This window comes from Citrobacter sp. CRE-46 (assembly GCF_059615875.1).
The window spans coordinates 402,463-457,115 of record NZ_CM184341.1 but is presented as its reverse complement, the minus strand read 5'-3'; the positions used below and the strand labels follow the sequence as shown (position 1 = coordinate 457,115).

Here is a 54,653-nt window from a genome sequence, read left to right as displayed (position 1 = left end):
CAGACCCAACAGGTTTTCACCGGTGTTGCCTTTCAGACGTGCTGCTTCTTTGTAGTAGTTACGGAACTGACGCTCCAGCACACCATAGATACGGCGAACTTTTTGCTTTTCACGCAACTGCACACCATAGTCAGACAGACGCGGTTTACGCGCACCGTGCTGGCCAGGAGCTTGTTCAATTTTACACTTGGTATCGATCGCGCGAACGCCAGACTTAAGGAATAAGTCAGTGCCCTCACGACGGCTCAGCTTGAGCTTAGGACCCAAATATCTTGCCATTTTCTTTCTCCAACAATCCTAGAAACGACAGCGTTATACGCGACGTTTTTTCGGCGGACGACAACCGTTATGAGGGATCGGAGTCACATCAGTAATATTAGTGATGCGGAAACCAGCGGCGTTCAGAGCACGAACAGTAGATTCGCGACCTGGACCCGGTCCTTTGACCATAACTTCCAGATTCTTGATACCGTATTCTTTTACGGCTTCAGCGCAACGCTCTGCTGCAACCTGAGCTGCAAACGGAGTGGATTTGCGAGAACCACGGAAACCGGAACCACCGGCTGTTGCCCAACCCAGTGCGTTACCCTGACGATCAGTAATGGTAACGATGGTGTTGTTAAAAGAAGCATGGATATGAGCCACGCCGTCAGAGACTTGTTTTCTTACACGTTTACGTGCACGAATTGGTGCCTTTGCCATTATTCAATCACCCCGATTATTTCTTGATCGGTTTGCGCGGACCCTTACGGGTACGTGCGTTGGTCTTGGTACGCTGACCGCGAACCGGGAGACCACGACGATGACGCAAACCGCGATAGCAACCAAGGTCCATAAGGCGCTTGATGCTCATGCTAACTTCACGGCGCAGATCACCTTCAACGACAAATTTGGCAACTTCGTCACGCAGCGTGTCGATTTGTTCTTCAGACAGCTCACTGATCTTAACATCTTCAGCGATACCCGCTGCAGCCAGAATGGCTTTAGAACGGGTCTTGCCGACGCCGTAGATCGAAGTTAATGCGATCACAGCATGTTTCTGATCAGGAATGTTAATGCCTGCTATACGGGCCACTATGCACTCCTACTATTTAATATGTACGCACCATGCTGAAAAGCCCGTTTTCAGGATACTCAAATGGAAACGCACAGACATACAAAAGATTGGCTGGCTAATCTAGCCAGCTCAACCCAACTTTGCAAGAAAAATATGCGAATAAATCAGCCTTGGCGCTGTTTATGCTTCGGCTCGGCACTGCAAATCACACGGATGACACCATCACGCTTAACGATTTTGCAGTTACGGCATAATTTCTTGACGGAAGCACGAACTTTCATTTTTACTCTCCGTAACTTCTCGGGCGACTGTTAACGGCCGTAGCCTTTCAGATTCGCCTTCTTCAATGCAGACTCGTACTGACTTGACATCATCAGAGTTTGCACTTGAGCCATAAAGTCCATAATCACGACAACAACGATAAGCAGTGAGGTCCCACCAAAGTAGAACGGTACTTTCATTGCATCACGCATGAACTCCGGGATCAGGCAGATAAAGGTAATGTAGAGCGCACCAACCAAAGTCAGGCGGGTCATTACTTTATCGATATACTTCGCCGTTTGCTCTCCCGGACGAATTCCTGGTACAAATGCACCGGACTTCTTCAGGTTATCTGCTGTTTCACGCGGGTTGAAAACCAACGCCGTGTAGAAGAAACAGAAGAATATGATTGCAGACGCATAGAGTAACACATAAAGCGGTTGCCCAGGCTGCAAATACAGCGAAATTGTTGTCAGCCAGTTCCAACCAGTCCCGCCCCCGAACCATGACGCGATGGTCGCCGGGAACAGAATAATACTGGAAGCGAAGATTGCCGGGATTACCCCCGCCATATTCACTTTCAGCGGTAAATGTGTGCTCTGTGCAGCATAGACACGACGACCTTGCTGACGTTTCGCGTAGTTTACCACAATACGGCGTTGACCACGCTCAACAAATACAACAAAGAACGTCACTGCAAATACTAATACTGCAACCAACAGCAACACGAGGAAGTGCAGGTCGCCTTGACGCGCTTGCTCGATAGTATGGGCAATGGCTGGCGGGAGTCCCGCAACAATACCGGCGAAGATAATGATTGAGATACCGTTGCCGATACCACGTTCAGTAATCTGTTCGCCCAACCACATCAGGAACATAGTCCCTGTAACCAGACTTACAACAGCGGTGAAATAGAATGCAAAGCCTGGATTCATTACCAGGCCCTGCATACCAGGCATATTCGGCAGACCGGTAGCAATACCGATCGACTGGAATATCGCCAGCACCAGAGTACCGTAGCGGGTGTACTGGCTGATCTTACGACGACCAGACTCCCCTTCTTTCTTAATTTCTGCCAACGTTGGATGAACCACCGTCAGCAGCTGGATAATGATCGACGCCGAAATATACGGCATGATCCCCAGAGCAAAGATAGAAGCACGGCTGAGAGCACCACCAGAGAACATGTTAAACATTTCAATGATGGTGCCTCGCTGTTGCTCAAGCAGTTTGGCAAGTACAGCGGCATCAATACCAGGGATCGGAATGAAAGAGCCAATACGGAACACAATAAGCGCACCGATTACAAACAGCAGTCTGCGTTTCAGCTCGCCTAAGCCACCTTTGGCACTTTGAAAATCTAATCCCGGTTGTTTAGCCATCTGCTACTTATTCCTCGATTTTACCGCCAGCAGCTTCGATAGCAGCACGAGCGCCTTTAGTAACACGCAGGCCACGAACAGTTACCGGAGTAGTGACTTCACCAGCCAGGATCACTTTCGCGAACTCGATCTGGATACCGATAATGTTAGCTGCTTTCAGCGTGTTCAGGTCTACAACACCGCCTTCAACTTTAGCCAGGTCAGACAGACGAACTTCGGCTGTAATCGCTGCTTTACGTGAAGTGAAGCCGAATTTCGGCAGACGACGGTACAGAGGCATCTGACCACCCTCGAAACCGCGACGTACGCCACCGCCAGAACGAGACTTCTGACCTTTGTGACCACGACCACCGGTTTTACCGAGGCCAGAACCGATACCACGACCCAGGCGTTTACCCGCCTTTTTGGAGCCTTCGGCCGGAGACAGAGTATTTAAACGCATCTCTTACTCCTCAACTTTAACCATGAAGGAAACCGCGTTGACCATACCACGAACTGCAGGAGTATCCTCGCGTTCTACGGTGTGACCAATACGACGCAGACCCAGGCCAAGCAGCGTTGCCTTGTGTTTCGGCAGACGACCGATTGCACTGCGGGTTTGAGTAATTTTAATAGTCTTTGCCATGGTTTATTTCCCCAGAATTTCTTCAACGGATTTACCACGCTTGGCAGCGACCATTTCCGGAGATTTCATATTTTCCAGACCGTCGATAGTTGCACGAACCACGTTAATCGGGTTAGTGGAACCATACGCTTTAGCCAGAACGTTACGAACTCCAGCGACTTCCAGAACGGCGCGCATTGCACCACCGGCGATGATACCGGTACCTTCGGAAGCCGGCTGCATGAATACACGAGAACCCGTGTGAGTACCCTTAACCGGGTGCTGCAGGGTGCCGTGGTTCAGCGCGACGTTAATCATATTGCGACGGGCTTTTTCCATCGCTTTCTGGATCGCTGCTGGAACTTCACGCGCTTTACCGTAACCAAAACCAACGCGACCGTTACCATCGCCAACTACAGTCAGAGCTGTGAAGGAGAAAATACGACCACCTTTAACGGTTTTAGATACGCGGTTTACCGCGATCAGCTTTTCCTGCAGTTCGCCAGCTTGTTTTTCGATGTGAGCCATCTTACACCTCTACCTTAGAACTGAAGGCCAGCTTCACGGGCAGCATCTGCCAGTGCCTGGACACGACCATGATATTGGAACCCGGAACGGTCAAAGGACACATCTTTGATGCCTTTTTCCAGAGCGCGTTCGGCGACAGCTTTACCCACAGCTGCTGCAGCGTCTTTGTTACCGGTGTACTTCAGTTGTTCAGCGATAGCTTTTTCTACAGTAGAAGCAGCTACCAGAACTTCAGAACCGTTCGGTGCAATTACCTGTGCGTAAATATGACGCGGGGTACGATGTACCACCAGGCGAGTTGCGCCCAGCTCTTTGAGCTTGCGGCGTGCGCGGGTCGCACGACGGATACGAGCAGATTTCTTATCCATAGTGTTACCTTACTTCTTCTTAGCCTCTTTGGTACGCACGACTTCGTCGGCGTAACGAACACCCTTGCCTTTGTAAGGCTCAGGACGACGGTAGGCGCGCAGATCTGCCGCAACCTGACCGATCAGCTGTTTATCAGCGCCTTTCAGCACGATTTCAGTCTGAGTCGGACATTCTGCAGTGATACCTGCCGGCAGCTGATGATCAACTGGATGAGAGAAACCTAAAGCCAGGTTTACTACATTCCCTTTGACCGCTGCACGATAACCTACACCAACCAGCTGCAGCTTCTTAGTGAAGCCTTCGGTAACACCGACAACCATTGCATTCAGCAGGGCACGCGCGGTACCAGCCTGAGCCCATCCATCTGCGTAACCATCACGCGGACCGAAGGTCAGTGCATTATCTGCATGATTTACTGCAACAGCATCGTTGAGAGTACGAGTCAGCTCGCCGTTTTTACCTTTGATCGTAATAACCTGACCGTTGATTTTTACATCAACGCCGGCAGGAATAACGACCGGTGCTTTAGCAACACGAGACATTTTTTCCTCCGATTAGGCTACGTAGCAGATAATTTCGCCACCAAGACCAGCCTGGCGCGCTGCACGATCAGTCATAACACCTTTAGAGGTAGAAACAACTGCGATACCCATGCCAGCCATAACCTTCGGCAGCTCGTCTTTACGCTTATAAATGCGCAGACCTGGGCGACTGACACGCTGAATGCTTTCTACAACAGCTTTACCCTGGAAATACTTAAGAGTAAGTTCCAGTTCCGGCTTGGTGTCGCCTTCAACTTTAAAATCTTCAATAAAACCTTCTTCCTTCAGCACGTTGGCAATTGCCACTTTCAGCTTGGAGGAAGGCATGGTGACCGCAGCTTTATTCGCGGCCTGACCGTTACGGATACGGGTCAGCATATCCGCGATCGGATCTTGCATGCTCATCTGTCTTTACTCCCGTGATTCAATTGGTAATTACCAGCTAGCCTTTTTCAAGCCTGGTACTTCACCGCGCATAGCGGCTTCACGCAGTTTGATACGGCTCAACCCGAACTTGCCCACATAGCCATGCGGACGACCTGTTTGACGGCAGCGGTTACGCTGACGGGACGGGCTGGAATCACGCGGCAGAGACTGCAGCTTCAGAACTGCGTTCCAACGATCTTCGTCGGTCGCGTTCACATCAGAGATAATAGCTTTCAGTTCAGCGCGTTTTGCGAAGTACTTATCAGCTAAAGCTACGCGCTTTACTTCGCGTGCTTTCATTGATTGCTTAGCCATTCAGTAACCCTACCTTACTTGCGGAACGGGAAGTCAAAGGCAGCCAGCAGAGCACGGCCTTCTTCGTCAGATTTCGCAGTAGTGGTAATGGTAATATCCAAACCACGCACGCGGTCGACTTTATCGTAGTCGATTTCTGGGAAGATGATCTGCTCACGGACACCCATGCTGTAGTTACCACGACCATCGAATGACTTAGCGGACAGGCCACGGAAGTCACGGATACGTGGAACAGCAATAGTGATCAGACGCTCAAAGAACTCCCACATGCGTTCGCCACGCAGAGTTACTTTACAGCCGATCGGATAGCCCTGACGGATTTTGAAGCCTGCAACTGATTTGCGTGCTTTGGTGATCAGCGGTTTTTGACCGGAGATTGCTGTCAGGTCAGCTGCTGCGTTATCCAGCAGTTTCTTGTCAGCGATCGCTTCACCAACACCCATGTTCAGGGTGATCTTCTCGACCCGAGGGACTTGCATGACAGAATTGTAGTTAAACTCAGTCATGAGTTTAGCGACTACTTCGTCTTTGTAGTAATCATGCAGTTTCGCCATCGTACTACTCCAAATTACTTGATAGTTTCGCTGTTAGATTTGAAGAAACGGACTTTTTTGCCGTCTTCGAATCTAAAGCCTACACGGTCAGCCTTACCGGTTGCCGCGTTGAAGATTGCAACGTTAGAAACCTGAATAGCAGCTTCTTTTTCAACGATGCCGCCTGGTTGGTTCAGAGCCGGAACCGGCTTCTGGTGTTTCTTAACCAGGTTGATACCTTCAACAATGAGCTTGCCGGAAGACAAGACATTCTTAACTTTACCGCGTTTACCTTTATCTTTACCGGTTAACACGATAACTTCGTCATCACGACGGATCTTCGCTGCCATGATTCGCTCCTTAGAGTACTTCTGGTGCCAGAGAGATAATTTTCATGAACTTCTCGTTACGAAGTTCACGAGTTACCGGCCCAAAAATACGCGTACCGATAGGTTGCTCGCTGTTATTGTTTAAAATAACGCATGCATTACCATCGAAGCGAATGACAGAACCGTCCGGGCGACGAACACCCTTCTTGGTGCGCACCACTACCGCCTTCAGCACATCACCTTTTTTGACCTTACCACGCGGAATTGCTTCCTTGATGGTGATCTTGATGATATCGCCGACGCCTGCGTAGCGACGGTGCGAGCCACCCAGAACCTTGATACACATTACGCGACGTGCACCGGAGTTGTCGGCGACGTTCAGCATAGTCTGTTCTTGGATCATTTTAGTGCTCCGCTAATGTCAACTACTACTGAGACCCGAAAATCAGGTCGTTAAAAAAGCCCCATATCGGGGGCGCGGCATTATAACACCGCTCAAACGATATGGGTAGAAAAAATAAACGGCTCATCGCTGAGCCGTTTATTCGTTGAGAATGCCTACTGTATTACAGAACAGCTTTCTCTACAACGCGAACCAGCGTCCAGGACTTAGTCTTGGACAGCGGACGGCATTCGCGGATTTCAACCACGTCACCAGTACCGCATTCGTTGTTCTCGTCATGTACGTGCAGTTTGGTCGTACGCTTAATGAATTTACCGTAGATCGGGTGTTTCACAAAACGTTCGATAGCAACAACGATGGATTTCTCCATTTTATCGCTAACAACGCGACCTTGCAGAGTACGGATTTTATCGGTCATTACGCACCCGCCTTCTCAGTCAGTAAAGTCTTAACGCGTGCGACATCACGACGCACTTGCTTCAACAGGTGAGACTGTTGCAGCTGGCCACTTGCAGCCTGCATACGCAGGTTGAACTGCTCACGCAGCAGATTCAGCAGCTCGGTGTTCAGCTCTTCAACACTCTTCTCACGCAGCTCTTTTGCTTTCATTACATCACCGTCTTAGTTACAAAGGTGGTTTTAATCGGCAGTTTCGCTGCTGCCAGCTTGAATGCTTCACGGGCCAGCTCTTCCGGTACGCCGTCCATTTCATACAGGACTTTACCCGGCTGAATCAAGGCAACCCAATACTCCACGTTACCTTTACCTTTACCCATACGCACTGCCAGCGGCTTTTCAGTGATCGGTTTGTCCGGGAATACACGGATCCAGATCTTACCTTGACGCTTAACTGCACGGGTCATAGCACGACGTGCTGCTTCGATCTGACGGGCAGTCAGACGACCACGGCCAACAGCTTTCAGACCGAAGCTGCCGAAGCTAACATCCGCGCCAGCAGCCAGACCGCGGTTACGGCCTTTGTGCATTTTACGGAATTTTGTACGCTTTGGTTGTAACATCAGCGACGCTCCTTATTTACGGCCTTTACGCTGCTGCTTTTTAGGTTGCGCAGCCGGTTTTTCCGGTTGTTCAACAGCAGCCATACCACCCAGGATCTCGCCTTTGAAGATCCACACTTTAACGCCGATTACACCGTAAGTGGTGTGCGCTTCAGAGGTGTTGTAGTCGATGTCAGCACGCAGAGTGTGCAGCGGTACGCGACCTTCGCGGTACCATTCGGTACGTGCGATTTCCGCGCCGCCCAGACGGCCGCTAACTTCAACTTTAATACCTTTAGCGCCCAGACGCATTGCGTTCTGTACAGCACGCTTCATAGCACGACGGAACATAACGCGACGTTCCAGCTGAGAAGTGATGCTGTCAGCAACCAATTTTGCGTCCAGTTCAGGTTTACGCACTTCGGCGATATTGATCTGGGCAGGAACGCCAGCAATATCAGCTACGACTTTGCGCAGTTTTTCTACGTCTTCGCCTTTCTTACCGATAACGATACCCGGGCGAGCGGTGTGAATGGTCACACGGATGCTCTTAGCCGGACGCTCGATAACGATACGAGATACAGACGCTTTAGCCAGTTCCTTAGTCAGGTACTGACGTACTTTAAAATCGCTGTCCAGGTTGTCAGCGAATTCTTTGGTGTTCGCAAACCAGGTTGAGTTCCATGGTTTTACAATACCCAGGCGAATACCATTAGGATGTACTTTCTGACCCATTGCTAGTCTCCAGAGTCTCAGCGATCGGACACAACCACAGTAATGTGGCTGGTGCGCTTCAGGATGCGATCTGCACGACCTTTTGCACGCGGCATAATGCGCTTCATGCTCGGGCCTTCGTCTACGAAAATTTTCGTAACTTTCAGATCGTCAATGTCAGCGCCATCGTTGTGTTCAGCGTTAGCAATGGCAGATTCCAGGACTTTCTTAACCAGTACAGCCGCTTTCTTATTGGTGTAGGTCAGAATATCCAGAGCCTGCGACACTTTCTTACCGCGAATCAGGTCTGCAACAAGGCGAACCTTCTGAGCAGAAGAACGAGCATGGCGATGTTGAGCTAAAGTTTCCATCTCTTCCTCCTACCTTATTTCTTCTTCGCTTTTTTATCAGCAGCGTGGCCGCGATAAGTACGAGTCGGTGCGAATTCACCCAGTTTGTGACCGACCATTTCGTCGGAAACAAATACCGGAACGTGCTGACGACCATTATGGACAGCGATGGTCAAACCGATCATGTTAGGAAAGATCGTTGAACGACGGGACCAAGTGCGCAGGGGCTTCTTGTCTCCGCTTTCCACCGCTTTCTCTACCTTCTTCAGCAAGTGCAGGTCAATAAAAGGACCTTTCTTGAGAGAACGTGGCATGGCTTATCCTCTAAAATTATTTGCTACGGCGACGTACGATGAATTTATCAGTACGCTTGTTGCTGCGGGTCTTCTTACCTTTGGTCTGAACGCCCCACGGAGTTACCGGGTGCTTACCAAAGTTACGACCTTCACCACCACCATGTGGGTGATCGACTGGGTTCATCGCAGTACCGCGAACGGTAGGACGAACACCACGCCAGCGTGCAGCACCTGCTTTACCCAGAACGCGCAGCATATGCTCAGCATTGCCAACTTCGCCCAGAGTTGCACGGCAGTCTGCTTCGACTTTACGCATTTCACCAGAACGCAGACGCAGGGTGACATAAGCACCATCACGCGCAACGATCTGAACGTAAGTACCAGCGGAACGTGCCAGCTGACCGCCTTTACCTGGTTTCATTTCTACGTTATGAACGGTAGAACCAACCGGGATATTGCGCATCGGCAGGGTGTTACCTGCTTTGATTGCAGCATCAACGCCAGATTGAACCTGGTCGCCAGCTTTCAGGCCTTTAGGGGCCAGAATGTAACGGCGTTCACCGTCTTTGTACAGAACCAGCGCGATGTTCGCGGAGCGGTTCGGATCGTACTCAAGACGTTCAACAATTGCTGGGATACCGTCTTTGTTGCGTTTGAAGTCAACAATACGATAAGCCTGCTTGTGACCACCACCGATGTGACGAGTGGTGATACGGCCATTGTTGTTACGACCACCGGATTTGCTGTTTTTTTCAACCAGCGGAGCAAAAGGTTTGCCCTTGTGCAGCTCTGGGTTGACCACTTTAACAACGTGGCGACGACCCGGAGATGTCGGTTTACATTTAACAACTGCCATTGTATTACTCCTCCGACTTACTCAGCGCCGCCGACGAAGTCCAGATTCTGGCCTTCCTTCAGGGTGACGTAAGCTTTTTTCCAGTCGCTACGACGACCGATACGCTGTCCGTGACGTTTAACTTTCCCTTTAACTACCAGGGTGTTAACGACTTCGACTTCGACTTCAAACAGTTTCTGCACAGCAGCTTTGATCTCTGCTTTGGTCGCGTCTTTAGCAACTTTGAGAACGATGGTGTTAGTTTTTTCCATCGCAGTAGACGCTTTTTCAGAAACGTGCGGTGCGCGCAGCACCTTCAGCAGACGTTCTTCACGAATCATGCCAGCATCTCCTCAACTTGCTTAACAGCATCAGCAGTCATTACGACTTTGTCGAAGGCGATCAGGCTAACCGGGTCGATACCAGTTGCATCGCGTACGTCAACCTTGTGCAGGTTGCGCGCAGCCAGGAACAGGTTTTCGTCCAGCTCACCGGTGATGATCAGCACATCTTCCAGAGCCATGTCTTTCAGTTTCTGTGCCAGCAGCTTAGTTTTAGGCGCTTCTACAGAGAACTTCTCGACAACGATCAGACGATCCTGACGTACCAGTTCGGACAGGATGCTTTTCAGCGCGCCGCGGTACATCTTTTTGTTAACTTTTTGACTGTGGTCCTGCGGGCGAGCAGCGAAGGTCACGCCACCTGAACGCCAGATCGGGCTCTTGATAGAACCTGAACGCGCACGGCCGGTACCTTTCTGGCGCCACGGCTTTTTGCCTGAACCAGTTACTTCAGCACGAGTCTTCTGAGCACGAGTACCCTGACGAGCACCAGCTGCATAAGCAACAACAACCTGGTGAACCAGCGCTTCGTTGAAATCACGACCGAAGGTAGTTTCGGAAACAGTCAGCGCGCTCTGCGCGTCTTTCAATACTAATTCCATTGCTATCCCCTTACGCCTTCACAGCTGGTTTAACGATCAGGTCGCAACCGGTCGCACCCGGAACACCACCTTTAACCAGCAGCAGGTTGCGCTCAGCGTCAACACGTACTACGTCCAGGCTCTGAACGGTTACACGTTCGTTGCCCAGCTGACCTGCCATTTTCTTGCCTTTGAACACTTTGCCCGGAGTCTGGTTCTGACCGATAGAACCCGGAACGCGGTGAGACAAGGAGTTACCGTGAGTAGCGTCCTGGGTACGGAAGTTCCAGCGCTTAACGGTACCAGCGAAACCTTTACCTTTAGAGGTACCGGTTACGTCAACTTTTTTAACGTCAGCAAACAGTTCAACGCTAATGTTCTGACCAACGGTGTATTCTTCACCATCTGCCAGACGGAACTCCCACAGGCCGCGGCCAGCTTCTACGCCAGCTTTAGCAAAGTGGCCAGCTTCCGGCTTAGTTACACGGTTAGCTTTTTTAGCACCGGTGGTAACCTGAACAGCGCGGTAGCCGTCGTTAGCCAGATCTTTAACCTGAGTAACGCGGTTTGCTTCAACTTCGATAACGGTTACTGGGATAGAGACGCCATCTTCAGTGAAGATGCGGGTCATACCCACTTTTTTACCGACTAAACCAATCATTGTATCAACCTCTCAATCGCTCGATGACCTGATTAACCCAGGCTGATCTGCACGTCTACACCGGCAGCCAGGTCCAGACGCATCAGAGCATCAACGGTTTTTTCAGTTGGCTCAACGATGTCAACCAGACGCTTGTGAGTACGGATCTCGTACTGATCACGCGCGTCTTTGTTAACGTGCGGAGAGATCAGAACGGTGAAACGCTCTTTGCGGGTCGGCAGCGGGATCGGACCACGAACCTGCGCACCAGTGCGCTTGGCAGTCTCGACGATTTCCGCGGTTGATTGATCGATCAGACGATGATCAAACGCTTTCAAACGGATACGGATTCTTTGGTTCTGCATGAGACCAGAGCTCCAATTATTTTATAGACGAAATAGTTACTCCTCAAACCCATTACGATTGATGGGAGAGTGTAACCGTTCTTACAGAGTTCCCCGATTGGGAACATTGTCAGATAGTCAAATCGACTATCAGTGGCTCATATCGAACCAGCCGTCAATTAAGACAAGCCCGCGCATTATACGTATCTGCGGGCTTAATGCAAGTGAAGTTGTATCGATAATAACCAACCTTTCGCAGAACGACGTTATTGCTGGTCAATTTCCGCTATGGCCTGCTTCACTCGCGCTTTGAGATCCCCGTTTTGAACAGGCTCGTCAGGCGCTGACGGTTCTTCGCTGCGCATATCATCCGCGCCTTCTTCTTCAACGGTCTCTTCCGGTTCCGGCAGCGGCTGCTGCTTATATATATAGTGCGCGTCAGACAGACGAAAGCTCGGCGGCACGGCCGGCGTCGCGGTATGCTGAATAAACGCGCTATGCGTATAGTAGCCTATGATTACCATGCCAATGCTCAACCCCAGCCATGAAAGCGCGATACGCGCGCATCGCCATAACGTAAGCGGCATATCTGGACGGTCAAAACGCAGGTTTTCGCTAAAATAATATTCATGATCCGTTTTCATACTTTCCCTCCGTCATGCATCAGTTTTGGGCTTTCATCCAGCGCCTGCCATAGACGAATAAGAGTAAGCCGCCCTACCATACCGTCAGCCTTAATCTTATTTTGCATTTGAAACTGGCGGACTTTTTCCGATAAAAGAGGGCTCCACTCTCCCGTGCTCTCAGCCTCAACATTCAACACGCGACTCAGCATCATATCCAGCCAGAGAATGTCGTCGACGCTGCTTTTCTTCATGATGCTCACATTACCGTCTGGTGAAGGTTTCCACATTAGCGTGTAATTCCCTTGCCACACTTCACTGAACCAGGCTTTATCCATAATCCATGTACCAGCGCCCGACTGGGCGGTGATGGTCTGGTTGCTTTCTCCAATCACGACAACAGGTATAAGGCTATTATCTACCTTTAGCGTTGCTATCCAGGGGAGTTGCTGGGCCAGAAGCGATTCCAGCGTATCAGTGCCCGACAGGCAAACCAAACCCGCCCGGTACGCCTGATCGCACCATGCTTCCCCTTTATTGACCTCATATCCCCAGACGCTGTAAAGCCGCGCGAGCGACTCATTAGTTGACATAATCGTTGACGTCAGCGTTGTGGAAGAAAGTGATGCAGCCGATGGCTGTCCTGCAGGCCATATGCTGGCTATGGGCGGCAACCATCTGTCAAGCAATGGACTGAAGTGCCAGCCAGCGCTACCACATAGCGCCGCGACGACAACCACTGCCAGATACGTCCCCCCGGTTCGACGAGGCGCAGGCAGACAACGCAGCACTTCACGTTGCTGAAGCGGCGTGATGCTGGTTTGTTGTTCACCCTGTTTCGTTTTATTACGCGTTAGATTCCACCCGACACGCGCCGCCAGATGCAGATTACCGCGGCAACGTTTCATGATATGTCGGATAAATGTCTCAGGAAGAGCATCTTGGCCCTCCTGTTCCGTTTCGATACAGGGTGCGATTACCCTACGGTAATCCTCAATATCCGGGATGGGTACGTCGAACCAGAGCGGATGCATCGTACGTAACTGGCGCTGCTGTCTCAGACTGTATCTACCGGTTACTAGCAGCCGGGCCTTCGGCATTATGGCGATAAACGCCTTAACCGTTGCAGTAATACCGGTGGTGACCTGATGTCCGTCTTCCAAAATAAACAGAGGCTTATCGCATGCCTTAACTGTTATCAGACCAAGTAATTCGCTCCAGATCGTCTCGCCAGAAAATGACTGTCCGGCTAAACATCCCACCTTTTGCGTATCTGCGATAACCTGCCATTCCCACCTATAACCTTTTCTATTTACAGGTGCCAGAGTTAGCACCCGATGTGGCCATAACGCTTCTACACTGCGTGCAAGCGTGCTTTTTCCGGCGCCTTTTGCCCCATGTAATACCAGCCATTGTTCGTTCAAAAACGCGGAAAGGATATTATCCCGCAACAGTTGCTGGCGGGAGGTCAAAACAGAAATGAACTCATCCATGAACATTCATATTTTCCATAAAATTAATTATTTCCTAAAGTAGGAACGTGGGAGCCAAAACGCTTGTCGCCTGGCAGCAGGATAAATATATTATCGTTATCATTAACAAGAAACAGATTAACTTGTTAGTTATTCTTAATCATAATTTTATGAAAACTATCCGCCACGTATTCAAAAGCACGCTATTTTATCATGGCGCCTATCTCATAGTGATATTTGCAAGCGTTATATGTATTTTTGCTTGTATACATAAAGGATATGAACAGTGGTTTGAAAACAAAACATTGCGGACAGCATCAAGTCAAATTCATCAGGAGAATATCTCAAACAGAAAACAAAAATGGCATTTATCATCCGTGCCCTTAGATGCAGATATGAATGTTCCCCCCCATCAACAATCGCATGCGCAAGAGGCATTGCTGTCCGGGGTCGTTGTCAGCGGAATTATTCATAGTTCAAATAAATCCATTTCCCGCGCAATCTTGCAGGAAAATGGTGAGCAAAATGTTTATGCCATTAATGATTATCTGAAGTCCTCCAGCAAACTACGTGTTACGGGTATTACAAAGAATCAGATAATGTTTTCTTCTGGTGAGCAAACACTGCAACTGACATTGCTTGCTGAACTGGCACAACCGTCCAGGCCTCAGGGGGCGGTAGCATCCCAGCAAGAGCAACAAGCGGTAACGCTGGCTGATTTCATTGATGCCAGTCCTGTAGTGGATAAGAACACTTTACGTGGTTTACGCCTTCTGCCACGAAAGCAGGTTCAGTTTTTTAAGCATTCTTTCCTCGAACCTGGGGATATAGCCATTCAGCTAAATAATATCAAGTTGACTCAACAGGCAAATTTAGGCAAAGCACAAAATGCGCTTAAGCACCTTAAAATGGCTCAGTTCACCGTCTTACGTAATGCTTCGCCACGGTTAATTAATGTTTCAGTTCAACAATTCCAGGATGGAAAGGAAGACTAAATGGAGAGAACTGTTTTACATCGGCGACTGAAAAGTTGGTCGTTGATACTTTTACTCGCAGCCTCCTGCCGCACTGCATTCGCAGTCGATTATACCGCTAACTTTGACAATGCGGACATTCAGACATTTGTCAATATTGTCGGCCAAAATATGGGTAAAACCATTCTGATTGATCCCGATGTTAAGGCTTCAATATCCGTCAGAAGCAATGATACCTTCAATGAGGATGAATATTATCAGTTTTTCCTGAGCGTACTGGATCTCTACGGTTTCTCAATTATTACTCTTGATAATGGGTTACTTAAGGTAGTGCGTTCAGAGCAAGTCAAAACAATGCCAGGAAGACTCATTAGCGGGACGAAACCCGGCAAAGGAGATGAACTGGTGACGCGTATTGTGTCACTGGAAAACGTTCCTGCTCGCGTATTGTCCCCCTTGCTTCGACAAATGCTTGATGGCGGTAAGGTCGGTAATGTTGTGCATTACGAACCATCAAATGCATTGATCATCACCGGCAAAGCCTCAACCGTCAATCGTCTGTTGGAGGTGGTTAAACGTGTCGATGTGATGGGTGATGCCAAAGAACAGGTTTTCACACTGAAGTATGCCTCAGCGACCGACCTGGCCGACGTCCTCAATGACCTGGCGCGAGAAAATGGCAAAGAGGCTAAACCGGCCACACTTCAGACGCGCATCGTTGCAGATAAACGTAGTAATGCGTTAATTGTCAGCGGTTCCGACCGTGCCCGGGCGCGTATGGCACAACTTATTTCCCGGCTGGATACGCAAGATCAAGGTGAGGGCAACACCCGTGTCTGGTATTTGAAATATGCCAAAGCAGATAAACTGGTTGAAGTTTTAACCGGCGTCACGCAAAAGATGAAGGATGAAAAAAGCAGTGCTTCAAAATCATCTGCCAGCAGCAATAACGATATATCCATCACGGCAGATGAACAAACCAACTCGCTGGTTATTACCGCAGACCAAAGTATTCTCCAGCAGTTAGAAGATGTCATCGCCAAACTGGACATTCGCCGCGCCCAGGTTCTGGTCGAAGCTATCATCGTGGAAGTTCAGGATGGTAAAGGCATTAATCTTGGGGTCCAGTGGGCCAACAAAAACGTCGGCGTGCAGCAGTTTACCAAGACCAATCTTCCCATTTTCAATGCCGCACAAGGGGTTCAAGAATTCAAGAGACAGGGCGGTACCACCAGCGATAACCCTGCATATGATTTGTTCAGTAACTTCAATGGCCTTGCCGCAGGATTCTTCAACGGCGACTGGGGGGTTCTCCTTACCGCGCTGAGTAGCAATAGCAAGAATGATATTCTTTCTACTCCGAGTATCGTGACACTCGATAACAAAGAGGCATCTTTCAACGCCGGGCAAGACGTTCCGGTGCTTTCCGGGTCGCAAACCACCTCGGGCGATAATATTTACAGCACCGTCGAACGTAAGACAGTCGGCACTAAGCTAAAGGTTACGCCACAAATCAATGAAGGCGATTCCGTATTAATGGAAATTGAGCAAGAGGTGTCCAGTGTCGATTCTACGGCAACCTCATCCACTCTCGGCCCTACATTTAATACCCGTACTATTCAAAACGCCGTCCTGGTAAAAAGCGGTGAAACCGTGGTATTGGGCGGATTGATGGATGACTCAAGTAAACAAGAGGTTTCGAAAGTTCCCTTACTGGGTGATATCCCCCTCATTGGGCAACTTTTTCGCTATACCTTAAATGAAAAAAATAAACGCAACTTGATGGTGTTCATCCGACCAACCATCATCAGAGATGATGAAGTCTACCATTCACTTTCGAGGGATAAATATACTGGCTTCAAGGAGATGCAACAAAACAGGAGTAGCAAGCAAAACGGTAGCCTGATTGATGTCGATGCCATTGAATCATTAGATGACCACGCATTTGACTCCTCTGTGGCCACACCAGCTAAGTCAAACAGCAAAAATCCGTTCCATAACGGCAGTGCAAAATGACAGCCTTTACGTGGAAAAAAGCACAGCGATACGGTATTGCCGTACAGCAGGAAGAGCTGATTTATGCTGAAAATACCTCGCTTGAATCTATGCTGGACGTAGCCGCAACAGCGCCTGAATGTAGCCGGTTTACCCGGCTCTCTGCGCAACAATTTGAGGAAAAACTCGAGCATCTGTATCAACAGAACAGCGGCACTGCCCAGTTGATCGCAGAAGATATGAATAATCTTGATGATCTCAACATTCTTTCTGAGGAGATCCAGTCCAATGAAGATCTGCTTAACGAACAATCCGATGCGCCGGTCATACGACTGATTAATGCCGTACTCAGTGAAGCAATCAAGGAACATGCATCCGATATTCATATCGAAGTATTTGAGAAAACGATGGGGATCCGCTTTCGCGTCGATGGCGTTCTGCGTCCAGTGGTTCAGCCTAATAAAAAGCTGGCGGCCCTGCTGATCTCACGTATCAAAGTGATGGCCAAGCTGGATATTGCCGAAAAGCGCCTCCCACAGGATGGTCGCATAACGTTAAAAATAGGCCAGCGGAATGTGGATGTGCGTGTCTCTACGCTCCCCTCACAGCATGGCGAACGTGTCGTTTTGCGTCTGCTGGATAAAACCAGCCTGCGGTTATCAATCGATAAGCTGGATATGTCAGCAGAAGACACACACAGCCTGAAAGATCTGATTGCCCTCCCCCACGGCATTATTCTGGTCACCGGCCCAACGGGTTCAGGAAAAAGTACCACGCTATACGCCATCCTTTCCGCACTGAATAGCCCGGAGCGTAACGTCCTCACCGTTGAAGATCCGATTGAATATGAACTGGAAGGGATAGGTCAAACGCAGGTCAATAGTCGCGTAGATATGTCTTTTGCCCGTGGGCTACGCGCCATTTTACGTCAGGATCCTGATGTCGTGATGGTAGGTGAAATTCGCGACGCCGAAACAGCGCAGATTGCTGTTCAGGCGTCGTTGACCGGACATCTGGTTCTTTCGACTCTCCATACAAACAGCGCCAGCGGAGCCGTAACACGATTGCGGGATATGGGGGTGGAATCTTTTCTGCTTTCTTCATCACTTGTCGGGGTTATTGCCCAGCGTCTGGTAAGACGGCTGTGTAACCACTGCAAAATACCGCGCCCCGCCACCCACCAGCAACAGCAACTCCTGCTGGCTCAAGGGATCAATACCTCTCAGGTCTGGCATGCCGGGGGCTGCGAGGCATGCAGGCATAGCGGCTATCAGGGGCGACTGGCAATTCACGAGCTGTTACTTGTTACGCCTGAACTGCGCGAAGCCATTCACACAGAGACCAACGAACAGCATCTGGAGCAAATTCAGCGTCGTCACCATCGTAGTTTGCTGGCAAACGGTCTCCGCGTCGCCGCAGAAGGCATTACATCGCTGGAGGAGGTGCTAAGAGTGACATCGGAAGGGCAAACACCGACGGAGCAGCCTGAATGAAATATTGCTGGACCGCAACAGATGTGAAGGGAAATCGTATTACGGGCGTTAGCGAGGCCGCAAGCGAACGGGACATGGTGGCGCAACTGCGTAGCCAGGCCCTATTGCCGCAAACGATAAAACCCCAACGACGCGGGCTCCCCCTGAAGACCCTCCCTGCACGAGTCAGTCACAGTGAATTAACGCTTTTTACGCGTCAGATTGCAACGCTAATCGCCGCAGCATTACCGCTGGATGAAGCCCTCGACGTGGTTCGGCAACAAAAAGAAAATAAGAAACTTGCCGATGTGATTACGACTCTTCGGCAGTCCATTCTTGAAGGACAATCACTGTCAACTGCGATGCAGGCGTATCCCCGCCTGTTTGATGCCGTCTTTTGTACGCTCGTTAAAGCGGGCGAAACGGTGGGTCAGTTAGGCGCGGTTCTGGAAAGACTGGCGGATTTTAACGAAGCGCGCCAGCGAATGCGCAGCAAGCTTACGCAGGCTTTAATCTATCCTTCCCTGCTCACTACGGTCGCTATTCTGGTGGTTATTATTTTGCTCACCACCGTGGTGCCTAAGGTCGCAGCGCAGTTTATCCACCTCAAACACGCATTGCCGCTCACCACTCGGATCCTGCTCGCGATCAGCAATTTTTTGTCGGCATATGGCCCTTGGATCCTGCTCACCCTCATTGGCGGTGGATTCCTTTTTTCTTTCTGGCTTAAACAAAAGGGAAACCGGCATCGATTTCACCGTTGGTTAATTCAATTTCGCTTAACGTCGCCTTTAGTATGCGCCATCAATAGCGCTCGCTACTTACGCGCCCTGAGCATTCTTAACAGCAGCGGCGTTCCTCTTTTACAAGCTATGTCGCTTTCCGCTGAGGGGGTGAGTAATCAGGAAATACGCCAGCGTCTGGGTGAAGCGGCTGAGAGCGTTCGCCAGGGCAACAGCGTTAGCCAGTCGCTGGAGAAGACGAAGATTTTTCCCGCGATGATGCTCTACATGATCGCCTCCGGGGAAAAAAGCGGTCAGCTTGGAGAACTCATGCAGCGGGCAACAGAAAATCAGGAAATCCAGCTACAAAACCGCATCGCACTGACGCTGGCAATTTTTGAACCTGCGTTGATCGTTGTGATGGCGATGATCGTTTTGTCCATTGTCGTTTCGGTTATGCAGCCAATTTTACAACTTAACTCATTAATGAACTAAGGAAAGGTTATGGAACAACAGACACGAGCCACAGAGCGTGGCTTTACCCTCATGGAATTGATGGTGGTCATTGTGATTTTGGGGGTTCTGGCAAGCCTGGTCGTGCCGAATCTGATGGGCAACAAAGATCGCGCGGACAGACAAAAGGCGGTCAGCGACATTGTCGCGCTCGAAAATGCGCTGGACATGTACAAGCTGGACAACCATCGCTACCCCACAACGGAACAAGGTCTGGAAGCACTCATCACCGCGCCGGAGCTCTCTCCCAAGGCCGAGAATTACAATACTGACGGTTATATCCGACGTCTGCCTGCAGACCCCTGGGGGAACGACTATATCCTGATAAGCCCCGGCGAACATGGCGCTATTGATATCAGCTCCGTAGGGCCAGATGGAGAAGTTGGAACGGCGGATGACATTAACAACTGGGATAATAACAAAAAATCGCAATAAACATGACGCATCAGAAAGGATTCACGTTGCTGGAAGTGATGCTGGTTGTGGTCATTATCGCCATCTCAGCTACGGGCATTATCGCCATGCAAAGCGACCGGCTGGGATCAGGCGGAAAGCTACTACAGCGGATCGACACCTTCAGGCAGACGGTGAAATACGCGTCAGACCTGGCGTTGCTGGAAAAGCATGTGGTCGGTTTGCGGTTGACCACTGAAGGCTGGACTTTTTACCTGCCGCAAAAGGATTCAACCCACAAATGGAACTGGCAAGAGCTGGCCGACAGCGACAGTTTACCGCTTTACGGTGACTGGGCTGCGCCAGCCAAACCTGAAGTAACGCCTTCAGCAGAAAATGCAAATCCACAAATTATGATCTTACCCGATGGTCAACTGACGCCTTTTACCGTGATGTTCAGAGATGAAGACGGTGCAAAATTCGTGACTCTGCGGTGTGACGGATCGCTACCGCTGGATATCACTCGCCTTGAGGATGCGCAATGAAGCAACAAAGCGGAATGCTCCTGCTTGAGGTATTGCTGGCGATGGCAATCTTTGCGACCGCTGTCATAGGGTTGATTAGCAGTATGCAATGGCAACTCTCTGCTCTCGACACGCTGAAGCAAGAAACTCTGGCACTCTGGGCTGCGGACAACGCCTTGATTGGAACCATTAACGACCAGACCACCTCGGGAAAAGGTCAGACAATACTGCTGAACGAGACTTTCTCCTGGCAGTTGTCGGGTAGCCTGCAAAACCAATCAGCCATTAATCAAAAGCAAGCCAGCGTAACCTCCGCCAGCGGACGGACGCTTAATCTGTACTCCTGGACGCCAGAAAACGGAGACAAAAAATGAGTAAGATGCCGCGGGGCTTCACGTTACTGGAAGTGATGCTGGCAATTGCCATTTTCTCGACGCTCAGTTTTTTGGCCTCAATGGTTTTTTCCCAGGCCTCAGAGCAGCATCAGCGTGCGAAAAAGACAGCCGATAATTTTGATGCTATTCAGCATACGATGCTGCTGTTTGAAAACGATTTGATGCAGTACGTTCCGCGAAAAAACCGTCAGACGAATCAGCCTTTTTTCAGCGAAAAAGATGGCGCGATTTTCACTACCCAGACACGAGACCCAGCCATGCCTTTCGAGGCCGCTTTCATTCTCACTACCGTCCACTGGTATGTGGACAACGGCACGTTATACCGCGCGATGAGACGCTCGCCCGATGGCAAAAAGGAGGCACCGCCACAAGCGTTACTCTCCGACATCGCTCATCTGTCCGCAACAATGGCTCTCGCTGAGGGCGACAGTGCATCCACAACGGCTAAAATAACGCTGGAGCGTGAAAACGGAGAGATTCTTACTCGTCTTTTTATTCTGCCCGGCTGGTTCCCGGAGAAACAGAAATCCAGCCCGACTTCAGGGGCGGCTACAGGGACAGCTAAATGAGTAATCAAAGGGGATCGGCGTTACTGATCGTGTTGATGATTCTGGCGCTGATGGCCGCGCTGGCATCAGAAATGACGATCAGCTTTCAGACTCAGTTGCAGCGCAGCCGACGCACAAATGACAGTATCCAGGGGAAATATGCGCTGCTGTATGCCGAAGCGCAAGCCACTGCACAAACGTTGCAGAATGCCAAGGATAAGCTTAGCCAATTTGATGAGCTCCCCCAGTTTGCAGAACTTCGCGACAACACAACGGTCAGCTGGCAAACCAGCGATCTACAACATTGCTTCAATCTGAATGCATTAGCAGATGTGCCGACGGACCCGATGACCACTCTGCCCTATAAAATCGAGGTGTTCGCAGCCCTGTTGGAAAAAATCGGCGTGGAAAAGTATCGCGCAGACGAGATCGCTCAATCTGGCGCAGATTACATTGACGCTGACGTGACGCCCCGTGTCAAAGGCGCTGAAGATGAGTATTACAAGTCCAGCCAACCGGGTTTTCTTACAGCAGGCCAGATGATCTTTTTACCTGCCGAAATACGCAAGCTCAAAGGAATGACCGACGCTATTTATCAAAAATTATCCCCTTTTATCTGCGCGACATTCAGCAATGAACTCGCCATAAATATTAATACTCTTACTGAGCAGCAGGCCCCTCTATTAGCTGCGCTATTTCTCAATAACCTCAGTGACTCAGATGCAAAAACACTGCTGAAGAAACGCCCTGAAGGTGGCTGGAAAACGGTAGATGCCTTTCTCTATCAGGCACAACAAGATTACAGCGCCGCCAAACCCCTGACGGATTCGCTTAAAAAACAGTTAACCGCCAATAGCACCTTTTTTTTGACCACATCTACAGCCCACGAGGGTGACCTTACTTCCGGTATGCGCACATTTTTCTTTTATGATGAAAAAAATAAAACAATTAAAATCTATTTACGCCAACTTACGGATGGCAGTAGCGAAGAGTAAAGCAGTTTCAGTGTCCTCACCAAAACTGCTTATCCGCCTGCAAAAACAGCCGTCAGCCCCCGTGGAATGGGTGGAATATACTGAAGGTGGAGGAGGTGAAATCCAGCATCTGTCCATGGAACAGTTAGCGGAGCTTGGTACACTTCCAGCGGCGCAGTCCGCACATCTGCTTCTTTCCGCCAGTATGGCGACATGTAAAACAATCGTCATACCGGATGAAGAGTATGAACTGACTGACCAAAAGCTTCACTGGCTCGCTGATGAAACGCTCGACGAAGGGGCGCCCTCGTTGCACTGGACATTACTGTCCCGTCAGGGGTCTCGTCTCACTGTTGCAGGCATTGATGCCGACTGGCTTGAGTCTCAGCTCCGAACCCTTGCCGATGCAGGTATTAACACTACATGTGTCACGTTTGACGCCTGTTGCCTGCCGGCATGCGACAATGGCTGGACGGTATTAAGAGAGGGCGATCGGTGGTTGCTCAGAACACAGGAAAATTATCTCTCCTGCCTGACGGAGGCGTGGCTTACCCACCTGCTTACGCATTTCGGCCCTCCGCAGTTGGTAAACTACGGTTCGTTACCACTGGCCTGTTCCAGTACAGAGAGTCAACCTGAACGCCATATTCTGACTCTCTACCCAAACGGCAATGTACCTAATCTTCTACACGATAAGATTCGCGCCCCTTCTCCACGCTCGCCCAGGACCGCGCTCCTGAAGCGCGTCGCGCTATTCAGCATCATGCTGGCTGCGGGTGTCGCACTGCTTACCCGCTCTATTACCTACTGGCAACTCCATAGCCTGGAGAAGCAGCTCAGTCAGGATCTGGTACAGCAGTGGCAGCGATACATTCCTGAGAACAGACACAGTAGCAATTTGCGAACCTATCTGCCGAAACAGTTACAACAACATATCCCTGCCCCCTATTTGTTCTTGCAGCAGTTGCAGTCAAAGCTGTCAGCATTCCCGGGATTGGCGCTGGAAGGACTTAACTATGATCCGGCGAGTAAATCTTTGCAGCTTTTCATCTACGCCAGTGATGAAAGCCAGGTACAGGCATTCATCAAAGCGCGCATCTATGGCTTGCCATTAAAAGTCGAAAAACATGAACAGGGAATGTGGACACTTCGAAATGATTAAACGTGCTCAGATCTGGTTTCATCATAAAAATACGCATGAGCAACGCATCTTTATAACGTTGTTCGGATGCTGCCTGTTGGCCATTTTTTGGTTTGGCGCCTGGCAGCCTTTAGGTCAGGCTATCGATACAATGCAATCCCGGGACGAAAAGTTACAGCTCGACATACAGTGGCTTCACAAACAGGCTTCAGCAGCCGGTCTTCTTCCACAGCGGACGCAATCGGACTCCCTGGAAACGCTGGTGAAGCGCAGTCTTAAAAAATCGGGACTTAACGCAACACTCCAGCCGGCTCACGGTGGTGGACTCAATATCAGCGCCGCCACCATCAAGATGGACACCTTCGTACGCTGGTTGGCAGTGTTACAGAGCGAATATGGTCTGCACATCGTGGCGCTTGAGTTTCACGCCAGTAAAGACGATGCCGACAGTATTACGCTGACACGACTGACGATTGGAGCGAAAAAAAATGGATAACGGATTAGCAATATTGTTCCTTGTCGTTGGACTACTGGCGGGCAGCACCATGGGAATGCTCACCTGGCGCCTGCCTCTGATGGTGCTCTCCCCCCCCCCCCGCAGACGGAGCGCTCTCCCCTTTTAATTTATGGCTGCCTGGTTCGCATTGCTGCCACTGCCAAACCCCGCTGGCGTGGTATGACAACATTCCCCTACTGAGTTGGCTATGTCTGAAGGGGAAGTGTCGTCATTGTGGTCTTCCTGTCTCGAAACGCTATCCTTTGCTCGAAGCGCTCTGTGCTGTTATGGCCGTTTTCTGTTACGCCCTGCACCCCAACGAAATCCTGCTGGCGCTGGCGCTCTTTATCTATTTTTGGTTTGCGCTCGCACTCAGCGTAATCGACCTGCAGCATTATCTTCTGCCTGACAAACTCACGCTGCCATTGCTGTGGCTCGGGCTGTTATTCAACGCCAGTTTCGGTGTTATACCCGGCAAAGACGCCATCATTGGAGCCGTTGCGGGATATATGATTTTGTGGTTGATCTACTGGTTAGTCAGGTTGTTATGGCATAAAGAGGGGATCGGCTACGGGGACTTCAAAATGCTGGCCGCTGCCGGGGCCTGGAGCGGTTGGCAAAGTATACCAATGATCCTTTACGCAGCTTCAATCACAGGGATTATGTATGGTCTTCTGTTATGGGCAAAAAAAGGACGTCACGGTGCGCTGATTCCTTTCGGCCCGGCACTGGCCGTAAGTGGGTGGGGTTACTTTTGTTGGATAAGTTGGTGAACTCAACAGGAAGGATTAACTCCTTCCTGTATTAACGACTCTGCTTCTACTCTTCTTCGCGAATTTGCGCCTGCAGATAATTCTGGATCCCCAGTTTATCGATAAGATCCAGCTCGGTCTCCAGCCAGTCGATATGGCCTTCCTCATCCGCCAGAATTTCAATCATCATGTCACGGCTGACGTAATCAAATACGCTGTCGGCATAGGCGATTGCTTCACGCAGGTCTTTTGCACCTTCCAGCTCAAGAGCCAGATCCGAACGCAGCATCTCTTCAACATCTTCACCGATGCCAAGTTTGCCCAGATCCTGGAGATTGGGAATACCTTCAAGAAAGAGAATACGCTCAATGTACTTATCGGCGTGTTTCATCTCGTCGATAGATTCATGATATTCAACGTCATTCAGACGTTTGAAACCCCAGTTTTTGAACATTCTCGCATGAAGAAAATACTGGTTGATGGCGACAAGCTCGTTTCCCAATAATTTATTGAGATAATTTATTACCTTAACATCACCTTTCATTATATAGTCCCTCCGCTTCCACTCTTAGAGAGTAGATGGGGCTAGCGGGATGTCAAAAAAAAGAGTGTGACTCAGGCGATCTCTTTAAATTCTGGCATTTGCATTAATTCTTCCTGCATCACTTCGCGCGCGGCCCGAATACATTTACCACATTGATTTCCAACAGGAATAAACTTGCGTAACTGCTGAAATGACTGTGGGTGAAACTGGCGTACCGCCTGACGAATTTTTTTATCACTGATGCCGTTACATAAACAAATGTACATATATGCTCCCAACCATGAACACCATTATGATAAATGATTATTGTTCTCAACACAAATCAAACCTTAAAAATGCCGCCGACACATCCGTAAAGAAATGACAGTATTAATTTCAACATGTTAGATCAGAATATATGCTTATTCCTGTTGATTACTTCATAACGGCGGTACGCCAAAGCCAGAAAGTGCAGAACCTCGGTATTTGGGCTATATCCCAGTATATTCGATTCAGCCGGCTATAGATTAAGCGTTGCCGTTCTCCAATAAGTAGAATCGGGCAGCCCGTTGTTACTACACTATTTTTGATAGATTTATTGCTATAACAGACAGAACTTTTCACAGGTTATGTGGAAGCAGGAGGCAATTACTCCTCTAAACAACCAATTCGACCAGAATCGGACCGACGGTATTGGTAGAAAGAGCGAGACTTCCTGACTCAACACTAACGATAATCTTATCACCCACTACCAGATTCGTTGAAAACCCCATCGTTGTGTTGAATAGGACCAAAGTTCAACCATACCAAATCACTGCTTGTGATCATGCCGGGCTAAACCCACCATTGGCTTTTCCAGTAGAACAATTGTCCCTGTCATAAATGACAGTAGAATCATAATCGACAGAATTAAGGCATTAGCATCCTTTTACGCTACTCAGATATTCGGTCTTCGGGCGTTATTCTTCTTGATATGTCACCACAACAAGCAGATCTAAAAGTTATTAATATTTGATTCGTTCAGTAAGAGTTACTCAAATATTATGGCTATTGTCCCTACAAAACTGGCGACAAAAAATCGATAACTTTGTATTTTTAGAGGATCTGTAAAAAAGGGATGATAAAATCATCCCTTTGCGGTAACAACATCTGAACATATATTAAAATATCTATTCAGACTTACTTCAGCATATCGCTGCTAATTGTAACTTCTTGTAATACCGTTTCTTTACTATAGTCATCTTCAACTAATGTTACGGTATCACCCGCTTTCGGCGTAGAGTAGTAATAGAATTCGGCAACGGTATTTTCACCATTATCTGCAGACCAGTTGTGCCCATAATAGCTGAGGCCTTTTTCTGAATGCCCCATATACTTTTTGTTTGTTTTATAGTTTTGATATACAACAAACTTGCGGGTATTAAACGCTTCTTTCGTCAGTTTAATTTGTGCATGTCTGTTACCTGGCGCAGCTGTGACGGTGAAAGAAATCACACCGTCTGGCAATTCGCTTCCTGCTTTCGTAAACGGTGCAAAAACTTCGCTAAAGGCGTATTTCGCAGCCTGCTGTTCGGTCAGACCGCTGTGCTCAGGGGAAACCTGCCTGGCCACGCCAGGTTGATCGCGCATCATGGACCATATGCCAATCATGCCCAGACCACGATCAGTGGCATCCTGCATCACCAGTTTCGCATCAGACATATAAAACACTTCGCCCTGAACGTCGTTGTAACCGATCATCGGCGTCGTACCCATCATGGCGTTGATTTCCGCATCGCTCTTGTCAGTGAAAATCTGCTTCATCTGGCTATGGAGGTTTTCAATGGCGGATGTCGCACACTTGCCATGAATGTTTTGGCCTTCAGTACCATCAGACTGGCAAATGCTGTTACCGTAATCCATCGCCATGACGTTGACACCAGCCAGTTCAACGCCCTTGGCTTTCGCATCTTCAAGTACATAAAGACCTTCAGCCGTCAGGCCCGTCGGCAGAATAGGCAAGGTGTACCAAATTCCGACGCTACGACCTTCTGCTTTCCAGGTGTCCTGAACAGCCTTCACCGCTTCATTACGACGGTTTATGGATTCATGATCCGCAACCCAGGTGCCTTCAATATCGAAGTCCAGCACGTTAAGATTCAGGTTGTCTACGATATCGTAATAATGCTGCTTCAGGTCATTCACATTCTTACAAGACGCTGCCAGTGGGGAGTTATTCGCTCCGCCAATGGAAACCATGATGTCGCCACCTGCTTCACGCAGCGCTTTAATTTTGCTGTACTGAGCGTAGTCGTTAACGTTATATGCGGTACCCCATGTCGGCAGGCAGGTATCTGCATCTTTACTGACCACGAAAGCCATGGTGAAGTGGGTGACATTCTGGTTCTGCGCAAGGCTTGCCAGATCCGGCTGTGAGTTGAGGGTAAAATCGACATATGGGGCATAGACATGCGCAGGCCATGGTGACTTCGGCGTGCCTACTTTTTCTTTGGTGCCGGTCCAGTCGATAAACACGCGCCATGGATTGGTATCAGATGGGGAGACTTTCTGTACTTTGGACTGCGAAACGTAATTACCACCGTTATAGCGGATCAGCGTGCCGCTTTCATATACAGTGGAGGCATTATATTCTGGAGCTTTATTCAACTGGTCCTGAGTATAAGAGACAACAGTGCCCAGTGGTTTCCATGGACGACCATTTGTGCCGGTTGGGTTTTGATTAGCTGGAAGAGAAGGATCATCCCCTACGGTATAAAACAGGGCTTCATATTCCTGGCCATTTTTCTGAACTTTATCGCCTTTATTATAGACGGTCGAGGACGCCCATTGCGTGACAACGGCATAAGCCTCCCATGGATTTTCCTGACCAGGAGCAAAACCATAAGCGCTTTGCGCGACAGACGTTTTATACGTCGCATTATTATAAATAACAATATCACCAGCATTATAAGCGATACTATTGTCATATGCTGGGTAAGTTACCGTACCGCCACCCGTATCGCAGGTTGTTGGATTACCATATTTCGTTATTTCATCAGCGGTCGCTGCTCGCTCGTAGCGCCATGGGTTATTCGCTTCGTCGCCCGCGGCGTTTCCCGGACAATCCGATGCACCTACCCACCACGCATTGCTATACACGCCGCTGTCGAAAATCACTTCATACGTACTGCCGCCTTCCTGACCGCTCCATGCTTCCAGGGCAAATGCTGGCAAGGCAGCACATGTCAGCCCCATACAAAATAAGGCTTTTGTTGCGAGATTTAATTGCATTATTAAACATTCCTGTTGTTATAAATCCATCAATTTATTACATATGTATGTAATAACGCATAAGGTAGATATAACAACAAACAAGTTCAATTAATAAAATAAAAATCGCAATGCTTTAAGAAATGAACAAACTTATCCTACCAGATAAATTATTTATATATTGAGATTAACTAATATTTCTGAAATCTTTAAATAAACACAAATAAAAAAGCCCCGAAATATATTCGGGGCTTTTAAACTAACTACGTTAAATAAACGTAATATTAGCTCATTACTTTAGCAACAACGCCCGCACCTACAGTACGGCCGCCTTCACGGATTGCGAAACGCAGACCGTCGTCCATCGCGATCGGGTGGATCAGGGTAACAACCATTTTGATGTTGTCGCCCGGCATTACCATCTCTACGCCTTCCGGCAGTTCGATGGTGCCAGTCACGTCAGTAGTACGGAAGTAGAACTGCGGACGGTAGCCTTTGAAGAACGGAGTATGACGGCCGCCTTCGTCTTTGGACAGGATGTACACTTCAGATTCGAACTTGGTGTGCGGCTTGATAGAGCCCGGCTTAGCCAGTACCTGACCACGTTCGATTTCTTCACGTTTGATACCACGCAGCAGAACACCAACGTTCTCACCAGCACGGCCTTCGTCCAGCAGTTTGCGGAACATTTCAACGCCAGTACAGGTAGACTTAGCGGTGTCTTTGATACCAACGATTTCAACTTCTTCGCCAACTTTGATGATACCGCGCTCTACACGACCGGTAACAACGGTACCACGACCGGAGATGGAGAATACGTCTTCGATAGGCAGCAGGAACGGCTTGTCAATCGCACGCTCTGGTTCCGGGATGTAAGAGTCCAGGAAGCCAGCCAGTTCGATGATTTTCGCTTCCCACTCTGCTTCGCCTTCCAGCGCTTTCAGAGCAGAACCACGAACGATCGGAGTGTCGTCGCCCGGGAAATCGTACTGAGACAGAAGTTCACGAACTTCCATTTCTACCAGTTCCAGCAGCTCTTCGTCATCAACCATGTCGCATTTGTTCAGGAACACGATGATGTACGGAACGCCTACCTGACGACCCAGCAGGATGTGCTCACGAGTCTGCGGCATCGGGCCGTCAGTCGCAGCAACAACCAGGATCGCGCCGTCCATCTGCGCAGCACCGGTGATCATGTTTTTAACATAGTCGGCGTGGCCCGGGCAGTCTACGTGTGCGTAGTGGCGAGTCGGGGTGTCATATTCAACGTGAGAAGTGTTGATGGTGATACCACGAGCTTTTTCTTCCGGCGCGTTATCGATCTGGTCGAATGCACGAGCAGCACCGCCGTAGGTTTTAGCCAGTACGGTGGTGATTGCAGCGGTCAGGGTAGTTTTACCGTGGTCAACGTGGCCGATGGTGCCGACGTTAACGTGCGGTTTTGTACGTTCAAATTTTTCTTTAGACACGGCTATATTCCTTACTATAGTGCTCTCCCCTATGGAGAGAGCACGGGACTTAGGTTTTAATCCTGTGGCTTATTTACCACGGGCTTCAATAACGGCCTGAGCAACGTTGTTCGGCGCATCGTCGTACTTCAGGAACTCCATGGAGTAAGAAGCACGGCCTTTGGTCAGAGAACGCAGCTGGGTTGCATATCCGAACATTTCAGACAGCGGAACTTCAGCATGGATAACAACGCCAGTGACGTTGGATTCCTGACCACGAAGCATACCACGACGGCGGCTCAAGTCACCGATAACGTCACCGGTGTTCTCTTCCGGAGTCTCTACTTCAACCTTCATGATAGGCTCAAGCAGAACTGGTTTCGCTTTCTTAAAGCCATCTTTGAAGGCGATAGAAGCGGCCAGTTTAAACGCCAGCTCAGAGGAGTCAACGTCATGGTAAGAACCGAAGTGCAGACGCACGCCCAGATCAACAACCGGGTAACCAGCCAGCGGGCCAGATTTCAGCTGTTCCTGGATGCCTTTATCAACGGCCGGGATGTATTCGCCAGGAATTACACCACCTTTGATGTCGTTGATGAACTCGTAGCCTTTCGGGTTTGAACCCGGCTCCAGCGGGTACATGTCGATAACAACATGACCGTACTGACCGCGACCACCAGACTGCTTAGCGTGTTTACCTTCGATATCGGTAACTTTCGCGCGAATCGCTTCGCGGTAAGCAACCTGAGGTTTACCGACGTTCGCTTCAACGTTGAATTCACGCTTCATACGGTCAACGATGATGTCGAGGTGCAGCTCACCCATACCAGCGATAATAGTCTGGTTAGATTCTTCGTCAGTCCATACGCGGAAAGACGGGTCTTCTTTAGCCAGACGGCCCAGAGCCAGACCCATTTTTTCCTGGTCAGCTTTGGTTTTCGGTTCTACCGCGATGGAGATTACCGGCTCAGGGAATTCCATACGTTCCAGAATGATCGGGTGATCCGGGTCACACAGAGTGTCACCAGTGGTCACGTCTTTCAGACCGATTGCAGCAGCGATATCGCCCGCGCGAACTTCTTTGATCTCTTCACGTTTGTTGGCGTGCATCTGAACGATACGGCCAAAACGCTCACGTGCAGTTTTCACGGAGTTCAGGATGGTATCACCGGAGTTAACCACACCAGAGTACACACGGAAGAAGGTCAGGTTACCCACGAACGGGTCGGTAGCGATTTTGAATGCCAGAGCAGCAAACGGCTCATCATCGCTAGCGTGACGCTCAGCCGGAGTATCTTTACCGTCGTCCAGAATACCGTTGATCGCAGGTACGTCGACTGGGGATGGCAGGTAATCAATTACCGCATCCAGCATCGCCTGAACACCTTTGTTCTTAAATGCAGAACCACAGGTTACCAGGATGATTTCGTTGTTCAGAACGCGCTGACGCAGAGCTTTTTTGATCTCTTCTTCAGTCAGTTCTTCACCACCCAGGTATTTCTCCATCAGCTCTTCTGAAGCTTCCGCTGCGGACTCGATCAGGTTCTGGTGCCATTCGTCAGCCAGTTCCTGCATGTCAGCCGGGATATCTTCATAAGTGAAGGTTACGCCTGCATCTTCTTCGTTCCAGTTGATGGCTTTCATTTTCACCAGGTCAACAACACCGGTGAACGCTTCTTCAGCGCCAATCGCCAGCTGCAGCGGAACAGGGTTCGCGCCCAGACGGGTTTTGATCTGACCAACAACTTTCAGGAAGTTCGCACCCATACGGTCCATTTTGTTAACGAACGCAATGCGCGGAACTTTATATTTGTTTGCCTGACGCCATACGGTTTCAGACTGAGGCTGAACACCACCAACTGCGCAGTAAACCATTACTGCACCATCAAGCACACGCATGGAACGTTCTACTTCGATAGTGAAGTCAACGTGCCCCGGGGTGTCGATGATGTTTACGCGATGCGGTTCATACTGCTTAGCCATACCAGACCAGAATGCAGTAGTCGCTGCGGAGGTGATAGTAATACCACGCTCCTGCTCCTGCTCCATCCAGTCCATGGTGGCTGCGCCGTCATGAACTTCACCGATTTTATGGTTTACACCGGTGTAGAACAGAATACGTTCGGTAGTAGTGGTTTTACCGGCGTCGATGTGCGCACTGATACCGATGTTACGGTAGCGCGCGATGGGTGTTGTACGAGCCATTTGATTCCTCGTTTATCTTTTAGGCGTTCAATTTAAGTAGCCCAAAGCGGGCTGCTTACTGGAAGCGCCCGCCTGGTGACTAAAACTCCGAAGGGATTACCAACGGTAGTGTGCGAACGCCTTGTTGGCTTCTGCCATACGGTGAACGTCTTCACGTTTCTTAACTGCAGTACCTTTGTTTTCTGCAGCATCAGAAAGTTCGTTCGCCAGGCGCAGAGCCATGGATTTATCACCGCGTTTACGAGCAGCTTCAACGATCCAACGCATTGCCAGGGCATTACGACGGACCGGACGGACTTCAACTGGTACCTGATAAGTAGAACCACCAACGCGGCGAGACTTAACTTCGACAGTCGGGCGCACGTTTTCGAGAGCTACTTCGAAAGCTTCCAGTTCGTTTTTACCAGAACGCTGAGCCAGGGTCTCCAGCGCGCTGTATACGATAGTTTCGGCAGTAGATTTTTTACCATCTACCATCAGGATATTTACAAATTTAGCCAGCAGTTCTGATCCGAACTTCGGATCCGGCAGAATTTTACGCTGACCAATGACGCGACGACGTGGCATGGAAATACTCCGTTGTTAATTCAGGATTGTCCAAAACTCTAAGAGTTTAGTTTGACATTAATATAAAACGTTTGGCCTTACTTAACGGAGAACCATTAAGCCTTAGGACGTTTCACGCCATACTTGGAGCGTGATTGCTTACGGTCTTTAACGCCGGAGCAGTCAAGCGCACCACGAACGGTGTGGTAACGAACACCCGGGAGGTCTTTTACACGACCGCCACGGATCAGGATCACGGAGTGCTCCTGCAGGTTGTGACCTTCACCACCGATGTAGGAAGTCACTTCAAAACCGTTAGTCAGACGAACACGGCAAACTTTACGCAGTGCGGAGTTCGGTTTTCTAGGGGTGGTAGTATATACACGAGTACATACGCCACGTTTCTGCGGGCATGCTTCCAGCGCAGGCACGTTGCTTTTTGCAACTTTGCGTGCACGTGGTTTGCGTACCAGCTGGTTAACTGTTGCCATTAAATAGCTCCTGGTTTTAGCTTTTGCTTCGTAAACACGTAATAAAACGACCTCATACAATATGAGGACGCAGAATTTTAGGTCGGTGTCGAAAAGGTGTCAAGAAATATACAACGATCCCGCAATTACCAGGACATCTGGTTGGGATGCTTCACCGTAAGTCTGACGAAGTCAGTATAGCTAACCCTGACGACACTGTCTGAAATTTGACCATCTAACCCGCGAGCTTTAATGTCTTCTTCCAGTACAGAGACCTTAATGGAGGCATTTTGCAGACTTTCAAGGAAACGGCTTCCTTCTATTGCGGCAGTCACGCCATCCTGGAGCAGTAAAAGCTCATCGTCTTTTTCAATCAGGCGAAGAAGAGAGGAGAAATCAGTAAGCCACGCGGAGCGGTGTAGTGTGTGCAGCATGAGAGTCTCAAAACCTTAAAATGACATCATAATTACCTAGCTCACGGCGCAAATCTTCAGGTTCCAACGGCGTGGCATCAACCACAAAATTAACACCCTGCTGAAGACCCCGCTCACGTAATGAGGCGGCACAAAGCCAACATTGATCGATATCGTACAACTCCAACAGCTTGAACGTTGCGATATAGTTGCGAGCCAGAACGACATCCGGTTGTTGACCCTGGAGGATCTGGAACACGCCATCGCCGATAAAAAACACGCCGAGACCTTCCGTTAGCGCAGATGTCGCCAGTAAGGCATCTAACCCTTCACGGCCGGATGCGCTGCCGTGCGGCACGGTAGAAAAGACAAAAGCAACCCGTTTCATTAAAACTGCACCACGCGATCGCAGGTCAGGGACGCCTCAGCCAGCGAACCCAGCCCGCTGAGATTGAAACCTGATTGTAGATTAGCACCTGCCAGCCCAAGCCGCTTTGCTTCAACTTCATCAACAACGCCGCGGCGCAACGCCGCTGCAACGCAGATATTTAGCGTCACGCCATGTTGTTGGTTCAGCTGTTGCCAGGCTCGTACCAGATCATACTCATCGCTGGCGGGCGAAGTCAGGAAGTTGGCGTTATACACACCTTCACGATAGAAAAATACGCTGCTTAACTCATGCCCTTCCTTGAGTAGCGCGTGGGCAAATTGCAACGCGCTACTCGCCTGCTGTGTACCATAAGCAGGTCCCGTCACCATGATGGTAAAGCGCATTACTTGTCTTGCCCCTGGAAATCGCCGCTTTTGAACTGGCGAATATAGAGGTAGACCGTGTGCTTGGAGATATTCAGCCGATCGGCGACCTGGTTAATCGCATCTTTAATATCGAAGATACCTTTCTCATACAGATTCAGGACAATCTGGCGGTTTTTCGCATTGTTGGATACATTGCGATCGGCATTCACTTCTTCGATCGTGAATTCCAGCGTCTGGGTGACCAGATCTTCGACTGAAGAAGCAAAGTTCACGGCAGAGCCCACTTCCGGGGTTTCCGGTGGGATAAAGGTATTCATTATCTGCGAGAATGGCACATCGAGGTTCATGTTGATGCACAGCAGACCAATCACGCGATGCTCTCGGTTACGAATGGCAATCGTCACCGACTTCATCAAGACACCGCTTTTCGCACGTGTGAAGTAACACTTCGACACGCTGCTATCCGCACCCGTCATATCATGCAGCATACGCAAAGCAAGGTCGGTTATCGGTGAACCAATTTTACGGCCCGTGTGTTCACCGTTCGCAATGCGGATAGCCGAGCATTTCAAATCCTGCAAAGAGTGCAATACGATTTCACAATGGGAACCAATGAGCATCGCCAACCCGTCCACTACCGCTTCATAGGATTTAAGGATATCGAAGTCAGTTTGATCGAAAGGACGTTGATCCAGTAAATCTAGCTCACTGGTTTCGTTGGTTAAAAGCGACCTGGACATGAAAAAAAGCACTCCTTTTCAGGAGCCTGTCGTTATGTTGTCAGGGCAGGCTCATCACTATTATAGGGGCATCTAAAGTAATACAGCGCACAAGGCGCTTTCCAGTATTAATTATATCCTGTCGATAATAAAAAACCGCCGCCCTGTGGGCGGCGGTTATTGTTCGCTTACTTTTTGCTGCTATCTGCAGCTTTATCGGCCGGTGCAGCATCTGGCTGTGCCTCGGCTTTCGGTGCCGGTTTGATGTCTAACAGTTCAACATCAAAGACCAGCGTAGAGTTGGCCGGAATACCCGGAACCCCGGTTTTGCCGTAAGCCAGATCCGGTGGGATAACCAACTGAATTTTACCGCCTTTCTTGATGTTTTTCAGACCTTCGGTCCAGCCAGGGATAACACCATCAAGACGGAAAGAGAGCGGCTCGCCACGGGTGTAGGAGTTGTCAAACTCTTTACCATCAATCAGCGTACCTTTGTAGTTTACAACCACGGTATCGCTGTCTTTCGGCGCAGCGCCGGTACCTTCTTTCTCTACTTTGTAGATCAAGCCGGTGGAAGAGGTTTTAACGCCTTTCTCTTTAGCAAATTTCTCGCGGTAAACTTTACCTTTGGCTTCATTGTCAGCCGCGTCTTTTTCCATTTTCGCCTGAGCGGAGCTCTTCACGCGCGCTTCAAACGCCTGCAGAGTTTGTTCGATTTCCTGGTCAGAGAGCTTGCTCTTGTCAGCAAACGCATCCTGAACGCCAGCGATCAGCTGATCTTTATCCAGTTTGATGCCCAGCTTTTCCTGCTCTTTCAGGGAGTTTTCCATATAACGACCCAGTGACGCGCCCAGCGCGTAAGCGGATTTTTGGTCGTCATTCTTGAATGCTGCTTTGCTGTCAGCAGTAGCGGCTGGTTTCGCAGCATCAGCAGCGAAGGTGATCGGGGCATGCAGAGCAACAGCCATTGTGGTCGCCAGCAGCGTTACTTTAAACAGTGATTTCATCCATATCTCCAGGGCCGGGGCATCTCACCCCAGGGTTATCTAACATAAAAATGTACTATAAAGCGTTGCAGAACAAATCAACATACAGGCACGCCCTATTATCACCACTTTTCAGACTCTTTTTGTTTAAATTAGTTTCGTTGCCGAAGATTGAGTGCTGTGCAAACAGGCAAAGTTAAGTAGAATTCGCCGCAGTCCGCGATCTGCCGGAGAAAAAAGAAAGAGGTGAATCATGCAGGATACAACATTGGAAACTCGCCTGGCCGAGCTGGAAAGCCGCCTGGCATTTCAGGAAATCACCATTGAAGAGCTCAACGTGACGGTAACTGCGCATGAACTGGAAATGGCTAAACTACGCGATCATCTGCGTCTGCTGACTGAGAAGCTGAAAGCCACGCAGCCGTCCCACATCGCGTCGCAGTCCGAAGAGACCCCACCGCCGCATTATTAAGACATAAAAAAAGCGGGGATATCCCGCTTTTTTGTGCCCGATGGCGCGAACACTTAGCAGGCCTACTCACATATACCCAAAGGATTTCAAATCACAGCAAGGCGGCAAGCTTGAGGAAGTCCCGGGAGCATAGATAACTATGTGACCGGGATTTGAAAGCGCAGCCAACACCGCTGTGGGTTGAAAGACGAAGGGTATTAGTGGCAACCGCAGCCGCCGTTACCTTTACCGCCACCGCCGCAGCAGCCTTCGCCACCGTGCTCGTGACCATGGTCGTGGCCGTGACCACCGCAGCAACCATCGTGACCGTGGTCATGATCGTGGTCGTGACCGTGCGCGCCGTGAACGTGGCCATGAGCCAGTTCTTCTTCGGTCGCTTCACGAATCGCTACAACTTCTACGTTGAATTTCAGGTTCTGGCCAGCCAGCATGTGGTTACCGTCAACCACAACGTGGTCGTCTTCCACTTCGGTAATTTCTACCGGTACTGGACCCTGGTCAGTTTCAGCCAGGAAACGCATGCCAACCTGCAGTTCGTCAACGCCCATGAAGACGTCTTTAGGAACGCGCTGCACCAGGTTTTCGTCGTACTGACCGTAAGCGTCGTTTGCGCCAACAGCAACGTCGAATTTGTCGCCAACTTCATGACCGTCCAGCGCTGTTTCCAGGCCAGAAATCAGGGAACCGTGACCATGCAGGTAGTCCAGCGGTGCACTCACCGGAGACTCATCAACCAACACACCGTCTTCTGTACGTACCTGATAGGCCAGGCTGACCACCAGGTCCTTTGCTACTTTCATGATATCTCCTGAGCATGGAAAGAATAGTGGCGCAGATTGTAGCGGAATTCTGCACCCGTGTACCCTCTAGCTTAAAAAAAGCTGCGCCATATCGCTAGTCCGGATGAAAAATCCCGATCACTTGCTCTTCTTTGCGAACATGTTCGCGCGCCTCTTTATCGGCTTCCCGCATCTGATGCCCGCACTTAACACACTCAACAATATCGATATTATTTTCGCGCCACATCGCCAGCGTATCCTGCGCCTGGCAGGACGGACATTTTGCGCCTGCAATAAAACGTTTACGAATTGCCATGATTACCTCTACTCAAATTCATCCCAGCCATCCAGCTGACGCCGCTCTTGCTGCATCTCACGTTGGAAAATTTCCTCCAGTTCACGCCGGGCTTCCCTGGCTCGCGAGATTTGTACCGTGTCTGTATGCATGGGAATCAATTCCCGCAACATGCGCATATCGAGCCGCCGAAAATGCAGCTGAGCGCGCTGAGCCTGGTGCGGATGCATCCCCAACGTGACCAGCGTTTTACGCCCCAACTCCAGCGCACTGGAGAACGTTTCGCGGGAAAACTGCGTCACCCCGGCCTGTAATAACTCATGCGCCTCTACACGTCCGCGCGCTCGCGCAAGAATATGCAAATGCGGAAAGTATTGTTGGCAAAGCTCCACCAGTTTCATGGTGTCTTCGGGTTCATTACAGGTAATGACGATGGATTGCGCCGCCTCTGCCCCCGCAGAACGCAACAGATCCACTTGGGTGGCATCTCCGTAATAGACCTTATAACCATATTTGCGCATCAGATTCACAGCGCTGATATCTCGCTCCAGGACGGTAATACGCATTTTATTGGCCATCAGTAAGCGACCAATAACCTGACCAAAGCGTCCAAACCCCACGACAATGACCTGCGGTTTATCATCCTCCACCCAAGGTTTTTCATCTTCTTCATCCGGGCCGTTAAACTGGCGGGAGAGCCATTTATCAATCAGCTTCATCACCAGCGGCGTGGTCATCATCGACAACGTGACGGTCACCAGTAGTAGCGCCATTTGATCGCCCTGAAACAATCGTTGCGAGGATGCCGTTGAAAACAGCACGAAAGCGAATTCACCGCCCTGGCTTAACACGCCGGCAAACTGCATTCGTTCAGAGCTTCTCATGCCGTTCAGTCGTGCCAGCACATACAACACCAGCATCTTCACGACCACCAGCACGATTACGCTCGCCGCTACCCACAGAATATGGGTATAGAGCACGCCGAGATTGAGCGACATGCCGACGGAGATAAAAAACAGTCCGAGCAACAGGCCCTTAAAGGGATCGATTGCCGTTTCCAACTCATGGCGGTATTCGCTTTCCGCCAGCAGCACGCCCGCGATAAACGTTCCCAGCGCCATCGACAATCCCAGCGCATCCATAAATAGCGCGGAACCCAGTACCAGCAGCAGCGTAGCGGCGGTGAACACTTCCCGCACGCCAGAACCCGCAATGAAGCGGAAAACAGGGCGCAGCAAATAGCGTCCGCCAATCAACATGCCGGCGAAAGCCAACACCTTCATGCCCACTTTGATCCAGTCAAAATGTTCATCAGCAGACCCCGCCAGCAGTGGAACCAGCGCCAGTGCGGGGATTACTGCCAAATCCTGGAACAGCAGCACCGAAAAACCCAGTTGCCCGGATTCGCTGCGGTTCATGCCTTTTTCGCGCATCAACTGTAGCGCCATGGCGGTCGATGACATCGCCAGACCAATGCCGCCGACCACTGCCGCTTGCCAGGAGAATGCGGTCAGCATCAGCAAGCCAGCCAGTACCACTGCGCTCAACATCACCTGCGCGGCACCGACGCCAAAAATTGAACGCCGCAATTGCCATAACTTGGCCGGGTTAAGTTCCAGCCCAATGATGAACATCAAAAAGACGACGCCCAGTTCGGAAAAGTGCAGGATTTCATCTACATCGCTAATGAATCCTAATCCCCACGGACCGATAGCGATCCCCGCCAGCAAGTATCCTAATACCGGGCCAATACCCAGCCGCGATGCCAGCGGCACCGCAGCGACCGCCGCGAAGAGGAACAACACTCCCGCGGTCAATAAATCAGAACCTTCCATCAGCGGCCTCCCACAGGAATCGGATTCGCCAGCCAGTCACCGTACGCTTTAGCATGGCTGTCCAGCTCCTGCTTCGTTTGCCGCCTTGCCCAGTAAACGATGATTGGGCTCATCCAGTGCATGCGGCACATACCGGCCGTTAGCTCAAAAGGGCGCAGTACATCGCTCATCGGATAACGGTTCAGCGCGTCATAACGGTACGCGCTTTCCGGTTCACCGGTGGTGATGACGCTTCGCCAGTACTTTCCCGCCAGTTGATTCCCTCCGGGACCGCTGGCAAATCCGCGGCTCAGTACACGGTCAAGCCACTCCTTTAACAGCGCCGGGCAGCTATAGGTGTAGAGAGGATGCTGAAAAACAATCACATCATGCTCACGCAACAGCGCCTGCTCATGCGGAATGTCGATGAAAAAATCAGGATAGTGCGCGTAAAGATCGTGCACGGTCACATTACTGAGCTGCATGGCCGGTTTAAGCAGAACCCGGTTCGCGACCGAGTCCTGAGATTCCGGATGGGCATACAGCAGCAACACTTTCGCTGGCTGGAACATCATCCCCCTCCCGGTTTTGTCTTTTGTCTATTTTCGACGTTTTGGGCTACCATGGCGCCTCAGTGCGGCAAACGGCCCACACATTACATTATCATAATGATAAATTAACATAGTCTGAACATACGGCGCCTTATGATTGTTTTCTCATCGTTACAAATTCGTCGCGGCGTGCGCGTCTTGCTGGACAATGCCACGGCCACCATTAATCCAGGGCAGAAAGTTGGTCTGGTGGGCAAAAATGGCTGCGGTAAATCTACTCTGCTGGCATTGCTGAAAAATGAACTCAGCGCTGACGCCGGAGGATTTACCTATCCGGGAAACTGGCAGCTCGCCTGGGTGAATCAGGAAACGCCAGCGTTGCCACAGCCCGCGCTGGAGTACGTGATTGACGGCGACCGCGAGTATCGTCAACTGGAAGCGCAGTTGAACGATGCCAACGAACGTAACGATGGACACGCCATTGCCACCGTCCATGGCAAGCTGGATGCCATTGACGCCTGGACCGTACGCTCACGTGCGGCAAGCCTGCTGCATGGCCTCGGCTTCTCCAATGAACAGCTTGAACGTCCGGTCAGCGATTTTTCCGGCGGCTGGCGTATGCGTCTTAACCTGGCGCAGGCGTTGATTTGCCGTTCAGACCTGCTGCTGCTTGATGAACCGACCAACCACCTCGATCTTGACGCGGTGATCTGGCTGGAAAGATGGCTGAAAAGCTATCAGGGCACGCTGATTCTGATTTCCCATGACCGCGACTTCCTCGACCCGGTGGTGGACAAAATTATTCATATCGAACAGCAAACCATGTTCGAGTACACCGGCAACTACAGCGCGTTTGAAATCCAGCGTGCGACCCGCCTCGCGCAGCAACAGGCGATGTACGAAAGTCAGCAGGAGCGTGTGGCGCACCTGCAAAGCTATATCGATCGTTTCCGTGCTAAAGCAACCAAAGCAAAGCAAGCGCAGAGCCGTATCAAAATGCTGGAACGTATGGAGCTCATTGCCCCGGCGCACGTGGACAACCCGTTCCACTTCAGCTTCCGTCAACCGGAAAGCCTGCCAAACCCGCTATTGAAGATGGAAAAGGTCAGCGCCGGCTATGGCGATCGCGTCATTCTCGATTCGATCAAACTGAATCTGGTGCCGGGTTCACGCATTGGCCTGCTCGGTCGTAACGGTGCGGGTAAATCAACCCTGATTAAGCTGCTGGCGGGTGAACTGGCCCCCATCAGCGGTGAAATCGGTCTCGCCAAAGGCATTAAACTGGGTTACTTCGCGCAGCATCAGCTGGAGTTTTTACGTGCCGATGAATCGCCCATCCAACACCTGGCGCGCATGGCGCCGCAGGAACTGGAGCAGAAACTGCGCGACTACCTCGGCGGATTCGGCTTTCAGGGCGATAAAGTCAGCGAACAGACCGCCCGCTTCTCCGGTGGTGAAAAGGCGCGTCTGGTGCTGGCATTGATCGTCTGGCAGCGCCCGAACCTGCTGCTGCTTGATGAACCGACTAACCACCTGGATTTGGATATGCGTCAGGCGCTGACCGAAGCGCTGATCGATTTCGAAGGCGCGCTGGTCGTGGTCTCGCACGACCGTCATCTGATTCGCTCCACTACCGACGACCTCTATCTGGTGCACGACAAGAAAGTCGAGCCGTTTGACGGCGATCTGGAAGATTATCAACAGTGGCTGAGCGATGTGCAGAAACAGGAAAACCAGAGCGACGAACCGGCGAAGGAGAGCGTGAACAGCGCCCAGGCGCGTAAGGATCAGAAGCGTCGCGAAGCTGAACTCCGCACCCTGACGCAGCCGCTGCGCAAAGAGATCACCCGTCTGGAAAAAGAGATGGAGAAACTACAGGCGCAGTTGGCACAGGCGGAAGAGAAACTCGGTGATAGCGAACTCTACGATCAAAGTCGCAAAGCCGAACTCACTGCCTGTTTGCAGCAGCAAGCGAATGCAAAATCCGGGCTGGAAGAGTGTGAAATGGCCTGGCTGGATGCGCAGGAACAACTCGAACAGATGCTGGCCGACTAACGATGGGAAGACGATGATGAATCAGCTGACGACCAACGATATTACCTTCCGCAAGCTGAGCATCTTCATGACCTTTATGGAGAAGGGTAACATCGCCCGCACCGCCGAGGCGCTGAACATCAGCGGCGTTAGCGTTCACCGGGCGTTACACACGCTGGAAGAGAACGTTCGTTGCCCGCTGTTCGTTCACAAAGGGCGTAATCTTATCGCCCAGCCCGCAGCGTGGACATTGCTGGAGTACTGCCAGGAAGTCACCCAATTGATGGAACGCGGGCTGGAAGAGGCGCGCAAAACGGCAGGCGTGGGTCAGGGCCGTTTACGCGTTGGCACGCTCTACTCACTGACGCTGGAGACGGTACCGCACCTGATTATGGGCATGAAGCTGCGCCGCCCGGATCTGGAGCTGGATCTCACCATGGGCTCCAACGAAGCGCTGCTGAAGATGCTGGAAGACGGCGTGCTGGACGCCATCCTCATCTCCATTTCCGAAAGCGAAATCGACCGCAACAGCCTCGAAGTGCTGCCCCTGTTCCACGACGATATCTACCTCGCCGCACCGATGTCAGCTACGCTGGACGCCACCATGAAGGCGGACCTGCGCCACTATCGCAATGAGAAATTTGTCTCGCTGGCGGAAGGATTTGCCACCTACGCCGGTTTTCAGGAAGCATTTCATATCGCCGGGTTTGAGCCTGAAATCGTTACCCGCGTCAACGACATCTTCTCCATGCTCAGTCTGGTACAGGCAGGGGTGGGTTTCTGTTTAATGCCGGGGCGAATGAAGAAAATGTATGAGAATACCGTGAAGCTGCAAAAACTGGCTGAGCCCTATCAGATGCAGCAGCTTATCGCGATTGTCTTTGCCCGCAACCGCGAGCGCGACCCAAGCCTGTTAGCTCTGGCCGCCGAAGGACGCATGTACGCCAGGACGCTGAACCAGAACGTCTGAATCGCCGGATGGCGACGCTTCGCGTCTTATCCGGCCTACATCAGATGCGAGCCGTAGGCCCGATAAGCGCAGCGCCATCAGGCAATCACATCACGCACGAAGGCGTTTCGCCAGATGCACGGCAACATCGACGCCGCTGCGCTCCAGAGAAATAGACTCCCCTTCCCACGCGGCCTGACGCGTCAGGCAGGTCAGTACGCCACCGGGCGGCATTTCAATCGCCAGCCGCGCTTCACGTTCGTTAGCGGAAATCACCGCCTCCTGCCAACGCACCGTGCGCGCCATATTCATCGCCAGGTCATCAGCAATACGCTCCGGCTGCCACAGCACGCGTCCGGTACTGCCGCTCAGGTAGGCATAGCGCGGACGGGAAAGCGTCACGCGGCTAAACGCTTCAACCAGCTTGTGCGCGGGCTCGGCCAGCAGTTCACAGTGCGACGGCACGCTCACCGCCAGACGAGAAGCCTTACTGGCCCCTTTGGCCATCGCGCGTTTTGCCACTTCCGCCATCGCTTCATCGGTACCCGCAATCACAATCTGCGTTTCGGCATTCAGGTTGGCAATATAGGTTTCGCTGTCTGCCACCAGGCTTTCCACCTGACTTAACGTTAGCCCCATAATCGCCGTCAGGCCGTAGCCGTGCGGATAAGCCTGCTCCATTAAGTCACCGCGCAGCGCCACCAGCATCAGCGCATCGGCAAAATCGAGCGCACCGGCAACCACCGCCGCCGGGTACGCGCCAATGGAGAGTCCACTGAGGATATCGGGCGCGACGCCACGACGTTCCAGCTCACGCGCCCAGGCAACGCCGGCAATCAGCAAAGACAGTTGAACGGCTCGGGTATGTTTCAACGCTTCAGGGCTATCCAGCGTATCCACCTCGGCCCCCAGCACGTCACGCGCCTGAGCGAGCTCCGCCCCCGGAAGGTTTTGCAGCATACCTTCGTGCTGTGTCCCCTGCCCCGGGAAGGTAAACAGAATTTTCATGACTCCTCCCTGCCCCACGGATCGCGCACCAGTTGCGGCCCCTGTGAGGTTTTTAACAGCGCTTTTCCATCACGCAGCCATTCATTGAGGGCAAAGCCGCCGCGCGGAGTATCCACTTGAGTATCTGCCCGGCACAGTTCGCCCGTCAGCTGCTGCTGCCACTTCTCCAACGCTTGTCGGGAGAGCGGCTGAGGCGCGCGGATCAGCAGATCCAGATCGCTTGCCGCATGGATCACCGGGATCCCGGTCGCCAGCGCATAGCCGGTACTCCCGGTAATGCCCCACGTCCACGGCCACGACTGCTGGGCCAATAATAAAGCCACCTGAAGCGGCGGCTGAGAGATAAAGGGCGAACGCAGCAGCGTCTGCGGGTCCACCAGCGATTCCGGCGAGCAGACGCGAACGACCGCCTCCGCTTTCACCCAACCGGCGGCGCGCTGGTCGCGCTTCATCCCGCGGACGCCCACGGGAATACGCCCCTGCGCATCAACATCACGCCGCACGACCACCGGCAGACCGCTATGCCAGACGGTATCCACCCAGGATTCCGTGACATCCTCGAGCGCGTCGCGTGCGTTCAGCCAGATAAGATCGTGTGGACGTAATGTTGTGCTCATGATTTAGATTCCTGAAGTCAGCGAGATAAACAGCGGCAGCGACAGGATACACAGTACAGAGCTCAACAGCAGCACGGCTTCTGCATCTGGAGACTGCACGCCAAAGCGGTTACCGAACACCACTCCGAAGAAGCCCGCGGACAGTGCAATCATCAGGATGGCAGTGATAGCCACGGAACCATGCAGGCCGAAAATCAGCACGATACCCCAGGCAATGGCCGGTTGAATCAGCAACTTAGCGATGGTGGAAGTAATCACCACGGTATTGATCTGCAGTTTACGCGCAGAGAGGATCACACCAGTCAGGAACAGCGCCGCCGCAGTAGCAGACAGACCCAGCGGTTTGATCGCCGCCAGCACCAGCTCCGGCATTTTAATACCAATGGCGGAAAGGATAACCCCCAGCAGCGGGCCCATTACGATCGGTTTTTTAATCGAGCGCCACATCAGTACCGGCAGCATAGAAAGCGTAGAACCGGAGTTACCGCCTTCCGCACGCGCTTTTTCGCGTTCGAGGATCAGCAGGCAGAACGGTGTCATCAGTACGGAACCGCAGGCGATGGAAACGGCAACGGAAAGCGAGGTGGAAGAGGTTTCACCCAGCACGCTACCCAGAATCGGCAGACCCAGCGCGGCATAGTTTGGCAGCGCAACGGTCAGGGTCAGCACGGCGGCATCCTGTGGAGATTTCTTGAAAACTTTGGTCGCCATAAAGTAGATAGCGGCATAGGTAATCCACATCGCCAGCGTCAACACCACAATCAGCGGTGACTGAGCCACGATACCGGCCCACGGCGTTTGTACCGTGGCGCTAAACAGCGCTGCGGGTAACGCAAAGTCCATCACGAAAATATTGAGCAGGGAGACATTCTTGTTGTCGACCATTTTGGCCTTCCCGGCCCAGAATCCCAGCAACATGATGACGAAAATCGGAGCAAGAGCATGAACAATTACGTAAGTCATATTTCACCTGTAATCTTAAAAGAAGTAGCACTGACGCGATGATTGTTATTTTTCGGATGCAGCGACCCACGCGGGTGCAGTCACTGCACCCGCGGAGCCGTACATCCGGCAGGTCTCTTTTTTTACTTACCAGCTTGCTCGCATGCGTTCGCGTACGAGGGCAGAGCTGCGGCGATTGTCGGCACCCAGACGGCTTTTAAGCGTAGGGTCCTGACGCGCGTCGTTGATGGCCTGTTGCAGGGTGTTTTTCACCAGCGCCAGGTCTTGTGCGGATGGGGCATCCGGGTTGCTGATATCCAGCAGGTTTTCCAGCAGGCCCAGGGTGGCGTAGTTGCTGATGTCATAGGCCATCGGCGGAATGGTTGCCGCCAGTTTTTCCAGCGCCTCAACGGTACGCAGGGTAATGCGCGCCGCGGACTCTTTGCCCATCGCGTGAATCAGTACGCCTTTATCGTTGAAGGCGATCAGACGGTTTGCCTGGTAGCCGTGCGCCAGAAATGCCCCGGACATCGCTTTACCGACGATAAGACCAATCACCGGGTGGCCTGCCAGACGCGCATTGGCATACGCCGCAGCCGCGCCAGCCAGCGCCTGATGAATGCCAAAGCCTTCTTCACGACGACCATAGGCCTGGCTGGCGACGTCAATCACCGCCACAATCGGGCGCTTGACGGCTTTATCGGCATCGGCGGCGATGGTTTCACTGACGACTTTCGCAAGCCACCAGCCTTCCAGCAGACCGACTTCACCTTTAGTGGCGCGCGGATAGTGGTTATGGGCATCCGGAACGACGGCGATAAAGCGCACGTTTTCACCGTTCAGCTCGCCATCAGCGGCCTGTACGGACGCGCACAGCCCTGCAATACGTTTGGCGCCTGGCGCCAGCGTTTCCAGCCATAATTCGCCACGGCTAATTACGTTACTCATCATTTCACCTCCCGGGCGAAGAGCGCTCTAATCTGTTCTGAATCGGCCTGTTTGCGGGTATCAAAATGGCTCAGGCGGTCGAGATACCAGTCGTAATTATCGGTGCGATGTTTTGCCGGAACGCCTTTCGCCAGCGCCTCGTTCATGGCGGCTTTCACCGCGTTCACACCGTCGTTGACCAGTGCTTCTACCAGCCCGCTTTCGTAGCGAACTTCACCACCGGTCATGCTCCAGATGAACGGACGGTCGCGGGAGTCATACTCTTCAATCCCGGCTTCCTGTTCGATTACCTGCGGGCCGTTCAGGCCGAGACGCGCTTCGCGGGTCACAATCAGATAGCTACACAGCGCCGCCGCGATGGACATCCCGCCGAAGCAGCCCACAGTACCGGCCACAATGCCAACCACCGGGGTGTAACGACGCAGATCCACAATCGCCGCATGAATATCGGCAATCGCCGCCAGACCGAGGTTCGCTTCTTGTAAACGAACCCCGCCGGTTTCCAGGCTCAGCACCGCCTGAGTAGGAATACCGTTACGGTTATCTTCCGCCGCCAGCTCCAGCGCCGCTGCCATTTTGGCACCGGACACTTCGCCCATGCTGCCGCCCTGGAACGCGCCTTCAATCGCTACAACAACGGCCGGTTTACCATTGATGGTGCCTTTTGCCACGACCATGCCGTCATCGGCCTGTGGAACAATGCCCTGTGCGCCGAGCCACGGCGACATCACGCCTTCAAATGGGTCGAGCAGTTCACGGTAGCTGCCTTCATCCAGCAGCGCATGCGCACGCTGGCGTGCTTTTAATTCGATAAAACTGCGGTCATCACGCATAGCTCACCTCTTCAAAAACCTGTTCGATACGGATGCGCGCCACGCCCGGCGTCGCGCCGAAGTCATGGATGGTCAGTTTGCCGGCAGGCAGGCTGCTGACCGTCTGCAGACGGTTGAACAGCGCTTCCCAGCGGCGGGTGCTGTTATTGACAGAAGTGGTGATATCAATGGTTAATGTCTGGCCCTGGTCGGCGGTGAATAACACCTCCATATCCCCGGAGCCCACAACGCCTGCCAGCGCTTTGCCGCTTAAGGTGCGGCTGGCCGGTACGGTTAACGTAATGTGTTCCATAACATCCTCTTAATGCTTTAAATACGGCGATTCGGCGTGATTTCGACGCGATCGAGAAATAGCGTGGCTGCGAGCAGGTCAGCCGCGCCGCCCGGCGAGGCGTTTAGCGCCAGCATCTGGCTATCCAGTTCCGCTAATGCCGCCTGACCCGCCGGGTGCGCGCTGCCGCCTGCATTCAACACGGCGCGCGCGCCCTCCTGCATGGCATCAAGCCCTTCCAGCCCGGCACGAGAAAGTACGCAGGTATCGGTCAGCGAGGTCATGATGGCCATCAGCGCATCCAGCCTCGCGTGCGTCTCGCTACTACCGCGCAGGCGGCTTAAACGCAGTTGCGGCAGCGCGCGCTGCATCACGTGCGGAAACGCCTGCTGAGCTTCTTCACGAGCGCCCGGTACACGATAACGATGCGTCGCGCGAAGCCCTTTGCTGAACACTTTCGGCGCTGCGTCATCCGGCAGCTTCGCCAGTTCCGCTGCGGTAGCGGCTATCTGCTGCGCGCCACCGGCACCACCGTGCATCGCAACGGCGCTCACCAACAACCCCAGCGCCCAAATCGCGCCGCGGTGGGTATTCACGCCGTGGGTCGCGGCCATCATCTGCTGCTCGCCCTCACGGCCGAGTCGCCCTATGGTTTGTCTGAGCGCAATATCCGCTGGACGCTGCCAGCTTTGCTGCGCCAGCGCCTGAAACGTAGGGGTCAGGCTATGTGCGGAGCACTCCATTAGCGAAAGCGTAAGATCGTGGTGCGCACCGTTCCCCCGACTGTCCACCAGACCGGGTTTCGGGCTTAATCGTGCTTCGTCTATCAGACACTGCGTGGCGGTTCGCGCCAGCCACTCGGCACCGCCTTCAACCTGAATCTGGGGCAGAAGTTTCATTACCAGCTCCGGAATTTCGCAGGTGGGTTGTAAAGACCGTCGGACCATTCCACCAGGTCAGCGACGCTACCGGCTGCCAGCAGCGAACGGGTGGCATCGGTACGACGAATGCCCATATCTTCCGGATAGACCACCTTGCCGCTCTGACGCAGTTCGGCAACGCGCTTAGCATCAACGCCCAGCCCGATATCGGTGATCCCTGCTACCGCAGCCACCATCGCACGGCGCTCTTCAAGATCTTTGGCGCGGTAGAGGTAGGCGATACCTTCTTCGGTCAGCACGTGGGTTACGTCATCGCCGTAGATCATTACCGGTGCCAGCGGCATACCGGAGGCTTTCGCCACGTCAACCGCGTCCAGTTTTTCGACGAAGGTTGGCTTCACGCCCGCCTGGAAGGTTTCGACCATCTGCACCACCAGTTTTTTACCGCGCTGCATTGGGTCGGGTTCGGTGATCATATTCAGCCAGGCTGGCGTTGCATGACGACGACCGTGCGGGTCGTGACCCATGTTTGGCGCGCCGCCGAAGCCAGAAAGACGGCCGCGGGTCACTGTGGAGGAGTTAGCGTAGCCATCAACCTGCAGGGTGGAGCCGATAAACATATCTACCGCGTACTGGCCAGCCAACTGGCAGAAGGCGCGGTTAGAACGCATCGAGCCGTCGGAACCGGTAAAGAAGATGTCTGGGCGGGCGCGGATATACTCTTCCATCCCCAACTCGCCGCCGAAGCAGTGCACGCTTTCTACCCAGCCGCTCTCAATTGCCGGAATCAGCGTTGGATGCGGGTTCAGGGTCCAGTGCTTACAGATTTTGCCTTTCAGACCGAGCTGTTCACCGTAGGTTGGCAGCAACAGTTCAATCGCCGCGGTGTTGAAGCCGATACCGTGGTTCAGCGACTGTACCTGATGTTCTGCGTAGATGCCTTTAATCGCCATCATCGCCATCAGGATGTGTTCCTGTTTGATCAGGCGCGGGTCGCGGGTAAACAGCGGTTCGATAAAGAACGGTTTGTCGGCGACAACCACGTAGTCAATCCAGGAACCCGGAATATCCACGCGCGGCAGGTCGCATTCGTCGTCCACCAGCTCGTTCACCTGTGCGATGACGATACCGTCGTGGAATGCAGCAGCTTCCACCAGCGCCGGGGTATCTTCGGTACTCGGCCCGGTGTAGAGGTTACCTTTACGGTCAGCTTTATAACCGGCAATCAGCGCCACGTTCGGGGCCAGGTCAACATAAAGACGGGAATAGAGTTCGATATAGGTGTGGATGGCGCCGATTTCCAGTTGGCCATCTTCCAGTAGTTGCGAAATACGCAGGCTTTGGGTACCGGAGAAGGAGAAGTCCAGCTTGCGGGCGATGCCTTTTTCAAAGATATCCAGATGCTCGCTGCGCCCGACGCTTGGCATAATCATATGCAGGTCGTGCACAATCTGCGGATTGACTTCAGCCAGCATGCGGGACAGGAAATCTGCCTGCTTCTGGTTATTCCCTTCTAATACCACGCGGTCACCCGGCGCGATCAGTTTTTCCAGCATCGCGGTCAGGTCTGCGGTCGGCAGCACCTTACCCTGCACCGGAACGGAAGCCAGACGGCGCTGTTTTTCCGTGCGGCGGGTGTTCCAGACTCGTGCTGGCGTTTGCCCAGATAACATTATTAACCTCCTGATTCAGCTAATCATTTTGATTGCTTAACACTGGAAAGAGTGTGCACCCTGGTGAGAAAGTCATCAATTAAGCGTAGGAAAGAATCATTAGCTTGAGAGTAATAATTGAAGTAACCATTTGTGACGATGATCAATTCACGCCGGGAGGGAGGAGGAAGCGGGTAACGCAACCCGCTTGCGGAAACTAGCTTTGTGCCGCCAGGCGCTGGCGGATCTGTTCGAAGTGCTCACGGTTAAACAACTTCCCGTTGAGAAAACGGGTTTTCAGCTCTCCTTCCTGCTCTTGGACCCAGGTTTGTTCATCATGCAGACGCAATTCTCCTTGCTCATCACGTACTACGCGAAGCAAACCTCGGGCCGAGCGCTTTAAGCCGTTATCGGTTTTCGGCTCTTTAAAAATCGTCCGACCCTTGCCGTCGACTTCGCCCCACGTTGCCTTCATCGCAAAACCGAAGGTGTCACGCGTGTTGTACTGATAGGTAAAAGAACCCACGCCAAACACCACATTTGAACTGGCAAATCCTTTCGCTTCCAGGCGGCGCAGGATCTCATTCGCCCGCTCAAGGGTGATGGAATCGCCATAAATTAGCCCCACATGTGGGTCGAGCACCTTGTAGCCTTTGGCGTTAACCGTGCCGCCAAATATCTCCCACAGCACCTCCACAGAGCCTTTCTCCTGTGCCGTACGATCGGCTCGTGTATCCTCATCCGCGCCAGTACCGCACAGGATCTCAACCGGATTACCGCTGTCCGGGCGGAAAACCACCCGTCCCTCGCGCGCCAGAATGATGTTCTTCAGCTCGCGGGTGTACTCCGTCAGTACCTGCCAGTAATCCCACGTATCAGAGACAATCGACACAAATCCCTGCGGGTAGAGATCGGCAATCAGGCGGCGGAAGGTTTCAATCTCATGCTCACGCTCCCCCATACACATCACGCTGTGCTCGGTCGCCGGAATGCTGGCGCCGATAAAATAGGGCTCGCCGTCGGTATAATAATCCCGGGCGTAGAGAAGCGACGGAATGCTGTCAGTGCCTTTAAAACTCAACAAGTGGCCGCTGCCCGCCTGCATGGTGTCCTGCAATCCGGCCATACCGCGAAATGAAAAGTCATGGCACTGGAAGTCGAGGTGCGTCAGGTCGCTACAGGTTTTCTGTGCCCAGCGCGCGCAAATTTTACGATAGTGATGAGCAATGGTGGCGTTTGTTGACGCCTTCCACAGTTCTGCCGACAGCACGGTCTCCAGGTAATTCACCAGCCAGAAAAACTCAGGTTGGGTGTTGATGATAGTTAAAACGGGCACCGCCATCGGCACCTTGCTGCCTTCATCCAGCGCTTTGATGTGCAACGGCAGATAGCCCAACTGATGCAGGGCGCGGATATGATCAACCGCTACCGCATCTTTGCCGAGATAGCTGTCCATGACCTGTTTGTATTCACTGACCACCTCGTCTTCCGGACGGGCAAAGAATGCCTCGTTAAACAAATCAACCAGAAACCACTGCAGAAAACCTTGCAGGCCAAAAAACACCAGTTTGCCATCCGCCAACGGCGAGGAGAAAAAGCGATCGCTGCGCGGGGTAAAGTTGGAATACACGCGGCTGGTTCCTTGCGGATACTGTACGCGGTGAGAAACTTTGTAGCCGTCGATAGCCAGAATCGGGTTCATTTTCATAATCAGTATTTCCCTCAGGCGCGGTAAATCGCGTCAATGTCGATAAGCTCAAGCTGCGGATGTTCCAGCGTCGGGGCAGCGAAAGAGGTGGTGGTGTAGATAGCATCAATACCGTTCGCAAACAGGTGTTCAACGCCCTTAGAGAAAATACCGTGGGTGATATACAGGCAGACGCTACGGGCACCTGCATCACGGAGTACCTGCGCAGAACCAATGAACGTACCGCCAGCGTCACACAGGTCGTCAACAATCAGCATATCCCGGCCCCTGACGTCTCCGGCGACTAAAGCAAACCCCGTCAGCTTGCCGCTTGCCACATCGCGTTTTTTGCTCAGGACGGCGTACTCCGCTACACCGACCGCTCTGGCAATGGCATCAATTTTCTTCAGCGATCCGGCATCAGGGGCGACCAGCATTAGCACTTTTTGCCGGAACTGCCGCTGCAAGGTCGCGCTGTGCAGCAGGCAAGTCTCTTGTGAAATCGCCACAAAATTATTGATAACTGCCGCCGCCGCGTCACTGTGCGGATCGAGCACCTTCACCCTATCGAATTGCAGCGTATTAAGCTGGCTGGCAAAGACTTTCAGCGCAAAGCTATCACCCGCCACCATATGGCGATCCTGACGAGCCCACGGTAACCAGGGAAGTTCGAGATGACTGACCAGCACATCCGTTTGATGGCGAACCGCCTCCACCAGTTGCGCCAACAGCATAAAGTCGTTCATATCGCGCATCGCCGTCGCACGAATGCGCATCAGGCGAGCAAAGGGTGGTAATGCTTCAGTAACCTTCAACCAGACGGCGCCATCAGGAAAAACACCGTGTGTCATTCCGTAGCTCTGGTCGTCCAACGTTAGTGTCAGTTTTATGTTCATCACGCTCACCCCTTAATTGTGTCCCTTCGACACAATTAATAATGTCCCTAAGACACATACAAAGCAAGCAAAAGTGCATTATTTTTAGGGCATCGCATAATCCACTGATAAATAATAAGAAAAAACGAACCTTGCCCCCCGGTATTGGGCTGGTACACTTGTGGGCGTTGCAAATCATCGTGAGTACCTTATGACCACCGAAGCCGACTACCTGAATCAATACGATGCCCGCCGCTTTCCCACACCACTGGTGACGGTCGATAGCGTGCTGTTTACCCTGCATCAACAGGCGCTGTGCGTATTACTGGTTGAACGAGCAAACCAGCCGCAAAAAGGGCGTTGGGGATTACCAGGTGGCTTCATTGATATCGCGCGCGATGACTCCACTCGCGCCACAGCGCTGCGCAAGCTCACTGAAAAAACAGGAGTTTTGCCTTCGTGGCTGGAACAACTGGATACTTTTTCCGGCCCGGATCGCGACCCGCGCGGCTGGAGTCTGACAGTCGCCTGGTTTGCGCTAATCGCCTGGGTAGACTGTGCGCCGCACATCGCCAGCGTCAGCAATGCCCGTTGGGTGCCGGTTGATGAGCTGAAAAATTATTCACTCGCGTTCGACCACGGAGACATCATTACGGCGGCCCTGCATCGCTTGCGGCAAAAAACAATGTACTCGCTACTGCCCGTATACTGCTTGCCGGAGACATTTACCCATGGGCAACTGCTCGAAGCCACCGAGGTGATCCTCGGTCAGTCGATCCAGCGTAAAAGTCTGATTCGCCGCTTTGAAGCGTCAGGAATGTTTGAAGATACCGGAGAAAGCGTGGCGACAGGGACGCGTAAAGCTCGCCTGTGGCGACGAAAGCCCGACGTCGATTTTCATTTTTTCTCGCGTAACCTGCTGACTGACTAGCGACAAAATCACATATTGGCTAACCCGCAAGCGCTGCGCGCGGTATAGTTATTCTTTCCGATTATTAATTGCTCTGGTGTTATGGTTGAAATCACATCCACAGAAATGATCCCACCTACTGATGATTCGCGAGAATTCCGCCCTATGCGCGGTATCAGTAACCGCCATTTGCAGACAATGCTGCCGCGTTTAATTCGCCGCAAGGTGAAGTTCGACGCCCATTGGCAGCGTCTGGAATTACCCGACGGTGACTTTGTCGATCTGGCATGGAGTGAAGATCCGCAACAGGCGAAGCACAAACCGCGCCTGGTGGTTTTTCACGGTCTGGAAGGCAGTCTGAACAGCCCGTACGCACATGGCCTGATTGAAGCAGCGCAAAAGCGCGGCTGGCTGGGCGTGGTGATGCATTTTCGCGGCTGCAGCGGCGAACCAAATCGTCTCAACCGTATTTATCATTCTGGTGAAACAGAAGATGGCACCTGGTTTTTACATTGGCTGGAACGCGAGCTTGGTCGTGTGCCGACCGCGGCGGTCGGCTATTCACTCGGCGGGAACATGCTTGCCTGCCTGCTGGCCAAAGAAGGCAACGATATTCCCATTGATGCAGCGGTTATTGTCTCTGCGCCTTTCGTGCTGGAAGCCTGTAGTTACCATATGGAGAAGGGGTTCTCACGCGTCTACCAGCGCTATCTGCTCAATCTGTTGAAAGCTAACGCCTCGCGTAAGCTACAGGCCTATCCGGGTTCGTTGCCGGTGAGTCTGACCCAGTTGAAATCCCTGCGTCGCATTCGAGATTTTGACGATCTCATCACTGCCAAAATCCACGGTTTTGCCGATGCTATAGACTATTACCGCCAGTGTAGCGCCATGCCATTGCTTAATCAGATCGCCAAACCGACGCTGATTATCCATGCCAAGGACGATCCGTTTATGGATCATCACGTGATCCCTGAACCG

70 protein-coding genes and 2 pseudogenes (2 of these 72 only partly in view) are annotated in these 54,653 nt (G+C 51.8%); 18 read left to right on the top strand and 54 right to left on the bottom strand.

The window, feature by feature from the left end:
* The 28 genes from rpsD to AC534G_RS02105 all read right to left on the bottom strand — a co-directional run.
* Nucleotides 1-279: the start of a 30S ribosomal protein S4 gene (gene rpsD / locus AC534G_RS02240; protein WP_003031138.1), read on the bottom strand. It extends 342 nt beyond the left edge of the window; the window shows 279 of its 621 coding nt (coding positions 1-279); it begins with the start codon at nt 277-279; its stop codon lies off the left edge, out of view.
* A 33-nt stretch (nt 280-312) separates the two neighbouring features.
* Nucleotides 313-702, bottom strand: coding sequence for a 30S ribosomal protein S11 (gene rpsK, locus AC534G_RS02235; protein ID WP_003031137.1), 390 nt, complete (start codon nt 700-702; stop codon nt 313-315).
* Nucleotides 703-718: 16 nt separating this feature from the next.
* Nucleotides 719-1,075 carry a 30S ribosomal protein S13 gene (gene rpsM / locus AC534G_RS02230; protein ID WP_003031135.1) on the bottom strand — a complete coding sequence of 119 codons (357 nt, stop codon included), beginning with the start codon at nt 1,073-1,075 and terminating at the stop codon, nt 719-721.
* Nucleotides 1,076-1,221: 146 nt separating this feature from the next.
* Complete coding sequence (rpmJ, locus tag AC534G_RS02225) at nt 1,222-1,338, bottom strand: 50S ribosomal protein L36 (protein WP_000868187.1); 117 nt, start codon at nt 1,336-1,338, stop codon at nt 1,222-1,224.
* 30 nt (nt 1,339-1,368) lie between these two features.
* A complete protein-coding gene (gene secY / locus AC534G_RS02220) occupies nt 1,369-2,700 on the bottom strand; it encodes a preprotein translocase subunit SecY (protein WP_001118864.1) in 1,332 nt (443 codons plus the stop codon).
* A gap of 7 nt (nt 2,701-2,707) precedes the next feature.
* The gene (rplO, locus tag AC534G_RS02215; RefSeq protein WP_001238917.1) at nt 2,708-3,142 is read right to left on the bottom strand and encodes a 50S ribosomal protein L15; all 435 of its coding nucleotides are present in this window, start codon (nt 3,140-3,142) and stop codon (nt 2,708-2,710) included.
* A 3-nt stretch (nt 3,143-3,145) separates the two neighbouring features.
* Entirely contained in the window at nt 3,146-3,325 is a 180-nt protein-coding gene (rpmD, locus tag AC534G_RS02210; RefSeq protein ID WP_001140434.1) for a 50S ribosomal protein L30, read from the bottom strand.
* Nucleotides 3,326-3,328: 3 nt separating this feature from the next.
* On the bottom strand, nt 3,329-3,832 hold the full coding sequence (gene rpsE, locus AC534G_RS02205) for a 30S ribosomal protein S5 (RefSeq protein WP_003031131.1): 504 nt from the start codon (nt 3,830-3,832) through the stop codon (nt 3,329-3,331).
* A gap of 14 nt (nt 3,833-3,846) precedes the next feature.
* Complete coding sequence (gene rplR, locus AC534G_RS02200; protein WP_000358956.1) at nt 3,847-4,200, bottom strand: 50S ribosomal protein L18; 354 nt, start codon at nt 4,198-4,200, stop codon at nt 3,847-3,849.
* A gap of 9 nt (nt 4,201-4,209) precedes the next feature.
* A complete protein-coding gene (rplF, locus tag AC534G_RS02195) occupies nt 4,210-4,743 on the bottom strand; it encodes a 50S ribosomal protein L6 (protein WP_006687355.1) in 534 nt (177 codons plus the stop codon).
* Between the two features lie 12 nt (nt 4,744-4,755).
* Nucleotides 4,756-5,148: a 30S ribosomal protein S8 gene (gene rpsH, locus AC534G_RS02190; protein WP_003031127.1), complete on the bottom strand. Its 393-nt coding sequence runs from the start codon at nt 5,146-5,148 to the stop codon at nt 4,756-4,758.
* Between the two features lie 30 nt (nt 5,149-5,178).
* The gene (rpsN, locus tag AC534G_RS02185; RefSeq protein ID WP_003031125.1) at nt 5,179-5,484 is read right to left on the bottom strand and encodes a 30S ribosomal protein S14; all 306 of its coding nucleotides are present in this window, start codon (nt 5,482-5,484) and stop codon (nt 5,179-5,181) included.
* 14 nt (nt 5,485-5,498) lie between these two features.
* Entirely contained in the window at nt 5,499-6,038 is a 540-nt protein-coding gene (gene rplE / locus AC534G_RS02180) for a 50S ribosomal protein L5 (protein WP_003031123.1), read from the bottom strand.
* 14 nt (nt 6,039-6,052) lie between these two features.
* On the bottom strand, nt 6,053-6,367 hold the full coding sequence (rplX, locus tag AC534G_RS02175) for a 50S ribosomal protein L24 (protein WP_004106345.1): 315 nt from the start codon (nt 6,365-6,367) through the stop codon (nt 6,053-6,055).
* Between the two features lie 10 nt (nt 6,368-6,377).
* Nucleotides 6,378-6,749: a 50S ribosomal protein L14 gene (gene rplN / locus AC534G_RS02170; RefSeq protein WP_000613954.1), complete on the bottom strand. Its 372-nt coding sequence runs from the start codon at nt 6,747-6,749 to the stop codon at nt 6,378-6,380.
* 163 nt (nt 6,750-6,912) lie between these two features.
* Entirely contained in the window at nt 6,913-7,167 is a 255-nt protein-coding gene (gene rpsQ / locus AC534G_RS02165; RefSeq protein WP_003031120.1) for a 30S ribosomal protein S17, read from the bottom strand.
* Nucleotides 7,167-7,358: a 50S ribosomal protein L29 gene (gene rpmC / locus AC534G_RS02160; RefSeq protein WP_000644742.1), complete on the bottom strand. Its 192-nt coding sequence runs from the start codon at nt 7,356-7,358 to the stop codon at nt 7,167-7,169. Before rpmC ends, rpsQ begins: the two co-directional genes overlap by 1 nt.
* Nucleotides 7,358-7,768, bottom strand: coding sequence for a 50S ribosomal protein L16 (gene rplP, locus AC534G_RS02155; protein ID WP_000941208.1), 411 nt, complete (start codon nt 7,766-7,768; stop codon nt 7,358-7,360). The genes rpmC and rplP overlap by 1 nt, the downstream gene beginning before the upstream one ends.
* Before the next feature lie 12 nt (nt 7,769-7,780).
* Nucleotides 7,781-8,482, bottom strand: a complete 702-nt coding sequence (rpsC, locus tag AC534G_RS02150; protein WP_000529945.1) for a 30S ribosomal protein S3 — start codon at nt 8,480-8,482, stop codon at nt 7,781-7,783.
* A 17-nt stretch (nt 8,483-8,499) separates the two neighbouring features.
* Complete coding sequence (gene rplV / locus AC534G_RS02145; RefSeq protein ID WP_000448832.1) at nt 8,500-8,832, bottom strand: 50S ribosomal protein L22; 333 nt, start codon at nt 8,830-8,832, stop codon at nt 8,500-8,502.
* A gap of 14 nt (nt 8,833-8,846) precedes the next feature.
* Entirely contained in the window at nt 8,847-9,125 is a 279-nt protein-coding gene (rpsS, locus tag AC534G_RS02140) for a 30S ribosomal protein S19 (protein ID WP_001138115.1), read from the bottom strand.
* A gap of 16 nt (nt 9,126-9,141) precedes the next feature.
* Entirely contained in the window at nt 9,142-9,963 is an 822-nt protein-coding gene (gene rplB, locus AC534G_RS02135) for a 50S ribosomal protein L2 (RefSeq protein ID WP_038634702.1), read from the bottom strand.
* 17 nt (nt 9,964-9,980) lie between these two features.
* Nucleotides 9,981-10,283 (bottom strand): 50S ribosomal protein L23, encoded by a 303-nt coding sequence (rplW, locus tag AC534G_RS02130; RefSeq protein ID WP_000617546.1) that lies wholly within the window; start codon nt 10,281-10,283, stop codon nt 9,981-9,983.
* Nucleotides 10,280-10,885, bottom strand: coding sequence for a 50S ribosomal protein L4 (rplD, locus tag AC534G_RS02125; RefSeq protein ID WP_000424395.1), 606 nt, complete (start codon nt 10,883-10,885; stop codon nt 10,280-10,282). The genes rplW and rplD overlap by 4 nt, the downstream gene beginning before the upstream one ends.
* Nucleotides 10,886-10,895: 10 nt before the next feature.
* The gene (gene rplC, locus AC534G_RS02120) at nt 10,896-11,525 is read right to left on the bottom strand and encodes a 50S ribosomal protein L3 (protein ID WP_003031117.1); all 630 of its coding nucleotides are present in this window, start codon (nt 11,523-11,525) and stop codon (nt 10,896-10,898) included.
* 32 nt (nt 11,526-11,557) lie between these two features.
* Nucleotides 11,558-11,869: a 30S ribosomal protein S10 gene (gene rpsJ / locus AC534G_RS02115; protein WP_001181005.1), complete on the bottom strand. Its 312-nt coding sequence runs from the start codon at nt 11,867-11,869 to the stop codon at nt 11,558-11,560.
* 245 nt (nt 11,870-12,114) lie between these two features.
* Nucleotides 12,115-12,492: a type II secretion system protein GspB, cryptic system variant gene (locus tag AC534G_RS02110; RefSeq protein WP_069325298.1), complete on the bottom strand. Its 378-nt coding sequence runs from the start codon at nt 12,490-12,492 to the stop codon at nt 12,115-12,117.
* Entirely contained in the window at nt 12,489-13,970 is a 1,482-nt protein-coding gene (locus AC534G_RS02105; RefSeq protein ID WP_110496687.1) for a peptidoglycan-binding domain-containing protein, read from the bottom strand. The genes AC534G_RS02110 and AC534G_RS02105 overlap by 4 nt, the downstream gene beginning before the upstream one ends.
* Before the next feature lie 41 nt (nt 13,971-14,011).
* Here AC534G_RS02105 and gspC point away from each other — a divergent pair, with 41 nt between their 5' ends.
* The 13 genes and pseudogenes from gspC to AC534G_RS02040 all read left to right on the top strand — a co-directional run bounded on the left by gspC (nt 14,012) and on the right by AC534G_RS02040 (nt 24,863).
* Nucleotides 14,012-14,938, top strand: a complete 927-nt coding sequence (gspC, locus tag AC534G_RS02100) for a type II secretion system protein GspC (RefSeq protein WP_110496685.1) — start codon at nt 14,012-14,014, stop codon at nt 14,936-14,938.
* Entirely contained in the window at nt 14,939-16,933 is a 1,995-nt protein-coding gene (gene gspD, locus AC534G_RS02095; RefSeq protein WP_496594480.1) for a type II secretion system secretin GspD, read from the top strand.
* Nucleotides 16,930-18,405 carry a type II secretion system ATPase GspE gene (gene gspE, locus AC534G_RS02090; protein WP_069325301.1) on the top strand — a complete coding sequence of 492 codons (1,476 nt, stop codon included), beginning with the start codon at nt 16,930-16,932 and terminating at the stop codon, nt 18,403-18,405. Before gspD ends, gspE begins: the two co-directional genes overlap by 4 nt.
* A complete protein-coding gene (gspF, locus tag AC534G_RS02085) occupies nt 18,402-19,601 on the top strand; it encodes a type II secretion system inner membrane protein GspF (protein ID WP_199983227.1) in 1,200 nt (399 codons plus the stop codon). The genes gspE and gspF overlap by 4 nt, the downstream gene beginning before the upstream one ends.
* A 9-nt stretch (nt 19,602-19,610) precedes the next feature.
* Nucleotides 19,611-20,054: a type II secretion system major pseudopilin GspG gene (gspG, locus tag AC534G_RS02080; protein WP_110496682.1), complete on the top strand. Its 444-nt coding sequence runs from the start codon at nt 19,611-19,613 to the stop codon at nt 20,052-20,054.
* 2 nt (nt 20,055-20,056) lie between these two features.
* Nucleotides 20,057-20,557 carry a type II secretion system minor pseudopilin GspH gene (gspH, locus tag AC534G_RS02075; RefSeq protein ID WP_038634730.1) on the top strand — a complete coding sequence of 167 codons (501 nt, stop codon included), beginning with the start codon at nt 20,057-20,059 and terminating at the stop codon, nt 20,555-20,557.
* A complete protein-coding gene (gene gspI, locus AC534G_RS02070) occupies nt 20,554-20,910 on the top strand; it encodes a type II secretion system minor pseudopilin GspI (RefSeq protein ID WP_038634734.1) in 357 nt (118 codons plus the stop codon). The genes gspH and gspI overlap by 4 nt, the downstream gene beginning before the upstream one ends.
* On the top strand, nt 20,907-21,500 hold the full coding sequence (locus AC534G_RS02065; protein ID WP_051594490.1) for a PulJ/GspJ family protein: 594 nt from the start codon (nt 20,907-20,909) through the stop codon (nt 21,498-21,500). The genes gspI and AC534G_RS02065 overlap by 4 nt, the downstream gene beginning before the upstream one ends.
* Nucleotides 21,497-22,474, top strand: coding sequence for a type II secretion system minor pseudopilin GspK (gene gspK, locus AC534G_RS02060; protein ID WP_069325304.1), 978 nt, complete (start codon nt 21,497-21,499; stop codon nt 22,472-22,474). Before AC534G_RS02065 ends, gspK begins: the two co-directional genes overlap by 4 nt.
* 10 nt (nt 22,475-22,484) lie before the next feature.
* Nucleotides 22,485-23,615 carry a type II secretion system protein GspL gene (gspL, locus tag AC534G_RS02055; protein ID WP_174330311.1) on the top strand — a complete coding sequence of 377 codons (1,131 nt, stop codon included), beginning with the start codon at nt 22,485-22,487 and terminating at the stop codon, nt 23,613-23,615.
* Complete coding sequence (locus tag AC534G_RS02050; protein ID WP_038634742.1) at nt 23,608-24,090, top strand: type II secretion system protein M; 483 nt, start codon at nt 23,608-23,610, stop codon at nt 24,088-24,090. The genes gspL and AC534G_RS02050 overlap by 8 nt, the downstream gene beginning before the upstream one ends.
* Nucleotides 24,091-24,224: 134 nt before the next feature.
* Nucleotides 24,225-24,338: pseudogene (locus AC534G_RS02045) on the top strand (prepilin peptidase); the annotation flags it as partial.
* A gap of 39 nt (nt 24,339-24,377) precedes the next feature.
* The gene (locus AC534G_RS02040; protein ID WP_496594479.1) at nt 24,378-24,863 is read left to right on the top strand and encodes a prepilin peptidase; all 486 of its coding nucleotides are present in this window, start codon (nt 24,378-24,380) and stop codon (nt 24,861-24,863) included.
* 46 nt (nt 24,864-24,909) lie between these two features.
* On the opposite strand, the gene bfr is transcribed toward AC534G_RS02040, so the two are convergent.
* The 12 genes from bfr to fkpA all read right to left on the bottom strand — a co-directional run bounded on the left by bfr (nt 24,910) and on the right by fkpA (nt 36,178).
* Entirely contained in the window at nt 24,910-25,386 is a 477-nt protein-coding gene (gene bfr / locus AC534G_RS02035; RefSeq protein ID WP_038634748.1) for a bacterioferritin, read from the bottom strand.
* 71 nt (nt 25,387-25,457) lie between these two features.
* Nucleotides 25,458-25,652, bottom strand: coding sequence for a bacterioferritin-associated ferredoxin (gene bfd, locus AC534G_RS02030; RefSeq protein ID WP_038634750.1), 195 nt, complete (start codon nt 25,650-25,652; stop codon nt 25,458-25,460).
* Between the two features lie 892 nt (nt 25,653-26,544).
* On the bottom strand, nt 26,545-28,635 hold the full coding sequence (locus AC534G_RS02025) for a glycosyl hydrolase family 18 protein (RefSeq protein ID WP_311776199.1): 2,091 nt from the start codon (nt 28,633-28,635) through the stop codon (nt 26,545-26,547).
* A gap of 263 nt (nt 28,636-28,898) precedes the next feature.
* Entirely contained in the window at nt 28,899-30,083 is a 1,185-nt protein-coding gene (tuf, locus tag AC534G_RS02020) for an elongation factor Tu (protein ID WP_016157942.1), read from the bottom strand.
* A gap of 69 nt (nt 30,084-30,152) precedes the next feature.
* Nucleotides 30,153-32,267 carry an elongation factor G gene (gene fusA, locus AC534G_RS02015; protein WP_038634754.1) on the bottom strand — a complete coding sequence of 705 codons (2,115 nt, stop codon included), beginning with the start codon at nt 32,265-32,267 and terminating at the stop codon, nt 30,153-30,155.
* A gap of 96 nt (nt 32,268-32,363) precedes the next feature.
* Nucleotides 32,364-32,834, bottom strand: a complete 471-nt coding sequence (gene rpsG, locus AC534G_RS02010; protein ID WP_003023657.1) for a 30S ribosomal protein S7 — start codon at nt 32,832-32,834, stop codon at nt 32,364-32,366.
* 95 nt (nt 32,835-32,929) lie between these two features.
* Nucleotides 32,930-33,304 (bottom strand): 30S ribosomal protein S12, encoded by a 375-nt coding sequence (gene rpsL, locus AC534G_RS02005; RefSeq protein WP_448843155.1) that lies wholly within the window; start codon nt 33,302-33,304, stop codon nt 32,930-32,932.
* Nucleotides 33,305-33,429: 125 nt separating this feature from the next.
* A complete protein-coding gene (tusB, locus tag AC534G_RS02000; RefSeq protein WP_038634759.1) occupies nt 33,430-33,717 on the bottom strand; it encodes a sulfurtransferase complex subunit TusB in 288 nt (95 codons plus the stop codon).
* A 7-nt stretch (nt 33,718-33,724) separates the two neighbouring features.
* Complete coding sequence (tusC, locus tag AC534G_RS01995) at nt 33,725-34,084, bottom strand: sulfurtransferase complex subunit TusC (RefSeq protein WP_038634761.1); 360 nt, start codon at nt 34,082-34,084, stop codon at nt 33,725-33,727.
* Nucleotides 34,084-34,470 carry a sulfurtransferase complex subunit TusD gene (gene tusD, locus AC534G_RS01990; protein ID WP_038634764.1) on the bottom strand — a complete coding sequence of 129 codons (387 nt, stop codon included), beginning with the start codon at nt 34,468-34,470 and terminating at the stop codon, nt 34,084-34,086. The genes tusC and tusD overlap by 1 nt, the downstream gene beginning before the upstream one ends.
* Nucleotides 34,470-35,192, bottom strand: a complete 723-nt coding sequence (locus AC534G_RS01985; RefSeq protein WP_003023643.1) for a helix-turn-helix transcriptional regulator — start codon at nt 35,190-35,192, stop codon at nt 34,470-34,472. Before AC534G_RS01985 ends, tusD begins: the two co-directional genes overlap by 1 nt.
* Before the next feature lie 167 nt (nt 35,193-35,359).
* Complete coding sequence (gene fkpA, locus AC534G_RS01980; RefSeq protein ID WP_038634767.1) at nt 35,360-36,178, bottom strand: FKBP-type peptidyl-prolyl cis-trans isomerase; 819 nt, start codon at nt 36,176-36,178, stop codon at nt 35,360-35,362.
* A 232-nt stretch (nt 36,179-36,410) separates the two neighbouring features.
* On the opposite strand from fkpA, the gene AC534G_RS01975 reads away from it, so the two are divergent.
* On the top strand, nt 36,411-36,629 hold the full coding sequence (locus AC534G_RS01975) for a protein SlyX (RefSeq protein ID WP_038634770.1): 219 nt from the start codon (nt 36,411-36,413) through the stop codon (nt 36,627-36,629).
* Between the two features lie 197 nt (nt 36,630-36,826).
* Here AC534G_RS01975 and slyD read toward each other — a convergent pair whose 3' ends face one another.
* The 4 genes from slyD to kefG all read right to left on the bottom strand — a co-directional run bounded on the left by slyD (nt 36,827) and on the right by kefG (nt 40,089).
* A complete protein-coding gene (slyD, locus tag AC534G_RS01970; RefSeq protein WP_006687368.1) occupies nt 36,827-37,429 on the bottom strand; it encodes a peptidylprolyl isomerase in 603 nt (200 codons plus the stop codon).
* A 94-nt stretch (nt 37,430-37,523) separates the two neighbouring features.
* The gene (locus tag AC534G_RS01965) at nt 37,524-37,724 is read right to left on the bottom strand and encodes a YheV family putative zinc ribbon protein (protein ID WP_016154768.1); all 201 of its coding nucleotides are present in this window, start codon (nt 37,722-37,724) and stop codon (nt 37,524-37,526) included.
* An 8-nt stretch (nt 37,725-37,732) separates the two neighbouring features.
* Nucleotides 37,733-39,538, bottom strand: coding sequence for a glutathione-regulated potassium-efflux system protein KefB (kefB, locus tag AC534G_RS01960; protein ID WP_038634774.1), 1,806 nt, complete (start codon nt 39,536-39,538; stop codon nt 37,733-37,735).
* A complete protein-coding gene (gene kefG / locus AC534G_RS01955; protein WP_003023629.1) occupies nt 39,538-40,089 on the bottom strand; it encodes a glutathione-regulated potassium-efflux system ancillary protein KefG in 552 nt (183 codons plus the stop codon). Before kefG ends, kefB begins: the two co-directional genes overlap by 1 nt.
* 132 nt (nt 40,090-40,221) lie before the next feature.
* Here kefG and AC534G_RS01950 point away from each other — a divergent pair, with 132 nt between their 5' ends.
* Nucleotides 40,222-42,123 carry an ABC transporter ATP-binding protein gene (locus tag AC534G_RS01950; protein WP_085048984.1) on the top strand — a complete coding sequence of 634 codons (1,902 nt, stop codon included), beginning with the start codon at nt 40,222-40,224 and terminating at the stop codon, nt 42,121-42,123.
* 16 nt (nt 42,124-42,139) lie between these two features.
* The gene (locus AC534G_RS01945; protein ID WP_110498776.1) at nt 42,140-43,072 is read left to right on the top strand and encodes a LysR family transcriptional regulator; all 933 of its coding nucleotides are present in this window, start codon (nt 42,140-42,142) and stop codon (nt 43,070-43,072) included.
* 90 nt (nt 43,073-43,162) lie between these two features.
* Here the strand turns inward: AC534G_RS01945 and mdcH are convergent, their stop codons facing one another.
* From mdcH to prs, 10 genes are all read right to left on the bottom strand, one after another.
* The gene (gene mdcH, locus AC534G_RS01940; RefSeq protein ID WP_110496674.1) at nt 43,163-44,059 is read right to left on the bottom strand and encodes a malonate decarboxylase subunit epsilon; all 897 of its coding nucleotides are present in this window, start codon (nt 44,057-44,059) and stop codon (nt 43,163-43,165) included.
* Nucleotides 44,056-44,676, bottom strand: coding sequence for a malonate decarboxylase holo-ACP synthase (locus AC534G_RS01935; protein ID WP_110496672.1), 621 nt, complete (start codon nt 44,674-44,676; stop codon nt 44,056-44,058). Before AC534G_RS01935 ends, mdcH begins: the two co-directional genes overlap by 4 nt.
* A 3-nt stretch (nt 44,677-44,679) precedes the next feature.
* Nucleotides 44,680-45,639, bottom strand: coding sequence for an AEC family transporter (locus AC534G_RS01930; protein ID WP_079225899.1), 960 nt, complete (start codon nt 45,637-45,639; stop codon nt 44,680-44,682).
* 126 nt (nt 45,640-45,765) lie between these two features.
* Entirely contained in the window at nt 45,766-46,566 is an 801-nt protein-coding gene (mdcE, locus tag AC534G_RS01925; RefSeq protein ID WP_110496670.1) for a biotin-independent malonate decarboxylase subunit gamma, read from the bottom strand.
* Entirely contained in the window at nt 46,566-47,399 is an 834-nt protein-coding gene (locus tag AC534G_RS01920) for a biotin-independent malonate decarboxylase subunit beta (protein WP_038634789.1), read from the bottom strand. Before AC534G_RS01920 ends, mdcE begins: the two co-directional genes overlap by 1 nt.
* Complete coding sequence (mdcC, locus tag AC534G_RS01915; protein ID WP_069323817.1) at nt 47,392-47,691, bottom strand: malonate decarboxylase acyl carrier protein; 300 nt, start codon at nt 47,689-47,691, stop codon at nt 47,392-47,394. Before mdcC ends, AC534G_RS01920 begins: the two co-directional genes overlap by 8 nt.
* Before the next feature lie 17 nt (nt 47,692-47,708).
* On the bottom strand, nt 47,709-48,569 hold the full coding sequence (locus tag AC534G_RS01910) for a triphosphoribosyl-dephospho-CoA synthase (RefSeq protein ID WP_110496668.1): 861 nt from the start codon (nt 48,567-48,569) through the stop codon (nt 47,709-47,711).
* Nucleotides 48,569-50,224, bottom strand: a complete 1,656-nt coding sequence (gene mdcA, locus AC534G_RS01905; protein WP_110496666.1) for a malonate decarboxylase subunit alpha — start codon at nt 50,222-50,224, stop codon at nt 48,569-48,571. Before mdcA ends, AC534G_RS01910 begins: the two co-directional genes overlap by 1 nt.
* A gap of 196 nt (nt 50,225-50,420) precedes the next feature.
* Nucleotides 50,421-51,911, bottom strand: a complete 1,491-nt coding sequence (locus tag AC534G_RS01900; RefSeq protein WP_038634794.1) for a nicotinate phosphoribosyltransferase — start codon at nt 51,909-51,911, stop codon at nt 50,421-50,423.
* Nucleotides 51,912-51,925: 14 nt separating this feature from the next.
* Entirely contained in the window at nt 51,926-52,786 is an 861-nt protein-coding gene (gene prs / locus AC534G_RS01895; RefSeq protein ID WP_496594598.1) for a ribose-phosphate diphosphokinase, read from the bottom strand.
* Nucleotides 52,787-52,976: 190 nt separating this feature from the next.
* On the opposite strand from prs, the gene AC534G_RS01890 reads away from it, so the two are divergent.
* Complete coding sequence (locus AC534G_RS01890) at nt 52,977-53,696, top strand: NUDIX hydrolase (protein ID WP_038642914.1); 720 nt, start codon at nt 52,977-52,979, stop codon at nt 53,694-53,696.
* Nucleotides 53,697-53,740: 44 nt separating this feature from the next.
* Nucleotides 53,741-54,653 (top strand): annotated as a pseudogene (locus AC534G_RS01885) (hydrolase); it runs 147 nt beyond the window's last position.

Coding starts and splice junctions, on each gene's coding strand:
- AC534G_RS01920 (WP_038634789.1), bottom strand. CDS start 47,399: ATGCGTGATGACCGCAGTTTTATCGAATTAAAAGCACGCCAGCGTGCG.
- rpsE (WP_003031131.1), bottom strand. CDS start 3,832: ATGGCTCACATCGAAAAACAAGCTGGCGAACTGCAGGAAAAGCTGATC.
- rplC (WP_003031117.1), bottom strand. CDS start 11,525: ATGATTGGTTTAGTCGGTAAAAAAGTGGGTATGACCCGCATCTTCACT.
- mdcC (WP_069323817.1), bottom strand. CDS start 47,691: ATGGAACACATTACGTTAACCGTACCGGCCAGCCGCACCTTAAGCGGC.
- rplW (WP_000617546.1), bottom strand. CDS start 10,283: ATGATTCGTGAAGAACGTCTGCTGAAGGTGCTGCGCGCACCGCACGTT.
- rplB (WP_038634702.1), bottom strand. CDS start 9,963: ATGGCAGTTGTTAAATGTAAACCGACATCTCCGGGTCGTCGCCACGTT.
- bfr (WP_038634748.1), bottom strand. CDS start 25,386: ATGAAAGGTGATGTTAAGGTAATAAATTATCTCAATAAATTATTGGGA.
- rplO (WP_001238917.1), bottom strand. CDS start 3,142: ATGCGTTTAAATACTCTGTCTCCGGCCGAAGGCTCCAAAAAGGCGGGT.
- fusA (WP_038634754.1), bottom strand. CDS start 32,267: ATGGCTCGTACAACACCCATCGCGCGCTACCGTAACATCGGTATCAGT.
- mdcA (WP_110496666.1), bottom strand. CDS start 50,224: ATGTTATCTGGGCAAACGCCAGCACGAGTCTGGAACACCCGCCGCACG.
- rpsK (WP_003031137.1), bottom strand. CDS start 702: ATGGCAAAGGCACCAATTCGTGCACGTAAACGTGTAAGAAAACAAGTC.
- rpmC (WP_000644742.1), bottom strand. CDS start 7,358: ATGAAAGCAAAAGAGCTGCGTGAGAAGAGTGTTGAAGAGCTGAACACC.
- kefB (WP_038634774.1), bottom strand. CDS start 39,538: ATGGAAGGTTCTGATTTATTGACCGCGGGAGTGTTGTTCCTCTTCGCG.
- AC534G_RS01930 (WP_079225899.1), bottom strand. CDS start 45,639: ATGACTTACGTAATTGTTCATGCTCTTGCTCCGATTTTCGTCATCATG.
- AC534G_RS02105 (WP_110496687.1), bottom strand. CDS start 13,970: ATGTTCATGGATGAGTTCATTTCTGTTTTGACCTCCCGCCAGCAACTG.
- AC534G_RS01975 (WP_038634770.1), top strand. CDS start 36,411: ATGCAGGATACAACATTGGAAACTCGCCTGGCCGAGCTGGAAAGCCGC.
- gspK (WP_069325304.1), top strand. CDS start 21,497: ATGAGTAATCAAAGGGGATCGGCGTTACTGATCGTGTTGATGATTCTG.
- secY (WP_001118864.1), bottom strand. CDS start 2,700: ATGGCTAAACAACCGGGATTAGATTTTCAAAGTGCCAAAGGTGGCTTA.
- rplR (WP_000358956.1), bottom strand. CDS start 4,200: ATGGATAAGAAATCTGCTCGTATCCGTCGTGCGACCCGCGCACGCCGC.
- AC534G_RS01945 (WP_110498776.1), top strand. CDS start 42,140: ATGAATCAGCTGACGACCAACGATATTACCTTCCGCAAGCTGAGCATC.
- gspF (WP_199983227.1), top strand. CDS start 18,402: ATGAAATATTGCTGGACCGCAACAGATGTGAAGGGAAATCGTATTACG.
- rplN (WP_000613954.1), bottom strand. CDS start 6,749: ATGATCCAAGAACAGACTATGCTGAACGTCGCCGACAACTCCGGTGCA.
- rplE (WP_003031123.1), bottom strand. CDS start 6,038: ATGGCGAAACTGCATGATTACTACAAAGACGAAGTAGTCGCTAAACTC.
- gspH (WP_038634730.1), top strand. CDS start 20,057: ATGACGCATCAGAAAGGATTCACGTTGCTGGAAGTGATGCTGGTTGTG.
- tusC (WP_038634761.1), bottom strand. CDS start 34,084: ATGAAACGGGTTGCTTTTGTCTTTTCTACCGTGCCGCACGGCAGCGCA.
- rplX (WP_004106345.1), bottom strand. CDS start 6,367: ATGGCAGCGAAGATCCGTCGTGATGACGAAGTTATCGTGTTAACCGGT.
- bfd (WP_038634750.1), bottom strand. CDS start 25,652: ATGTACATTTGTTTATGTAACGGCATCAGTGATAAAAAAATTCGTCAG.
- rpsC (WP_000529945.1), bottom strand. CDS start 8,482: ATGGGTCAGAAAGTACATCCTAATGGTATTCGCCTGGGTATTGTAAAA.
- rpsG (WP_003023657.1), bottom strand. CDS start 32,834: ATGCCACGTCGTCGCGTCATTGGTCAGCGTAAAATTCTGCCGGATCCG.
- rplD (WP_000424395.1), bottom strand. CDS start 10,885: ATGGAATTAGTATTGAAAGACGCGCAGAGCGCGCTGACTGTTTCCGAA.
- gspI (WP_038634734.1), top strand. CDS start 20,554: ATGAAGCAACAAAGCGGAATGCTCCTGCTTGAGGTATTGCTGGCGATG.
- rpsH (WP_003031127.1), bottom strand. CDS start 5,148: ATGAGCATGCAAGATCCGATCGCGGATATGCTGACCCGTATCCGTAAC.
- tusD (WP_038634764.1), bottom strand. CDS start 34,470: ATGCGCTTTACCATCATGGTGACGGGACCTGCTTATGGTACACAGCAG.
- rpmD (WP_001140434.1), bottom strand. CDS start 3,325: ATGGCAAAGACTATTAAAATTACTCAAACCCGCAGTGCAATCGGTCGT.
- rpsL (WP_448843155.1), bottom strand. CDS start 33,304: ATGGCAACAGTTAACCAGCTGGTACGCAAACCACGTGCACGCAAAGTT.
- rplP (WP_000941208.1), bottom strand. CDS start 7,768: ATGTTACAACCAAAGCGTACAAAATTCCGTAAAATGCACAAAGGCCGT.
- gspG (WP_110496682.1), top strand. CDS start 19,611: ATGGAACAACAGACACGAGCCACAGAGCGTGGCTTTACCCTCATGGAA.
- slyD (WP_006687368.1), bottom strand. CDS start 37,429: ATGAAAGTAGCAAAGGACCTGGTGGTCAGCCTGGCCTATCAGGTACGT.
- AC534G_RS01910 (WP_110496668.1), bottom strand. CDS start 48,569: ATGAAACTTCTGCCCCAGATTCAGGTTGAAGGCGGTGCCGAGTGGCTG.
- AC534G_RS01935 (WP_110496672.1), bottom strand. CDS start 44,676: ATGAGCACAACATTACGTCCACACGATCTTATCTGGCTGAACGCACGC.
- prs (WP_496594598.1), bottom strand. CDS start 52,786: ATGAACATAAAACTGACACTAACGTTGGACGACCAGAGCTACGGAATG.
- gspD (WP_496594480.1), top strand. CDS start 14,939: ATGGAGAGAACTGTTTTACATCGGCGACTGAAAAGTTGGTCGTTGATA.
- AC534G_RS01890 (WP_038642914.1), top strand. CDS start 52,977: ATGACCACCGAAGCCGACTACCTGAATCAATACGATGCCCGCCGCTTT.
- AC534G_RS02065 (WP_051594490.1), top strand. CDS start 20,907: ATGAGTAAGATGCCGCGGGGCTTCACGTTACTGGAAGTGATGCTGGCA.
- AC534G_RS01900 (WP_038634794.1), bottom strand. CDS start 51,911: ATGAAAATGAACCCGATTCTGGCTATCGACGGCTACAAAGTTTCTCAC.
- mdcE (WP_110496670.1), bottom strand. CDS start 46,566: ATGAGTAACGTAATTAGCCGTGGCGAATTATGGCTGGAAACGCTGGCG.
- rpsQ (WP_003031120.1), bottom strand. CDS start 7,167: ATGACCGATAAAATCCGTACTCTGCAAGGTCGCGTTGTTAGCGATAAA.
- AC534G_RS02025 (WP_311776199.1), bottom strand. CDS start 28,635: ATGCAATTAAATCTCGCAACAAAAGCCTTATTTTGTATGGGGCTGACA.
- rpmJ (WP_000868187.1), bottom strand. CDS start 1,338: ATGAAAGTTCGTGCTTCCGTCAAGAAATTATGCCGTAACTGCAAAATC.
- tusB (WP_038634759.1), bottom strand. CDS start 33,717: ATGCTGCACACACTACACCGCTCCGCGTGGCTTACTGATTTCTCCTCT.
- rpsN (WP_003031125.1), bottom strand. CDS start 5,484: ATGGCTAAGCAATCAATGAAAGCACGCGAAGTAAAGCGCGTAGCTTTA.
- mdcH (WP_110496674.1), bottom strand. CDS start 44,059: ATGAAAATTCTGTTTACCTTCCCGGGGCAGGGGACACAGCACGAAGGT.
- kefG (WP_003023629.1), bottom strand. CDS start 40,089: ATGTTCCAGCCAGCGAAAGTGTTGCTGCTGTATGCCCATCCGGAATCT.
- AC534G_RS02040 (WP_496594479.1), top strand. CDS start 24,378: ATGGCCGTTTTCTGTTACGCCCTGCACCCCAACGAAATCCTGCTGGCG.
- rpsS (WP_001138115.1), bottom strand. CDS start 9,125: ATGCCACGTTCTCTCAAGAAAGGTCCTTTTATTGACCTGCACTTGCTG.
- rpsJ (WP_001181005.1), bottom strand. CDS start 11,869: ATGCAGAACCAAAGAATCCGTATCCGTTTGAAAGCGTTTGATCATCGT.
- AC534G_RS01985 (WP_003023643.1), bottom strand. CDS start 35,192: ATGTCCAGGTCGCTTTTAACCAACGAAACCAGTGAGCTAGATTTACTG.
- AC534G_RS02050 (WP_038634742.1), top strand. CDS start 23,608: ATGATTAAACGTGCTCAGATCTGGTTTCATCATAAAAATACGCATGAG.
- AC534G_RS01950 (WP_085048984.1), top strand. CDS start 40,222: ATGATTGTTTTCTCATCGTTACAAATTCGTCGCGGCGTGCGCGTCTTG.
- AC534G_RS01965 (WP_016154768.1), bottom strand. CDS start 37,724: ATGGCAATTCGTAAACGTTTTATTGCAGGCGCAAAATGTCCGTCCTGC.
- fkpA (WP_038634767.1), bottom strand. CDS start 36,178: ATGAAATCACTGTTTAAAGTAACGCTGCTGGCGACCACAATGGCTGTT.
- gspE (WP_069325301.1), top strand. CDS start 16,930: ATGACAGCCTTTACGTGGAAAAAAGCACAGCGATACGGTATTGCCGTA.
- AC534G_RS02110 (WP_069325298.1), bottom strand. CDS start 12,492: ATGAAAACGGATCATGAATATTATTTTAGCGAAAACCTGCGTTTTGAC.
- rplV (WP_000448832.1), bottom strand. CDS start 8,832: ATGGAAACTTTAGCTCAACATCGCCATGCTCGTTCTTCTGCTCAGAAG.
- rplF (WP_006687355.1), bottom strand. CDS start 4,743: ATGTCTCGTGTTGCTAAAGCACCGGTCGTTATTCCTGCCGGCGTTGAT.